This window comes from Allobosea sp. P4_H5 (genome assembly GCF_056400825.1).
Window position 1 is genome coordinate 1 of sequence record NZ_JBFUKM010000008.1, and the last position, 53,748, is coordinate 53,748.

A 53,748-nucleotide genomic window follows, 5' to 3' on the forward strand; every position below is an offset into this window, starting at 1 on the left:
GGCCCAGCGCTGGCCCAGCGCTCGGCGGATGCGGCCAAGGAGATCAAAGGGCTGATCACCGCCTCCAGCATCGAGGTCGAGAAGGGCGTCGCGCTGGTCGGCCAGACCGGAACGGCGCTGGAGCGGATGTCCGGCGAGATCACCCGCGCCACCTCGCTGGTCGCCGAGATCGCCTCGGCTGCCCAGGAGCAGGCGACCGGACTGCAGGAGGTCAACACCGCCGTCAACGAGATGGACCAGGCGACGCAGCAGAACGCCGCCATGGCCGAGCAGTCGACCGCCGCCTCGCAGGCGCTGGCCCAGGAAGCCGACAGACTCGCCGCGCTGGTCGGGCGCTTCCGTCTCGGCGGCGACGTGGTTGCCTTGAAGGCGATGGCGGGCAAGATGGCGCAGGCTACGGCGCCTGCGCCGCGTCCGGCGCGCGCCATGGCGGCGGCGCCTGCCTCGAACCATGGCAGCGCCGCGCGCAAGGTCGCCAATGGCGGCGATCGCGGCTGGGAGGAATTTTGAGCACGCCTAGCGAGATTGCTGCAGAGATCGGCTTCGACGACTTCCTCAAGGTCGATGTTCGCGTCGGCACCATCGTCGAAGCCGTTCCCTTCCCCGAAGCGCGCAAGCCGGCGATCAAGCTGGTGATCGACTTCGGCGGCACGATCGGCCGCAAGAAGTCGTCTGCGCAGATCACCAGGCACTATCGGCCCGAGGACCTCACGGGCCGGCAGGTGCTGGCGGTGGTGAACTTCCCGCCGCGCCAGATCGGCAAGTTCATGTCGGAGGTGCTGACCCTGGGCGTACCCGATGCCGACGGCGAGGTCGTGCTGATCGGCCCATCGCTCGAGGTGCCTGCGGGCGGGCGGCTGTACTGAGTCGTCTGGTCAGGCGGCCCGATCCTGCGGCCAGGTTCCCGTCGCGAGCGTGGTCGGCGCCGGTTCCGGCTCGCTCCAGCGCAGAGGCAGCGCCGCCTTGCGCCGCCAGGCCCGCGTGATCTCGACCTTCAGCAGGCGCTTGGCGCCGTCGAAGCCAGCCAGCTCCGGGCCAGTCCAGACGATCTCCGCCACCCCCTGCAGCTGCAGCAGGTCGCCCTTGGCGAAGTCGATGAAAAGCAGGGATGTCGCTGGCTCGCGCAGCAGATTGCCGAAGGTGTTGAAATAGCTGTTGCCGGCGAAGTCCGGCACCGTCAGCCGGTTGCCTGCGATCCGGACAAAGCCCGGCCTGCCGCCGCGATGCGAGATGTCGAGCCCGCTCTCCGAGCCGCTGGCGATGAAGAGCGTGTCCGCTTCCGCGATCAGCGCGCCAGCTGCCGCGTCGAGGCTGCCGAGATCTTCGGTGACAGTCGTGGCGGGCGGCGCGATCTCATGCTGCCGCACCTGGATGTACTTGGCGCAGTTGCCGAAGCTCTGGCTTACGGCGATCCTCAGGCCGTTTCCGTCGCGCTCGCTGATGAGACCATTGGCGCGGTTGCGCCTTCGCGTGCGCAGATCGAGCCCGAGCAGGCCGATCGGAGCGCTGGCGCTGAGTGCGCTGTCAGCAGGATCGCCGGGGGAGGGCAAGGCAGCGACGGCGAGTTCATTTGGTGTCGGGCTGGTGACGAAGCCTTCCGGGCCGGTGAGGACCGTCGCGATCGGCTTGCCCTGTGCGTCGCGCCCCGCTGCAAAGAGATAGGGCAGCAGCGCGAAGAAATCGCGATGCTGGTCCGGCATGAAGGTACGGATGCCGGCGCCACGCGAGCTCTCGCCGGCGAGCGCCTGCGCCTCCAGCTCACCTTCATGGAAGGGCGAGGCGTCCATGATCTCAGCCCTTCACGGGAATGGGCGAGGGCGGGATCGGCTTGAAGAAGGGCAGGGCCTCGATGCGCTTGAGCCAGGCCCGCACCGCCGGATAGGGATCGAGCGGGATGCCGCCCTCTGGCGCATGCGCGACATAGGAATAGCAGGCGAGGTCGGCGATCGTCGGGTGCTCGGCGGCGAGGAAGCTGCGGCCGGCCAGATGCCCTTCCATGAAGGGAAGCAGGCGGGCGGCGATGCGCTCGGCCCTCACCGGATCGTCCTCGTATTTGAACTGCGCGATCATCCGGGCAATCGCCGGGCCGTGCATGACCTCGCCGGCGGCGATCGAGAGCCAGCGCTGCACCTGCGCGGCCGCGACCGGCTCCTGCGGAAGCCAGTCGCTCTCCGGCGCGTAGCGCCTGGCCAGATAGACCAGGATGGCGTTGCTGTCGGCCAGGATGAGGTCGCCGTCCTGGAGCACCGGGATCTGGCCGAGCGGGTTGAGCTTGCGGAAAGCCTCGCTGCGACGGACGTCCGCCGGGGCCGGGACGGCATCGAAATCCAGCCCGAGCGCGCGCAGCAGCAATTCGACGCGGTGGGTATGGCCCGACAGGGGGGTGCCGTGGAGCGTGATCTTGGCTTGGGTCATCAGGGCCTCGCGATGGTACTGGGCTCAATCTGATTGTTTCAGTTGGGCGTCGATAGCTGGTAGGCTGGCAAATCAGAATTCCGAATGATGGAATGATCATGGACCGGCTCGACGAACTCGCCATCTTCGTCGCGATCATCGACACCGGCAGCCTCGCCGGCGCGGCGCGCCAGCTCAGGCGTTCGCGTCCGGCGGTGACGCGGGCGCTTGCGGCGCTGGAGGAGCGTGCCGGCGTCAGGTTGATCGCGCGGACGACGCGGCAGCTGATGGCGACCGAGGCGGGGCGGGAGCTGGCGGCCTCGGCCCGCAACATCCTCGCGGAGTATGATGCGTCGCTCTCGGGCGTGACGGCTGCGCCGATGCGCGGCCTGATCCGGATCACGGCGCCGACCGCCTTCGGTCGCCGCCATGTCACGCCGATCGTCGCCGAATTCCTCGACCTGCACCCCGAAATCCAGATCGAGCTGGTGCTGGCCGACCGCAATCTCGACCTGATCGAGGAGGGGCTGCATCTGGCAGTCCGCATCGGCGCGCTACCGAGTTCGCGGCTGGTCGCCCGTAAGGTCGGCGAAGTCAGGCGCGTGCTGGTCGCAGCACCGGCCTATCTGGAGCGCCGTGGCACGCCGCAGCGGCCGGCCGATCTCGCCGGCCATGACACCATCGTCAGCATCGCCGCCGGCCAGAGCATGCTCTGGCGTTTCGCTGGAGGAGCGCGGAGCGCGACCGTTCAGGTCACGCCGCGCCTGATCGTCAACGAGATCGAGTCCGTGCTGATTGCGACCCGCTCCGGCCGCGGCCTTGCGCGGGCGCTGTCCTATCAGGCAGCGCCCGATATCGAGGCTGGCACGCTGGTCCGGATCATGCGCGAATGGGAGCCGTCGGCCTCGCCGGTGCAGCTCGTGGTGCCGAGCGGGCAGCACCTTCAGCCGAAGGTGCGCGCCTTCCTCGATTTCGCCGCCGGCCGGCTGCAGCAATTGCCGGTGATCAAGCCGGAACACTGAGCGGGATCAGCGCAGCGTCGCATGCTGGGCCGCCTCCTCATGGATCCAGCGACGGAAGGCCGCGATCGCCGGGCGCTGCGCCACGGCCTCTGGGCAGACGACATAGTATTGGTAGGCGCCCGGCAATTGCTGAGGGAAGGGGCGCACCAGGCGGCCGGCTTCGAGATAGTCGCCGATCAGGGCGCTGGTCGCGAGTGCGATGCCCTGGCCCGAGGATGCGGCCTGCAGGGCAAGGAAGGTATGTGAAAAGCGCGGACCGTGCGAGGCGTCGATGTCGTCGACGCCGGCATAGGCGAGCCATTGCGGCCAGGTCACATATTCCGGGATGCCCTCTGCCAGCTCATGCAGCAAGGTGTGATGGCGCAGGTCGGACGGCTCGCGCAACGGCCGCTCGGGATCGTTGAGGAGCGCCGCGTTGCAGACGGGAAAGAAGGTTTCCGTCATCAGCAGTTCGGAGTGCAGGCCGGTATAGGCGCCCTGGCCGTAGCGGACGGCGATGTCGACATCCTCGCGGGTGAAATCGGTGAGATGCATCGACACGGAGATGCGCACCTCCAGCTCGGGGTGGCGCTGTTTGAGCACACCGAGGCGCGGAATCAGCCAGCTCAGCGCGAAACTCGGCATGGTGCTGACCGTGAGGACATTGGCGGTATCGGGCCGCAAGGCTCGCGCGGTGGCCTCGTCGAGCTGGTCGAGCACCTGCGAGATCGAGACGGCGTAGCGTTGGCCGAGCGGGGTCAGCGCGATGCCCTTGCTCGGCAGCCGGGTGAAGAGCGGCCGCCGGAGCCAGGCTTCGAGGGTCTTGACCTGCTGGCCGACGGCGCTGGCGGTGACGGCCAGTTCGTCGCCCGCCCGTTCATAATTGAGGTGCCGTGACGCGGCTTCGAAAGCGCGCAGCGAGGTCAGGGGCGGGAGGTGGCGGCGGGACATTGAATGGCCAAGTTTTGCTTGGGCTGAGGCAAAGAAGTTCTCATTTGCTTCCAAGGCTCGCAAGCCCCAAATTTCCAATCAGAAATGAGATCAAAGGAGGCCGTGATGCCGGCCGGGACCACCACAGAAAATCTTTCGCTTTCGACTTCGCACCATGCGGCGCATGGGCTCGCCGGGCTGTTTCTGCGTTTCGAGGACTGGCTGACGGCGCGGGCCAGCGCGCGGGCGCTCTATCGCATGGACGATGCGGCGCTTTCCGACATCGCCTTGTCGCGCAGCGATGTGGAGCGGGTGAACAGCTCGGCCCGCAAGGCCCTGTGGAGCCACTGAGTCAGTCCCCGTCATTCCGGGGCGCGCCGGAGGCGTGAGCCCAGAACCTATGAACGCAATGCTGCCGGAAGGGCGCGGTGACGGCCGCGTCCTTATTGTGGTGGCAGGTGTTCATGGGTTCCGGGCTCTTTGCTGCGCAATGCCCCGGAAAGACAGTGCGGTTCCGCGAGCCGCCTACCAGAAGCCGCCCGCTCAGACCGGCAGCCTGACCGTGGCGCGCAGGCCGCCGAGCGGCGACTCGCCCAGCATGATGTCTCCGCCATGCGAGCGGGCGATGTCGCGAGCGATGGCGAGGCCAAGGCCAGTGCCGCCGCCGTCGACATTGCGGGCCTCGTCGACGCGGAAGAACGGCTTGAAGACGTCTTCGCGCAGCTCGGGCGGGATGCCCGGGCCGTCATCGTCGACCATGACGATCAGATAGCGCGCGTCATGGGTGGCGCGGATGGCGATGCGGTCGCCGAAGCGCGCGGCATTCGAAACCAGATTGGTGAGCAGGCGCCGGATCGCGTCGGGCCGGACGACAACCAGCGGGTCGCCGACCACGGTGAGCTCGGTCTGGTGATCCTGACGTTCGGCGTCGGCCTTGAGCGTTTCCAGCAAGGCGCGGATATCGGCCTCGACCGGCGCCTCGCCGGCATCGCCACGCGCGAAGGCGAGATAATCCTCGAGCATGCGGCTCATCTCGTCGACATCCTTCTCGAGCGCATCGAGGTCGGGCGACTTTTCGAGAAGGGCAAGAGAGAGCTTGAACCGCGTCAGAATGGTCCGCAAATCGTGGCTGACGCCGTTCAGCATCATGGTGCGCTCGCCGATCGAGCGTTCGACGCGCCGCTTCATCTCGATGAAGGCGTTGCCGGCGCGGCGGACCTCGCGCGCGCCGCGCGGTCGGAAATCGGCGTCGCGGCCCTTGCCGAACGCTTCAGCGGCGTCGGCCAGACGCAAGATCGGCCGGATCTGATTGCGCAGGAACAGCACTGCGATGGTGAGCAGGATCAGCGAGGTGCCGATCATCCAGAGCAGGAAGATGTGGCTGTTCGAGGCATAGGCCTGGCTGCGCCGGGTCAGCACCCGCATCACGTCCTTGCCGATCTTGATCCGGATCTCGATCAGGCTGGAGCGGCCGACCGTGTCGAGCCAGAAGGGCCGCTTGACCTGTTGGGCGAGCTCGGCCGAGAGCGCACTGTCGAGCAGCGAGAAGAAGGGGCGGGTGCCGGGCGCCGGCAGGTCGGTATCGGGCAGGATCTCGACATCCATGCCGAGCCGCTCCTCGGCGATGCGGCCGATCACCGTCGCCTGGTCGTCCTGCGGATAGCTCTCATAGACGTCGATCAGCGTCGCGATCTCGGAGGAGACAGCCGAGGAAAGACGCTGCGTCACCGTCTGCCAGTGCCGCTCCATGAAGACATAGGCGATGACCGATTGCAGCAGCACGACCGGTGCGATGACGATGACGAGGGCGCGCGGATAGAGCCCCTTGGGCATGATGCGTGCGACCGGGCGAAGCCAGCGCTCCGGCAGGCGCCGGAGCGGCGCGATCGCGGCGGAGAGCGCCGACATGCCCTTGCTGCAGGCGAAGCGCAGTTTCGCCAACGTCCGCGCGGCGAGCGGGACGAGGCGACGCCTGAGCGAAGCGTCGGCCATGCCGGTCAGTTCCTGTCGACGACGAGGCGGTAGCCGATGCCGCGCACGGTCTGGAGATAAAGCGGGTCGGCCGGGTCGCGCTCGATCTTTCGGCGCAGCCGGTTGATCTGTACGTCGATGGTACGGTCGTTGGCGGCGGAGCCCTGGGCGGCGAGCTGCTCGCGCGGGACATGCTCGCCGGCTCGTTCGGCCAAAGTGGTCAGGATCTCGCGCTCGCGCTCGGTCAGGCGGATCGAGTCCTCGCCCTGGCGCAGTTCGCCGCGGGCGAGGCCGTAGACGAAGGGGCCGAAACGGACATAGTCCGGCCGCATCGGCGCAGCCGGCGCCTCGGGCTGGGCGTTCCGCTTCAGGACATTGCCGAGGCGCAGGATCAGCTCGCGCGGCTCGAAGGGCTTGGAGAGATAGTCGTCGACGCCGATCTCCAGGCCGTTGATGCGGTCGTTCGAATCGGCGCGAGCGGTCAGCATCAGGATCGGCACCTGCGAGTTCTTGCGCAGGCGGCGGGCGAAGTCGAAGCCGTTCTCGCCCGGCATCATCACATCGAGCACCATGGCGTCGAAGACGAGATGGCCGAGGCGAGTATCGGCGTCGGCGGCGTTGGCAGCGGTGGTGACGCGGTAGCCATGGTCGCCAAGGAAGCGCGCCAGCAGGTCGCGCAGGCGGCGATCGTCATCGACAACCAGGATATGCGGGGCCTCGTCAGGCACTGGCTTGAGCACGCTGGCCGCCATCTGGGCTCCTCTTTCCGCCTTCGGCGCGGGCTGACGCGCCGCTGCCTTCGCATAAGGATAGCATAGGCCGCCAGAACTCAGGCCCGCGCCCGAGGACGTCCCGGATAACATTGTCTAACGTTCTGCAACGCGTACGGCGGGCCTGCCCTGCCGCCGGAAACGACTTGCTCTCAACGACCCGCCTTGCCGAAGGTGACACCCCGGTCGGTGACCTTCAGGCCGAAGCGGCCGCGGCCGGTCGGGCTGGCGCGGGAATCGTTCGGCCCGAGGACCATGCCGGTGTAGGTGATGACGCCCTGGCCGAACTGGACCTGGCGCGGCTCCATGCCGACCGTCTCATCCACGCGGCCGACCGGCGTCCAACGGCCGCCGGCTTCCCWGAACACGATCGCCATCTGGTTCATCGCATTGCCGGTCTGGTCGTACTGGTAGCTGACGAAGGCGACGGCATGGGGCGTCGGATCATTCTTGAAGCTGCCATGGAACAGGCTGGCATTGGCGGCCATGTCAATGATCCGGCACGTCCCCTCGCCCTTCTGCGTATAGCAGGGAATGCGGGTCTGCTTGAGATAGCGGGTCACGGTCTCGGCGGCGGGGCCCTTGAGGCCTGCGGTCACGTCCTGCGCCGCCGCCGCGGTGACGAAGCCCGTCATGGCGGCGAAGCCGAAGAGAATCCTGCGCATCATCATCCTGTGTCGTCGTCTCGTCACCGCGGCCCGGCGAGCGCGTCCTGCACCTTCTTGCGCTCGGACGGGTCGATCAACCCCGCGAGATAGCGTGCGACGATCTCGCCCGCCTCAGGTCCCACCTGGGCGAGCGCGCCGTTGATGCGCTTGCCCTGCAGCTGCGCCAGCCTGACGGCGAGCTCGCGGCCGGCCTGGGTGGCGTAGAGATTGCGCTGGCGCTTGTCCTGCGTGCCCGTGCGCGACTCGACGAAGCCGGTTTCGACCAGCTCCTTCAGGACGCGGTTGAGGCTCTGCTTGGTGATCTGCAGGATGTCGAGCAGCTCGGCGATCGTCAGCCCCGGCCGGCGCTCGACGAAATGCAGGACCCGGTGATGGGCGCGGCCGAAGCCGTAATCGGCGAGGATGCGGTCGGGATCGCCGACGAAGTCGCGATAGGCGAAGAAGAACAGCTCGATCAATTCGTAAGGCACGGTGGTATCAGGCGCCCCGAACGGGACGGCAGAAGCTGGATGCAATACGGGTGTGCTCACCATCACGCTCATTTTTTATGTCAGCCTTGTTGACATATCTCAGACGTAAGATTACCGGTCAAGCACGCGGAGCGACCGATTATGTCGCGGGCGCCGCTTCCGGCGCAGCATAGATACCGCGCTTGCACGCTCTTCCGGCCTGTGGCGGAGTGGTTTGCAAGAAGAGCATCTGGAGGACTGTACCATGTCTGTCATTCCTTTCGACCAGCGCGACGGCGTCATCTGGTTCGACGGCAAGCTCGTGCCGTGGAAGGAGGCCAAGGTGCACGTACTCACCCATGGTCTGCACTACGGCTCCTGCGTCTTCGAAGGCGAGCGAGCCTATGACGGCGTGATCTACAAGTGCACCGAGCACTCGCAGCGCTTCCACAAGTCGGCCGAGATCATGGATTTCACGATCCCGTATTCGGTCGCCGAGATCGACGCCGCGAAATATCTCTGTCTGAAGGAGAACGGCCTGAAGGACGCTTATCTGCGTCCGGTCGCCTGGCGTGGCTCGGAGATGATGGCCGTCTCGGGCATGAACAACACCATCCACACGGCGATCGCAGTGTGGGAGTGGCCCAGCATGTTCGACATGGCGCAGAAGCTGAAGGGCGTGCGCCTTGATCTTGCGACCTATCGCCGGCCCGATCCGGCCTGCGCGCCGGTCCATGCCAAGGCGGCGGGGCTCTACATGATCTGCTCGCTCTCCAAGCATAAGGCGGAGCGCGCCGGCTATGCCGACGCGATGATGCTCGACTGGGAAGGCAATGTCGCCGAGTGCACCGGCGCCAACATCTTCTTCATCAAGGACGGCGTGGTCCACACCCCGCTGGCCGACCGCTTCCTCAACGGCATCACCCGCCAGTCGGTGATCGACCTGTGCAGGAAGCGCGGCTTCGAGGTGGTCGAGCGCCGCATCCGGCCGGAAGAGCTCGAAGGCTTCGCGGAGTGCTTCATCACCGGCTCGGCGGCCGAGGTGACGCTGGTCTCCGAAATCGGACCCTACAAGTTCGTCACCGGCAATATGGGCAAGGTGATCATGGAAGACTATTCGGACGAGGTCCGGCAGGCTTCCAAGGCCGCGGCCTGAGTCGCCTCATCGCCATGCTCGCCGTTCAGCGAGCATGGCGAGCTTGTGATAGATCGCCGATGCCCTGTCCGGGCGCCGCCGTGGCGGTCCCTCGGCAGGATCGAAATGCCACAGGGGCCGCGCGACAGGTCGGGCGAGCGCTGTGCTGCCTTGACCGTGACCGGCCCCGTCGCCATCGTGCCAGCAGCGATCTTCTCTCGATACGAGGCCCCCATGCGCCGGGTTTCCCTTTTCTCCACCCTTGCCGCCGCGATCTGCCTGACCGGCCTGTCCGCCCAGGCCGCGGGTGGGCGTTACGTCAACCCCGCCGACCGGGCGGAAGAGCGCATCATCGCGATGTATGGCAACCTGCCGGCCTGCGAGGATCCGGCGGTGCTCGGGGCGATCACCAGCCGTTTCAATTCGCGCGAGGCCAAGTTCTGGGGCCCGCTGCAGGCGGTCAGCTTCGACCGTGTCCAGCCGATCGCCTGGCGGCCCTGGGGCGAGGATTTCATCCCGCGCCGCTTCTGCACCGCGCGGGTCCTGACCAATGACGGCGTGCTGCGCCGGGTCGATTATTCGGTGCGCGAGAATCTCGGCCTGTTCGGCTACACTTGGAACGTCAACTGGTGCGTCTCGGGGCTCGATCGTCACCGCTCCTATGCGCCCGATTGCAAGATGGCCCGTCCCTGATCCAGGCACAGCCATGCGACTGAAGCGAACCGCCGCCGGCCTGCTGGCCGCCTTCTGCGCGCTCGGCGGCACAGCCTTGGCGCAAGGCCGCTATGATCGTGGCGGTACGCCGGGCGATTTCGATTTCTATGTGCTCGCGCTCTCCTGGTCGCCGGGCTTCTGCGAGATCGACGGCGGGCGCGGCCGCAATCGCGAGCAATGCGCTCCGGGCGCCAATCTCGGCTTCGTCGTGCACGGTCTCTGGCCGCAATATGAGCGGGGATTTCCGAGCGATTGCGGCCCCTCCGGCCGCAGCCCGTCGCGCATGGCAATGGATCAGGCCGAGGGCCTGTTCCCGACCGAGAGCCTTGCGCGCTATCAGTGGCGCAAGCACGGCACCTGCTCCGGCTCGAGCCCGTCCGACTATTTCGCCGATGTCCGCCGCGCCCGGGAGAAGGTCAAGCTTCCGCCGGCGCTGGCGATGGTCGACAGCGAGCGGAGCTGGACGGTGCTCGATCTCGAGCGCGCCTTCGTCGACGCCAATCCGGGCCTGCGTACCGACATGATGTCGGTTTCCTGCCGGCGCGGCGTGCTGGAGGAGGTGCGCATCTGCTTCAGCAAGGACCTGCGCGGCTTCCGCAGCTGCGGCGAGGTCGATCGTTCCGGCTGCCGCGCCCGCGATTTCCGCGTCAACGCGATCCGCTGACCCGATGAACTACCGCCACGGTTTCCATGCCGGCAATTTCGCCGATGTGCTCAAGCATGTCGTGCTGATGCGCGTGCTCACGCATCTCAATGCCAAGGACAAGCCCTGGCGCGTGATCGACACCCATGCCGGCGCCGGTCGCTACGATCTCGGCTCCGAGGAGGCGCTGAAGACGCATGAATGGCGCGACGGCGTCGCGCGGCTCGATCAGGCGCCGCTCGCGCCGCAGGTGGAAGCGCTGCTGAAGCCCTGGCGCGAGGCGCTCTCGGCTACACGCAGCCGGCACGGCGCCGAGGCCTATCCGGGCTCGCCCTGGCTCTGCCGCCATGCCATGCGCGCGGATGACCGGCTGATCGCCGCAGAGCTGCATGAGAACACCTTCCGCAAGCTGAGCCAGGCGCTCGGCCGCGACGAGCGCTGCAAGGCGCTCGAGATCGACGGTTGGACGGCACTGCGCGCCAATGTCCCGCCGAAGGAGCGGCGCGGCCTCGTCCTGATCGACCCGCCTTTCGAGGAGAAGGACGAGTTCGCGACGCTCGCAGCCGAGTTCATCGCCGCGCATCGCAAATGGCCGACCGGCATCTATGCGCTCTGGTATCCGATCAAGGACGGGAGCGCGGTGGAAGGCCTGTTCGATTCGATTCTCGATGCTGGCATCGGTCGCCTGCTCCGGATGGAGATCGACGTCGATCGCCCCGACGCCGCCGGTGGCCTGAGCGCAACCGGGATGCTCCTCGTCAATCCGCCCTGGCTGCTGGCCCAGGAGGCGGAGACCCTGCTGCCGGCCCTGTGCGAGCGGCTCGCGCAGGGGCCGCGCCCGCGCTATCGCTGCGAGGCGATTCGCCCCGACGGCTGACCGCCCTTTTCGCCAACCCGAAGGCTGCACCGATGCTGATCCTGCGCTCCTCTCCGACCTCGCCCTTCGGCCGCAAGGTCAAGATCGCCATCGCCGAGCTCGGGCTGGAAGAGCGAATCGAGGTCGTGCCGGCCGACACCAACGATCCGGCGGAATCGCTGCGGCGCCAGAATCCGCTCGGCAAGGTCCCGACCCTGGTGTTCGAGGATGGCTCGACGCTGTTCGATTCGCGCGTGATCACCGAATATCTCGATCATCTCGTCGGCGGCGGCAGACTCTTCCCGACCGGGGAAGGGCGCTTTGCGCAACTGCGCCTGCAGGCGCTTGCCGACGGCATCTGCGATGCCGGGCTGCTGCAGGTCTATGAGGTTCGCCTGCGATCGCCCGAGATGCGCAGCCCGGTTTGGACGGAGAACCAGGCCGGCAAGGTTGCCAGGGCGCTTGCGGCGCTCGAAGCCGCGCCGCCCGCTTACGAGCGACCGCGCATCGGTGAGATTGCGCTCGCCTGCGCCCTCGGCTATCTCGATCTGCGGTTCGAGGGAGCCTGGCGCGCCGATCATCCGGTGCTGGTCGGCTGGCTCGAGGGCTTTGCCGCCAAGGTGCCGGCTTTCGAGGCGACGCGCTTCAAGGGGTAGTGCCCGCCAGATCAGATTGTGCCGTCATTCCGGACAAGCGGCGGAACCGCGCAGCTCTGGAATCTATCGTAGGTCGCTGAGCCCCACGATGGATTCTGGCGTTCCACGTCGCTGCGACTGGATTGACGATGCAACCTGGCAGCCCGTCCAGAACGACGTTCTAACGCTTCAGACAACAAAAAACCCGGTGGCCGAAGCCACCGGGTTCGTTCTGTCTCCGGGAGGAGAAAATCAGAACTTGTAGCTGAGGCGGGCGCGGACGAGCGAGAAGTCCGTGCTGACCTTGTCGGCGCCGTTGAAGACGCGCTTGTCGCCGAGGTCGACGTAGAGATACTCGACGCCGCCAACCAGGTTGTTGGTGAAGGCGTACTCGACGCCCGCGCCGACGGTCCAGCCGGTGTGGGTGTTGGAGTCCGAGTTCAGGCCGTTGAGGGTCAGACCCGGCACCAGCGAGGTCTTCACGCTGCCGTAGGCAAGACCACCGGTGATGTAGGGCAGGAACCGGTCGAAGGCGTAGCCGACGCGGCCACGGACGGTGCCGAACCACTCGGTCTTGCCTTCGCTGACGCGACCCAGACCAGCGAAGCTCGGGCCAGCCTTCAGGTCAGCGCCCTGGAAGTCGGCTTCAGCGCCGAGGACGATCTGGCCGAGCTGGTAGTTGTAGCCAACCTGGCCACCACCGACGAAGCCGTCGAAATCGCCGAAGGCGTTGACGCCACGCGACTTCATGTTGCCCCAGCCGTAGCCGGCGTTGGCACCGACGTAGAAGCCGGTCCAGGTGAAGGCAGGAACGTAAACCGGGGCAACGACCGGGCCCTTGCGGCTCGGCAGGTCGGCAGCGGAGGCAGCGCCGGCAGCGATGAGGCCGAGGGCCGCAACGCCCGAAAGCAGATACTTCTTCATGACAAACTCCTTAGTCATCGTATTTCCGGCGCTGGCCGGCGGGTGATCCCAGTAGCCTCGTTATAAGGCAGGTGACGGGCCGTGTCTGTTGCGGCAAGAACACATGTGCTGGTCAGACCGAGGCGAAATTGCGGCACGATCCGGAACAAGCAAGGCATATTGATCAATTTCGGTTAGTCTTTGTTAAGGCAGTGTGAATTGGCTAACCGAATACTAACGCAACGGTAGCGACTACGGACCGCGATCACATAATCGCCTGGATCGGCTTTTGGTTCCCTCGCAGGTGCAGCCCTGTCATGCGCCGACTGCTTGCAGCACGCCTCGGCCCATGCTTTAGCCGACTGGCCCCGCCTTTCCCGTCGAGACCTGCGTGCCTCCGCTTTCGATCTTCATCATCGCGCGCGACGAAGCCGACCGCATCGGCCGCACCATAGCTGCGGTCCGCGGCCTCAGCGATGACATCGTCGTGATTGATTCCGGCTCGGCCGACGGCACCCAGGCCATTGCGGCTGATCTGGGCGCGCGCGTGATCGAGCGCGCGTGGCCGGGCTATGGCCCGCAGAAGCGCTTCGCCGAGGAGCAGTGCCGCCATCCCTGGCTGCTCAATCTCGACGCCGACGAGGTGACGCCGCCGGATCTCGTCGCCGAGATCGCCGCGCTGTTCGCCAGGGGAGAGCCGGCCTGCGACGCCTATCGCATGCGCATCGCCGAGATCTTTCCAGGGGAGGGCGCGCCGCATCGCTTCGCCTATGCGCTCTCGCCGGTCCGGCTCTACCGGGCCGACAAGGGGCGCTATTCGCCGTCGCCGGTGCATGATCGTGTCGACCTCGTGCCGGATGCGCGCGTCGGCAAGCTCAAGGGCACGATCCATCATTATTCGGTGCGTTCGCTCGGCGAGCAGATGCAGAAGCTCAATGCCTACAGCGATGCGCAGGCCGATGATCTCGATGCGCGCGGCGAGACGCTTTCCGTCTTCCGCCTCGTTGCCGAGTTTCCAGCGAACTTCATCAAGGCCTATATCGGGCGGCGTCACATGCTGCGCGGGGTCTATGGCTTCATGACCGCGATGAATTACGCTTTCTACCGCTATCTGCGCGTCGCCAAGCATTGGGAGCGCCGGCTCCAGCGTCGCAGCGCCCGCGGCAACGGCAATGGAGGCCTTGGTGGCTGAGGTCGCCCTCGTCACCGGTGGGGCAAGGCGCATCGGCCGCGCCATTGTCCTGCGCCTGGCTGAGGCCGGCTATGCGGTCGCGATCCACTGCAACAGCTCGCGCGCCGAGGCGCTGGCGCTGGCGGGTGAGATCGGCGCGGCAGGCGGCCGGGCCCATGTCATCGTCGCCGACCTCGTCGATCCCGCGGCGGTCGAGCGGATCGTGCCGGAAGCGGAAGCCGCGCTCGGTCCCGTCAGCCTGCTCGTCAACAGCGCCTCGAGCTTCCTGGTCGACGACCTGCTGGCACTGGATGTGCTCACGTGGAATCGCCAGTTCTCGATCAATCTGCGGGCGCCCTCGATTCTTGCCGGGACGATGGCGAATCGCTTGCCCGCGGAGCGCCAGGGCGCGATCGTCAACATCGTCGATCAGCGCGTCTGGAAGCTGACGCCGCAATATTATTCCTACACGCTGACCAAGGCGGCGCTGCTGACGGCGACGACGACGATGGCGCAGGCGCTGGCGCCGCGGATTCGGGTCAACGCGGTCGGCCCGGGCCCGACCTTCGCCAACCCGCATAACGGCGAGGCGCTGCTGGCGGCAGAGGCCGGCGGCACACCGCTCGGCCGCAAGGTCGAGGCTCACGACATCGCCGAGGCGGTGCTCTATCTGGCGCGGGCCAAGGCGATCACCGGCCAGATGATCGCGGTCGATGCCGGCCAGCACATTGCCTGGCGCACGCCCGACATCGTCGACTGAGCCTGCCGCGAGGGGAGCTGCCGCCGGGGCGGCAGCTCCGGTGTGGAAGGATCAGGCCGAGGCCTTGTTCTTGATGGCGCCGATGATCGCGGTGAGGATGGCACCACCGGCGCCGCCGCTGATCAGATTGGTGATGATGCCGCCAACGCTGAGATTACCACCCATCGCCGCAGCGGAGATGGCAGGTAGCAGGACCGGGATCAGCTGGCCGAGTACGCCGCCGCCGACCAGACCCGCGATCGTATTGCCGATCGTACCGATATCGAAAGTGGGCGAGGCCTTGCCCGCCGCATTGCCGCCGATCGCGCCTGCGACCAGGTTCATCAGGATTTGTTCCATGTTCAATCCCTCAGCCAAGGTGGATGGCAAAGGGAGGATGCCTTCCCGTTACGGCGTACGCAACTCGGCATCGATGGAAGCCAGCCCTGCAACGAGACGTTGCGCCGACTTAACCACCGGAATCGTCCATCAGCTTGCACTGCGAGCTGGGCAGAGCGGAATCTACCCCAGCGCGATTGCCGAGATCAGCCGGCCGTAATCGGCCTCCTGCCGGTGAGTCGTGCGGCGGTAGCTGTAGAAGCGCGCCTCGTCGCCATAGGTGCACAGGGCCATGTCGTAGAAGCGGCCGATACCCGCCTCCTGTGCGCGATGGGCGATGAAGGCCGGCAGATCGAACATCGCATGCGCCGGCCGCTCAGAAGCGTGGAAGAAGCGGGAGAAGGTCGCGTTCTCGCCCTTGAAGCGCTCGATGAACTCCGGGCCGACTTCGTAAGCCGCGCCGCTGATCGTCGGCCCGAGCACGGCGATGATCCGCTCGCGCCTTGCTCCGAGCTTCTCCATCTCGGTCACGGTCGCGCCGATCACGCCGGTGAAGGCGCCCTTCCAGCCGGCATGGGCGGCGCCGATGACCCCGGCCTCCGAGTCGGCGAACAGGATCGGGCCGCAATCGGCGGTGGAGACGCCGAGCGCGACGCCATGCGCGATCGTGACCATCGCATCGGCCTTGGGGCGCTCCGCCGGCCAGGGGCCGGTGACCACCGCCACATCCGGCGAATGTACCTGGTGGACGCTGACCAGCCCGTCGCGCTCGACGCCCATCTGCCCGGCCATGCGGGCACGATTCTCGGCGATATGACCCTGGTCGTCGTTCGAGCCGAGCCCGCCGTTCAGCGAGGCGTAGATCCCGCTGGAGACGCCGCCCTCGCGGGTGAAGAAGGCGTGGCGGATGCCGGGTTGATGGGCGAGGTCGGGGGAGGTGATGAACATGGCGGCACGTCCGTTCTGTAAGTCAGCCCTGCTCTGGCAGGCGATGTAGGTCAAATCCGGGCAGGAGCGGCAGGTTCCGATCCGCGACGGCCAGCACCTTGAAGAGCTCGCCCATTGCCGTCGGCCCGGTCTCGATCAGGCGTTCGACGCCGCTGGCGAGCGTTTGCGCCTGTAACGGCGTTGCGCGACGGGACAGCGCCTCGAACCGCTGCTGCAATCCCAGCGCCAGCAGGAAGTCGCGCTGCGTGGCGATGCCATGCGCCGCTGCTCCTGCACCCAGCCCCGCCTGCGTCATCCGGGCGAAATCGACATGCACGGTGAGGTCGGCATCGCCAGGCTCGGCCAGCACGTCGACGAAGGCGTGGCGCTTCAACCCTTGCAGCGTGTCGCCGAAGCCGGAGCGGGCCGGGCCGTAATCGATGAACAGTCCCGCGCCGCCCTCGGCCGCGACATGCCGGGCGACGGTGGCGACCGCTTCCAATGCGGCGGTGGGCTGTTCCAGTATCGAGCCGACCGGAGCTGCGAGCGAGAGTGAGCTGTCGGGCTCGCCCGACAAACCGAAAGCGAGCCTGCCTTCGTCATTCAACCCGACCAGCCGTTCGCGCCAGCCCGCCGGCGTGCGGACGAACTGGTCGAGCGGCAGGGCGTCGAGGAATTCGTTGGCGATGACGATCGCCGGGCCGTCCAGCGCCTGGTCGACCCGATCATGCCAGTGCGGCTCCGCACCACTCGCAGCGAGAGTCTCCCTCTGCCGCTCGCGCAGCACCGGGCTGGTCTCGACCAGATGCACGGATAGCGCATCGCGAAAGCCCGGCAGCGCCCGCGCCGCCCGCAGCATGTCGTGCATCAGCGTGCCGCGCCCGGGTCCGAGCTCGACGAGGCGGATAGAGGTCGGCGCGCCCATCGCCTGCCAGACGCTCGCAGCCCAGAGCCCGATCAGCTCGCCAAAAATCTGGCTGATCTCGGGGGCGGTGGTGAAGTCCCCGTCCGCGCCGAACGGGTCCTGCTTCATATAGTAGCCATGGCGGGGATGGCCGAGGCAGAGCGCCATATAGCGCGAGACACTGAGCGGCCCCTCCTGGCGGATCAGCTCCGCGAGTTCCTGCGCCAGGAGGCTCACGCTTCAGCGGGCTCCTTGCGCCGCAGGACGAGGAAAAGACCGGCGAGGAACAGCGGCGCCGACAGCACCATGCCCATGGTCAGCCAGCTCGTCCCGAACAGGAAGCCGAGCTGCGGATCGGGCTCGCGAAAGAACTCGCAGGTCGTGCGGGCGATGCCGTAGCCCATGCCGAACAGCCCGGCGACGAGGCCCGGCCGCTTCAGGCCCCCCACGCGGACCACGATTATCAGCAGCACCAGCAGGAGCAGCCCTTCGCTGAAGGCCTCGTAAAGCTGGCTCGGATGGCGCGGCACCGGGCCGCCATGCGGAAACACGATCGCCCAGGGCACATCCGGCGCCGGTCGGCCCCAGAGCTCGCCATTGACGAAATTGGCGATGCGGCCGAGGAACAGGCCGATCGGCGCCACCGCAGCGCCGAGATCGAGCGCCGAGAGTGGTGGATAGCCGCGCCGCCGGGCGAAGACCCACAGGCCCGCCGCAGCGCCGACGAGCCCGCCATGGAAGGACATGCCGCCCTTCCAGACCGCGAAGATCTCCAGCGGATTGGCGAGATATTCGGGCAGATTATAGAACAGCACGAAGCCGAGCCGGCCACCGATCACGACGCCGAGCGCAGCGAACAGCAGGAAATCGTCGAGCGAATCGACCTCCGGCCGCCTGCGTCCGCCCCAGAGCGTCTCGGCCGCGGCGAGCTTGCGCGCATACCACCAGCCGCCGAGCAGGCCGACGACATAGGCGAGCCCATACCATTTGATCGAGAGCGGGCCGAGCTGCAGCGCGACCGGATCGATCACCGGAAAGGGAAGGGCGAAGACGGGCATGGGCGAGGGGTCCGGATTGCGCGCTGCGGTGATGCAGGGCGCGCGGTGTCCGGGTCAAGAGGTCAGAGAGCCGCGCTCAAGCCCGCCCGCGCACCCGCGCCTTCGCCAGCATCGGCTCTGCAGCCAGTTCGGGCGAGGCCGGCGGCAGGTCGGTCGGCAAATGGCGTTGGATCGTCAGCGCCAATTCGTCGAAGCCGTTGTCATAGGTCGAGAAGCGCAGGCGCGGCCCCTCGAAGGAGGAGATCCAGAGATAGCCGGTCCATTCCACGCCGATGCGGGCGAGCTCGAACCAGCTCATTGTGATCGTCCGGCCCAAAATCGTCCGGCGGTCGATGCGCTGGCTGCTCCAGCGCACCTGCTCGACTAGGGCCTGGATCGCCAGGAACAGGGTGATGCCGGCGAACGCACTGGTGAAGAGCAGGCCGGAGGTTCGCTCGACGCGTCCCGCTGCAACGACGAGCGTCGCGACTGCGGTGATCAACAGGCCGGCGAACAGGCCGAGCCAGAAATACGGGCCGGGCGTCAGGTATTTCCACTCGCCATGCCGCCACGCCCGTCGCCGCTGCAGGCAGACGCAGAGAGCGGTCACAGCCATGAAGGCCGGAACGAACAATGCGATCTTCGTCAGGATATCGGCGGACATGGCAGGTCTCGGGCGGATAGTAGCCCATTTATACCAATCCTTAGAGCAAACCCGAAGCGTAACCCGTCGGAATGGCAAAGAAGTGCTTGCCACTCGCTACCGCTTTGGCAGCTGGAATACTTCGGTCGGGACCGTAGCGTTCGTGCTCTTGCATCGTCGAAACGCCTGCTAGCCTGACGGTCCAGCCACGCAGGAGAGACTAATGAAGCGAGAGATCATTCGCGTCGAGCCGTTCTCGACGTGGGGCGAGCGCCTGAAAGTGCCGTTCTCGCCGTTGGTTCGCCATGGCGACACCCTTTACGTCTCAGGCATGCCGCCCTTCGATCCTGCGACTGGCGAAATCGCCCAGGCACCGGTCGAACGCCAGACCGAGCTCGTGCTGGAGCAGATGAAGCTCTGTCTCGAAACCGCCGGCTCGTCGCTGGCGAATGTGCTGAAATGCAATGTCTATTGCACCTCCCCGGACAAGTTCGCCGCCGTCAACGCGGTCTATGCGCGGTATTTTCCCACGGATCCTCCGGCCCGCATCTTTCTCTGCGTGCCGGTCTGGTTCGGGCCATTCGACATCGAGATCGACTGCATCGCTGCGGCCTAGAGACCGCACCAAAATCTTGGCCGCGCTCCTGACATGACGAAGCGCCTGCGGCATCCTACATGCAGGTCATGAATCGCGAACGCCAAGAGCCACCGGGGCAAGAGCTGCCGGACGAGGACTTCAAGGACGAGGAGGACATCCTTCCTGTGCTTGAGCCCGCGCTCGACCTTGGCGAGGCTGCGCCCAGCGCGCTCAAGGCCGGCATCGAGGTGATCGCCGACTTCGCCAAACATCTGCCGAACAAGCCCGGCGTCTACCGGATGTTCGATCGCGCCGGCGAGGTGCTCTATGTCGGCAAGGCCAAGAGCCTGAAGAACCGGGTCACGGCCTATGCCCGCGGCATGGCGCACACGAATGCCGTCGCGCGCATGATCGCCGAGACCGCGAACATGGAGTTCGTCACCACCGGCACCGAGACCGAGGCGCTGCTGCTCGAATCGAACCTGATCAAGCAGCTCAGGCCGCGCTACAACGTGCTGCTGCGTGACGACAAATCCTTCCCCTACATCTTTCTCTCCGGCGACCATCCGGCGCCGCAGATCGCCAAGCATCGCGGCTCGCGCCAGCGTAAGGGCGATTATTTCGGCCCGTTCGCCTCGGTCTGGGCGGTGGAGCGCACCATCGACGCGCTGCAGAAGGCGTTCCTGCTGCGCTCCTGCTCGGACAGCTATTACGAGAATCGCACCCGGCCCTGCCTGCTCTTCCAGATCAAGCGCTGTTCCGGCCCCTGCACCGGCGAGATCTCGCATAGCGACTATCAGGGCCTCGCCGACCAGGCGCGCGACTTTCTCTCCGGCCGCTCCTCAGCGGTGAAGCAACTCTTGTCCGAGCGCATGCAGGCGGCGGCCGAGGAACTCGAGTTCGAGAAGGCGGCGCGCTATCGCGACCGGCTGGCGGCGCTCTCGGCCGTGCAGGCCGGGCAGGACATCAATACGCAAGGGGTCGAGGAGGCCGACGTTTTCGCCATCGACGAGCAGGCCGGGCAGTTCTGCGTCGAGATCTTTTTCTTCCGCAACAAGCAGAACTGGGGCAACCGCGCCCTCTTCCCGCGCGCCGACAAGAGCCTGACGCCGGCCGAGGTTCTGGCCTCGGTGGTCACCCAGTTCTACGACGACAAGCCGCCGCCGAAGCTCGTCCTGCTCTCGCATGAATTGGCTGAGGCTGACCTGATCGCACAGGCTTTGTGCGAGCGGGCCGGCCGCAAGATCGAGCTGGCGACGCCCAAGCGCGGCGAACGGCGCGATCTCGTCGCTCACGCACAGAAGAACGCGCATGAGGCGCTCGCCCGCAAGCTCGCCGACAGCGCCGGCCAGCAGAGCCTGCTCAACGCATTGGGGCAGGCGTTCGGCCTGGAGAAGGCGCCGCGCCGCGTCGAGGTCTACGACAACTCGCACATCATGGGCACCAACGCGGTGGGCGGCATGGTCGTCGCCGGGCGGGACGGCTTCATGAAGAGCCATTACCGCACCTTCAACATCTCGGCCGACACCATCGCCGGCGACGACTTCGGCATGATGCGCGAGGTGCTGAAGCGACGCTTCACGCGGCTGGCGAAAGAGAGTGGGACAACCGTTGAAGCGCCCGAGCTGGCTCAGGCGGAGACGACTGGCCGGCCCGATGTAGTTGTGGACGAAGTCGGGGGTTCGAGTCCCTCTCCCGCTACCATCTCTCCTGAAGAGGCTACCGGGCAGACGCCCGAATCGTCCGAAGACGACACCACCTTCCCGTCCCGCCCTGACCTCGTCATCGTCGACGGCGGCAAGGGCCAGTTCGAGGCCGCGAGAAAGATCATGGCCGAATGCGGCGTCGCCGACATCGCGCTCGTCGCCATCGCCAAGGGCGAGGATCGCAACGCCATGCGCGAGACCTTCTTCATGGTTGGCAAGGAGCCGTTCAAGCTGCCGCCGCGCGATCCGGCCCTGTTCTTCATCCAGCGACTGCGCGACGAGGCCCACCGCTTCGCCATCGGCACGCACCGCGCCAAGCGCAAGCGCGACATCAAGACCAACCCGCTCGACGAGATCCCGGGCATCGGCCCCTCGCGCAAACGGGCGCTGCTGCTGCATTTCGGCACGGTAAAGGCGATCCAGCGCGCCAAGCTCGACGACCTGATGCGCACCCCCGGCGTCAACGCTGCGACGGCCAAGGCGGTGCATGCCCACTTCCATGAGCATTGATCGGAATGGCGGGGTCACACTCTTGCGTGTTGACGCTGTCATGAAGGCGCTGTTTTGGTGGGTGTCGTGACGAGTCTCAACGAAGCCATCCGCCGCCGGGGACCATGGTCCCTGCCGAACCTTCTCACCTACGGCCGGATCGTCGCGATTCCGGCGCTGGTGGCGCTGCTGTTCTGGCCCTGGGACGATTGGGCCCGCTGGACGGCGCTGGGAATCTATGTCGTCGCCGCCGTCACCGACTATCTCGACGGCTGGCTCGCCCGCAGCTGGGGCCAGCAATCGGCGATCGGGCGCATGCTCGATCCGATCGCCGACAAGCTGCTGGTCTGCGCTCTCCTGCTCATGCTGGTCCACACCGAGACGATCAAGGGCTGGGCGATCTGGGCGGCGATCGTCATCCTCTGCCGCGAGATCCTGGTCTCCGGCCTGCGCGAATTCCTGGCCGAGCTGAAGGTCAGCGTTCCCGTCAGCAAGGTCGCCAAGTACAAGACCACGGCGCAGTTGTTCGCGCTCGGCTTCCTCGTCGCCGGCCCCGCCGGTGACAAGGTCCTGCCGCACAACACCCAGATCGGGATCGTGATGCTGTGGGTCGCGGCGCTGCTGACCATCTACACCGGCTGGGACTACCTGAACTCCGGCATCCGCCATCTCGTCGAGGAGGACGAGCGCGCGCCATGAGCACGGCCATCACCGAATCCGCCAGCCTGCGGCTGGTCTATTTCGCCTGGGTGCGCGAGCGCGTCGGCCTCACCGAGGAGACGGTGACGCCGCCGGCCGGCACTGCGACCATCGCCGACCTGGTGCGCTGGCTGAAGACGCGCGGCGAAGGCTATGAACTCGCCTTCGAGAACGAGGCGATCGTGCGTGCCGCGATCGACCAGACCCACGCCAAGCCGGCGACGGCGATCGCGGGAGCCCGCGAGATCGCCTTCTTCCCGCCGATGACCGGCGGCTGATCTTGCAGGGCCGGAGATGACGCCGCTCGTCCGCATCCAGCGCGAGGATTTCGACATCGGCGCCGAGATGGCGGCGCTGACGGCCGGCAACACGAATATCGGCGCCGTCGTCAGCTTCGCCGGCCTCTGCCGCGACGAGAGCGGCCGGCTCGCGGCGCTCGAGCTGGAACACTATCCAGGGATGGCCGAGGCCGAGATCGCCCGCGTCGCCGCCGAGGCGGCCGAGCGTTGGCCGCTTTCGGGTCTCGTCGCCATCCATCGCTTCGGGCTGATCAGGCCAGGAGAGCAGATCGTGCTGGTGATCGCTGCGTCGAGCCATCGCCGCGAGGCTTTCGAGGCCGCCGACTTCCTGATGGACTACCTCAAGACCCGCGCCCCGTTCTGGAAGCGCGAGCATCTCGCCGACGGCACGCTCGGCGGCTGGGTCGAAGCCAAGGCGGATGACGACGATGCGGCACAGCGCTGGGAACAGAGTTCCTGATCGGGTGAGAGCGCTCGTTTCGGGGAGCGCGCTGGTGATGCTGCCGGCGCTCGCCTTGGCGGCGACGCTCCAGCCGAAGGGTTTTCGCGACTGGATGGCCGGCTGCGACAATCTCAAGGGCTGCACGGCGCTGTCCGTGCCCTCCGACGGCATCGACACGATCGCCTATCTGCGCCTGGAGCGCCCGGCCGGGCCGGAAGGGGCTGCCAAGCTGGTCCTGCGGCTGCGCGGCGAATGGCAGAAGCCGCCGCTCACCGTCGAACTCAAGCTCGATGGCGCGGCCTTCCCGGCCGGCGGCAAGTCCATGCCGGTCTCGGCCGATGCCGACCTGGCTTCGGTGACCTTCCAGCCCGCCGAGATGACGGCGTTCATCGACGCAGCGCGGAAGGCGACGAAACTGTCGGTCGTCGCCCCCGGCCTGTCGGCCGAGGTCTCGCTCTCCGGCGCCGTCGCGGCGCTGCTCTGGATCGACGAGCAGCAGGGCAGGCTCAACACGCCCTCGGCCCTGATTCGGAAGGGCAGCGTCGGAACTGCCCCGGCCGCTCCCGCGCTGCCGGTGATCATGGCCAGGCCCGCCAGCGGCACCCTCTCGGAAAAGGACGCCAAGGCGCTCGCCGCGGCCTTGCGCAAGCAGATCAAGCAGCGCGATCCCGACCAGTGCGAGGATGGCGAGATGACGACCAAGCACGACACGGCCTGGCGGCTCGACGGGAAGCGCAGCCTGGTCTCGCTGACCTGCTCGCTCGGCGCCTACAATGCCTCCAACGCCTTCTGGATCGTCGAGAATGGTGCGGTGGCGGGCGCCAGGCCCGTCGAGTTCCCGTGGACCGACGACAGCGAGAAGAACACGCTGGTCAACGGCGAGTTCGAGCCGAAGACCGGCCGCATTGACTATTTCGCCAAGGGGCGCGGCATCGGCGATTGCGGCGCCCTGGGCGGCTATGCCTGGACCGGTACCGGCTTCGCCCTGACCGGGTTCAGCTTCATGGGTGAGTGCCGCGGCATCGGCTCGGACGATTGGATCACGCTGTTCCGCAGCGAGATCAGGACCGCGAAATAGGCGCTTCGGCCTATCCCCTTACATCCCGGCTGTCACTCGGGGTCGGACGCTTCGGTTCGCTGAGTCACGGAATGACGGCGCGGCTCGCCGTTGCGAGGTGATGCGCGATCAGGTCTGACAAGATGTCGTTGAAGAGGGCAAGAAAAAAGGCCGGCGTCCCGAAGGAGCCGGCCTGAAAGTTTGAAACATCCAGCGCAAAAGCGCCAAACATCTCAGAGGGGAACGGCTGGAACGAACTCAACGCCGGGAGGAGATGCGGAGCCCGTTCCGAACAACCGTGGACTGAATATCGGGCAGACCCTGCCTTTTCGCAATGCAGCATTGGGCGGGTCGGTTATGCGCTGGCAGCATGACTCATTGCTATAATTCGTCACAATTGCCAAGAGACCGCGCGTGGCACGCATGCGCAGCCGGCATAGGGCAGGGCGCTGCCGCGWTTTGCGGCAGCGCCCGCCTATTCTTCAATAGGTCCAGCGCTGGGACTTCTGGATCAGGAAATCGCGGAAGACCTGCACGCGGGCGACCGATTTCATCTCCTCGGGATAGACCAGATAGCTTTCGAGCTGCGGCATCTCGGTCTCGCGCATCAACTGCACGAGCGGGGAGCCGGCCTCGATCAGGTAGTCGGGCAGGATCGCGATGCCGGCACCCGAATCGACCGCGCGCTTCATCGCCGTGATGTTGTTGACGGTGAGATGGATCGGACGCGGGTTGCGCTGGTCGCGACCGAGCGTGCCGAGCCAGTGCACCGCCGTCAGATAGGAGGGCGAGGAGGCGCCGAAGGAGAGCAGCCGGTGGTTGTCGAGCTCCTCATAGCTTTTCGGCTCGCCGAAGCGCTTGATGTAGGCCGGCGAGCCGTAGACGTGGAAGTGCACGGTGAAGAGCCGGCGCTGGATCAGGTCGGGCTGCTGCGGCTGACGCAGGCGAATCGCGATGTCGGCCTCCCGCATCGAGAGATCGAGTTCCTCGTCGGTGAGGATCAGCTCGACCTTGATGTCGGGATAGAGGTCGAGGAACTCGGCCAGGCGCGGTGTCAGCCAGTGGCCGCCGAGGCCGCGCGTCGCGGTGACTTTGAGCTCGCCGGACGGATGCTCGCGCGTCTCCGAGAGCTGGGCGCGTGTCCGCTCCAGGCGCTGCGTCATCTCGCGCGCGGCGCGCCAGAGCAGTTCGCCCTGCTCGGTGAGAATGAGGCCGCGCGTGTGCCGATGGAACAGCGGCGCGCGCAATTCACGCTCCAGCGCACCAATCTGGCGGCTCACAGCGGATTGGCTGAGGCCCAGCCCGTCTCCGGCCTTGGTGAAGCTTCCCGATTCAGCAACCGTGTAGAAGATTCGGATGCGGTCCCAATCCACCGCGTTCCCCCCGTGTTATGCGTTCAACGCATGATGGGGGGATCGGGTTGTCCGGTCAACGACTCCTTTGCCGGGACCGTTGATTTTCGCCCTTAATATCGTGCTGGAACTGATCAATTCCAGTGATGGGTGTCGGCTCCGGCTATTCCGCCGCTTCGCGCACGCCCAGCTCCTGCGCCATCAGCCAGCGCTCGGCGTCGAGCGCCGCCATGCAGCCGAGGCCGGCCGCGGTCACGGCCTGGCGATAGTGCTCGTCGGTGACGTCGCCGGCGGCGAAGACGCCGGGCACATTGGTCTGGGTCGTGCCGGGCGAGACCTCGAGATAGCCCGAATCACGCATGGCGAGCTGGCCGACGAAGAGCTCGGTCGCCGGCTTGTGGCCGATGGCGACGAAGACGCCGTCGGTCGGCAGGTCCTGCACGGCGCCGCTCTTCAGGTTGCGCAGGCGCACATGGGTCACGGAGGGCGGCTGCGTGCCGCCGAGGATCTCTGCCACCTCCGAATCCCAGATCACCTCGATCTTGGGATGCTTGAACAGGCGCTCCTGCATCACCTTCTCGGCGCGCAGCGAATCGCGCCGGTGCACCAGCGTGACCTTGGATGCGAGATTGGCGAGATAGAGCGCTTCCTCGACTGCGGTGTTGCCGCCGCCGACGACGACGACCTGCTTGTTGCGGAAGAAAAAGCCGTCGCAGGTGGCGCAGGCCGAGACGCCGAAGCCCTGGAAGGCCTGTTCCGAGGGCAGGCCGAGCCATTTGGCCTGGGCGCCGGTCGAGACGATTAGCGAGTCGCAGGAATAGGTGGTGCCGCCATCGCCCCAGAGCCGGAACGGGCGCTGCGAGAGGTCGACGCGGGCGATGTGGTCGGAGACCATCTTCGTGCCCATGTGCTGCGCCTGGGCCTGCATCTGCTCCATCAGCCAGGGGCCCTGGATCACGTCGGCGAAGCCGGGATAGTTCTCGACATCGGTGGTGATCATCAGCTGGCCGCCGGCCTGCAGGCCGGAAATCAGCACCGGCTCGAGCATGGCGCGGGCGGCATAGATCGCAGCGGTGTAGCCGGCCGGGCCGGAGCCGATGATCATCACCTTGGCGTGGATATGGGCCATTTATCTGGTTCCTGAGCCGGCACGAGCCGGAGATATTGGTATCGGAGTGGCTTCAGTCCAGCCCCGTTGCAGCCTTGTGACGCCGCCAGCCGTCGAGCACGGCTGCGGCGATCGTTCCGGTCGAATCTAGCGGTTCGTAGCGGGAGCCATCAAGCTTGCCCTGGAAATGATGCACAGCGCCGTAGCGCTTCAGTGCCTCCAGGAACCTGGCGAGCTTGCCATGCCCGCCATGCGGCTCGAAGACGAGGATCGGCGCGCCGGTCGCAGCCGCCTCGCCGATCATGTTGGTGGAATCGGCGGTGGCGACGATGGCGTCGGCATTGGCGAGCAGCGGCACATAGGGGTTGGCGCCCGAGCCGTCCCACCACCAGCCGCCATGACGGCGGAAGACCTCGCCGATCGCGGCGTCGAGCGCCGGCGGCGTCCGGCGCGAGCGCGAGCCCATCAGCGCGACGCCTGAAGCGGCGAGCGCATCGAGCTCGCGGGCGAAGCGTTCGATATCCTCCGGCCGGAAGCTATGGTGGCGACTGTCGCCGCCGACCAGCACCGCGACTCGGGGCGCGGGGAGCGCGGCGATCTCCGGGGGCGGAGAAGCCCGAGCGGCGGCGAGGGCATCCGGCGCGAGCCGGTGGGGCGAGGTGATCGTCACCAGGACGTTGTCGCCGCGCAGGCGGTCATGCTCGGAGACCCAGATCAAATCGGCGGCGCCGGTGCCGGTGCGCGGGTCCTTGAGGAAGACGGTGAAGCTCGCTCCGTTCGAGGCCTTCTTGACGGCGCGCAGATAGGCGACGGCGCGGCGCCCCGAGGCGATGGCGATGTCGGGAAAGGGGGGCCGGATCGGGCTCCTCGGCCGGTCGGGTGCCTCGCGCGGATCGATCGGCCCGCGCGGCATCAGCCAGCTCCAGGGCTTGCCGGGATTGATGCGGCGGATCTCCGGGACGACGCCCATGCGCTCGGCCACGCCGAGGCATTGCACCTCGTCGCCGGCCTTGCCGTCGGTCAAAACCCAGAGGGATGGCATCTTTTCTGTCGGCACGGCGGTTTGGCCCGGGATTGGCGTGGATCGATGCCTTGTAACGCTTCGATGGCCCGTCTACACCTGCGCGGCTCTTTTTCAGGAGGATTTGTGCGCGCCAAACTCGACGAGATCGATCTCCGTATTCTGGCGGAGCTGCAGAGCGACGGGCGCATGACCAATGTCGAGCTCTCGAGCCGGGTCGGCATCTCGCCGCCGCCCTGCCTCAGGCGCGTCCGCGCGCTGGAAGAGGCCGGCGTGATCACCGGCTACCGGGCACTGCTCGACGAGCGCAAGCTCGGCATCGAGGTCGTCTGCTTCGCCTTCGTCCATCTCGCCAGCCAGGCCGAAGCCGATCTCACCACCTTCCAGGAACGCATCCGCAGCTGGTCGCTGGTACGCGAATGCTGGACGCTGTCGGGCGACATCGACTTCATCCTGAAATGCGTCGCGACCGACCTCAAGGCTTTCCAGGACTTCGTCGCCGACCTGACGGCACTGCCCAACGTCCGCAATGTCCGCACGGCGCTGGCGCTCGACCGGGTCAAGGACGCGCCGATCGCGCCGCTGTGAGTCGGATTACCGGCGCCAGGCCGTGCCCTGCATCGTCTGGCCTCCCGAGGTGTAGGTGTAGTCGGCTTTCTGGTCCGGGCGCATCGTCAGGACCATACGCCCGCTCGACGTGTCGAAAGCGAGCCGGGTTTCATCGGCGCTGATATTCGAGATCGGCAGGCTCTCGCCGCGGTAGCGATAGGTCATGCTGGCCTGCGAGACGGTGAGCACCCAGCTGCTCTCCCGTCCCCAGGTGCCATGCCATGCCTTGTGCGTGCGCGCAGCGACCTGCACGGGCGCGGAGGCGCTGCGAGCCTCGCCCTTCGATAGCACCCCGGTGGCTGACGCCTGCTGCGGATGGGAAAACGTATAGCTCGCCTGATTGGGGCCGGCCGGAGTCATGGTGACGACGGCGGCCGAGCCCGGCGAGAACGAGACGCGTTCGGCGGAAACGCTGCCGTAAGCGATATTTGCGGCCCGTCGGCCGAAGCGGTACTCGCTGACCTTGCCGTTCGATATGGTGATGCTGACGGGGACCCCGCTGGAAATCGTCCCGGACCAGCGGCCGTTCCAGGCTTGACTGTCCGCCAGCGCGGAAGGCGCGGTGCCCACGATCAATAGAGCGGCCAGAATTCCGCGCAACATCGTTGCTTCTCCTCTGGAGAAAGACATCGTGTTGACGATAGGGAAGCGTGTGGAGCGTGTAAATCGCGTGGGCCGGCTTTCGACACGCGGCTAAAACTGGCCGAGCGCCCGCCTGATCCATTGCGCGTTGCTGGCGACCAGCGCTTCGATCCGGCGCTGGTCGACGTCCGGTCGATACCAGGCGCCGCCATAGCTCGGCGCCATGATGGCGAGGATCGGGTAGCGGCCGATCTCGCGACCGTCGGCCCCGATCAGCCGAGCCTCGCTTTCGAGCGTGTCGTTGCCGAGAGTGACAGCCTGCCCGCCGGCATAGCTCGTCAGATAAAGCCCGGTGACGGTGACCTGCAGGGTCGCGCCGTTTCCAGCGGTATGCAGGCCGGCGAGCTCGCGCTCCAGCATCGGCCTGATTGCGGCCGCGGTGGCGCTCTGCCCCTTGGCGGCGAGCGGCCCGGTATCGACGCGGATCGCGCCGATCGGGACGAGGGCTGCGGTCTGCACGGTCGTCTGGCAGCCAGCCAGCAGTGCTGCGGCGAAGCCGGTCAGGATGGTGCGACGTGCGAGCATGATCTCAGGCACTGAGATAGTGCCGGATCCACTGGGCATTGTTCTCGAGCAAGGCGGCGATGCGGCGCTGATCGACATCGGGGCGGTACCAGGCACCACCGGAGGTGGATGGCAGCATCGAGCGGATCTCGCGGCTGACGGGCGGGCCGCCACGATCGGCTAGCTCGATGACGCTCAGCATGTTGTCGTCGCTACCGCCGCTGCCGTCACCGGCCATGCCGCCGCCGGCCCCCGCGCCGAGCCAGAGCCAGAGCACGGTCACATGCAGGGTCGGGCCGCCGCGGCGGCGCAAGGGGAGGAGCTCGCTGGCGAGCCTGCTTTCGAAGGCCCGGGCGATGCGTGGGGCGTTCTCGCCCCAGCCGAGTGGGCCGAGGCTGCGGGCATCGACCTTGATCGCACCGATCGAGACAGGCTGCGCCAGGGCCGGAAACGAAACGAGCCCGCCGGCGGCGAGCGCGGCGGACCCGGTGAGAAATGCGCGACGCGTGGTCATGGCGTGGTCTCCGGCAGGCAGGTCTCTAATCTAGGAGCTGCCGCCGGGCTGGCCAAGTCGCTCCGCTGGTTTAGCGGAAGGCGACGTTAACGACCTCGTAGGACTTGCCGCCGCCGGGCGTGTTGACATGGACGGAATCGCCGACCTTCTTGCCGATCAGGGCGCGCGCGATCGGCGAACCGATCGAAACCTTGCCGGACCTCACATCCGATTCCGGCTCGCCGACGATCTGGTAGAGCTTCTTCTCTTCGGTATCGTCGTCGATCAGCGTGACGGTTGCGCCGAACTTGATCGTGTCGCCGCCGAGCTTGCTGACATCGATGATGTCGGCGCGGCCGATCAGCGATTCCAGCTCCATGACACGGCCCTCGTTCAGCGACTGGGCTTCCTTGGCGGCATGGTATTCGGCGTTCTCCGAGAGATCGCCCAGCGCGCGCGCCTCGGCGATCGCCTGGATGATGCGCGGGCGCTCGACCTGCTGGCGCTGCTTCAATTCGACTTCGAGGGCGGCGAAACCGCCCGCGGTCATAGGAACCTTTTCCATCGTCCCGTCCCAGTTATAGAAAAACGACCGATGCGCGCTGGCCATGGCCAACGCACCCCGTGTCGCTTTCGATCGTCAGAAAACTACTTCGCCGCGCTGCCGGTCAGGCGGCGCGGGCGAAATAGGATTGCAGCGACCTCACTTCGAGATCGCCGCTGCAATAGGCCTTGATGCCCTCTGCCGCGGCGATCGCTCCGGCCAAGGTGGTATAATAGGGCACCTTGTGCAAGAGGGCCGCGCGGCGCAGCGAGCGCGAGTCCGCCAGCGCCTGTGGACCGTCGGTGGTGTTGAAGACGAGCTGGATCTCGCCGTTCTTGATCGCGTCGACGACGTGCGGGCGGCCTTCCAGCACCTTGTTGATCTTGCTGGCGCGGATGCCGTTGTCCTGGAGCAGGCGCAGCGTGCCGCCGGTCGCGACGATCTGGAAGCCGAGCTCCGCCAGGACCGCGATCGAGGGCAGGATGCGCGGCTTGTCCTCGTCACGAACCGAGACGAAGACCGTGCCCTTGACCGGCACCTTCGAGCCGGCGCCGAGCTGGCTCTTGGCGAAGGCGACGTCGAAGGAGCGGTCGAGGCCGATGACCTCGCCGGTCGAGCGCATCTCCGGCCCGAGCAGGACGTCGACGCCAGGGAAGCGGGCGAAGGGGAACACCGCCTCCTTCACGCCGACATGCTGGAGCTTTTCCTGCTTCAGATCGAAGCTCGCGAGCTTCTCGCCGGCCATCAGCCGCGCGGCGATCTTGGCGATCGGCTTGCCGATCACCTTGGCGACGAAGGGCACGGTGCGCGATGCACGCGGATTGACTTCGAGCACATAGATCTCGCCGTCCTTGATCGCGTACTGCACGTTCATCAGGCCGCCCACGTCGAGGGCGAGCGCCATCGCCTTGCTCTGGCGCTCCAGCTCGGCGATCAGCTCCGGCGAGAGCGAGCGTGGCGGCAGCGAGCAGGCCGAATCGCCGGAATGGATGCCGGCCTCCTCGATATGCTCCATGATGCCGGCGATGAAGGCGTCCTTGCCGTCGCAGAGACAGTCGACATCGACCTCGATTGCGTCCGAGAGATAGCGGTCGAACAGCAGCGGGTTCTTGCCGAGGACGGTGTTGATCTGCCCGGTCTTGTCGTTCGGGTACTTGGCCTTGACCTCGGAGGGGATCAGCGAGGGCAGGGTGCCGAGCAGGTAATCCTCGAACATCACCTCGTCGCGGATGATCGCCATGGCGCGGCCGCCGAGCACATAGGACGGGCGCACCACGAAGGGCAGGCCGAGCTCGGCCGCGATCAGGCGCGACTGCTCGACCGAATAGGCGATGCCATTCTTCGGCTGCTTGAGATGGAGCTTGTCGAGCAGGCGCTTGAAGCGGTCGCGGTCCTCGGCGAGGTCGATCGCGTCCGGCGTGGTGCCCAGAATCGGGATGCCGGCCTGCTCCAGCGCATGGGCGAGCTTCAGCGGGGTCTGGCCGCCGAACTGGACGATGACGCCGTGCAGCGTGCCGGCCTGCTTCTCGGTTTCGAGGATCTCGAGGACGTCCTCGGCGGTCAGCGGCTCGAAATAGAGCCGGTCCGAGGTGTCGTAGTCGGTCGAGACCGTTTCGGGATTGCAGTTGACCATGATGGTCTCGTAGCCGGCGTCACGCAGGGCGTAGCAGGCATGGCAGCAGCAATAGTCGAACTCGATGCCCTGGCCGATGCGGTTGGGGCCGCCGCCGAGGATGACGACCTTCTTCGCGTCCGACGGCTTGGCCTCGTCGGCCGGCGCGCCGGCGAACGGCATGGCGTAGGTCGAGTACATATAGGCGGTCGGCGAGGCGAACTCGGCGGCGCAGGTGTCGATGCGCTTGAACACCGGGCGCACCTTCAGCGAGCGGCGCAGGGTCCGGACATCGGCCTCGCTCTTGCCAGCGACGGCGGCGAGGCGCTTGTCGGAGAAGCCCATCGCCTTGAGCTGGCGGAAGGCGATCGGCGTCTGCGGCAGGCCGTATTTGCGGACCTTCTGCTCGGCGTCGACGATGCCGCGCATCTGCTCCAGGAACCAGGGGTCGATCTTGCAGCTCTCATGGATCTGCTCGTCGGTGAAGCCGGCGCGCATCGCCTGGGCGACCTGCAGGATGCGGTCCGGCGTCGGCGTCGAGAGCGCCGCCTTGATCGCGTTCCTGTCGTCGCCCTGGCCGATGCCCTCGATCTCGATCTCGTCGAGGCCATCGAGCCCGGTCTCCAGCGAGCGCAGCGCCTTCTGCAGCGACTCCTGGAAGGTCCGGCCGATCGCCATGGCTTCGCCAACCGACTTCATCGCAGTGGTCAGCGTCGGTTCGGCGCCCGGGAATTTCTCGAAGGCGAAGCGCGGGATCTTGGTGACGACGTAGTCGATCGTCGGCTCGAACGAGGCCGGGGTGGCGCCGCCGGTGATGTCGTTCTCGATCTCGTCGAGCGTGTAGCCGACGGCGAGCCGCGCCGCGACCTTGGCGATCGGGAAGCCAGTGGCTTTGGACGCCAGGGCGGACGACCGCGACACGCGCGGGTTCATCTCGATGACGATCATCCGGCCGCTCTCGGGATCGACGGCGAACTGGACGTTCGAGCCGCCGGTCTCGACGCCGATCTCGCGCAGCACCGCCAGCGAGGCGTCGCGCATGATCTGGTATTCCTTGTCGGTCAGCGTCAGCGCCGGGGCGACGGTGATCGAATCGCCGGTGTGGACGCCCATCGGGTCGATATTCTCGATCGAGCAGACGATGATGCAGTTGTCCGCCTTATCGCGGACGACCTCCATCTCGTACTCCTTCCAGCCGAGCACGCTCTCCTCGATCAGCACCTCGCTGGTCGGCGAGGCGTCCATGCCACGCTCGACGATGTCGATGAACTCGCCCTTGTTGTAGGCGATGCCGCCGCCGGTGCCGCCCATGGTGAAGGACGGCCGGATGATCGCCGGCAGGCCGATATCCTCCAGTGCGTCGAGCGCGGCGCCGAGCGTCTTGACGTGGTGCGAGCGCGGGGTCGAGAGGCCGATCTTGGTCATTGCCTCGCGGAAGCGCTCGCGATCCTCGGCCTTGTCGATGGCGTCGGCGGTGGCGCCGATCATCTCGACGTCGAACTTCTCCAGCACGCCCATCTTCTGCAGCGAGAGCGCGCAGTTGAGCGCGGTCTGGCCGCCCATGGTCGGCAGCAGCGCGAAGCCGCCGGGCAGGACGTTGCGCTCCTTCTCGATGATCTTGGCGACGATCTCCGGCGTGATCGGCTCGACATAGGTCGAATCGGCCAGGTCCGGATCGGTCATGATCGTCGCCGGGTTCGAGTTGACCAGGACGATGCGGTAGCCCTCGGCCTTCAGCGTCTTGCAGGCCTGGGTGCCGGAATAGTCGAACTCGCAGGCTTGGCCGATGATGATGGGGCCGGCGCCGATGATCAGGATCGTCTTGATGTCTGTGCGCTTGGGCATGGTCTCGACCGGTTCCGTGCGGGCGCGCACGGCCCCTCCGTTCGAAAGGAGCGGAAGCCAGCGAGCGCCAAAGATGAATGCTAGGCGCTCGCTATAGACGGGGGAGGCGGCGGGGGGAAGCGGAAAGCGCTTCTTCCTGTCATGCGCGCACAGGTCATGCGCGCACAGGTGGCGCGTTTCTCCCTTTGCGCAGTTGAGTGGTGGCGGGCGGGGTATAGCATCGGCTTCCGCGATGGCGTCGAGCCGGTTCGCGTCAGCTCCGGTCACGCCCTCCCCAACCAGAGGAGCTTGGCCATGCGTCAATCCGATCCGCAGAAGCTCGATGCCTTGGTGGGACGTCTCGTCGGAGACGTCGGAGCCTGTGTCACCGGCTCGCTCATCGTCCTCGGCGACCAGCTCGGCCTCTACAAGGCGATGGCCGATGGCAAGCCGGTTACGGCAGCGGAGCTCGCCAGCCGGACTGGGCTCAAGGAACGCTATGTCCGCGAATGGCTCTCCGCCCAGGCCGCGGCCGAGTATGTCGACTATGACGAGGGCAGCGACAGCTTCAGCCTGTCGCCGGAGCAGGCCATGGCCTTCGCCGAGGAGGGCAGCCCGGCCTTCTTCGCCGGCGCCTTCGAGATCGTCCAGTCGATGTGGGTCGACGAACCCAAGGTCGAAGAGGCCTTCAGGACTGGTTCAGGACTAGGTTGGCACGAGCACAGCAACTGCCTGTTCCGCGGCACCGAGCGCTTCTTCCGGCCGGGCTACAACACCAATCTGGTGAGCAGCTGGATTCCGGCGCTGGACGGCGTCAAGGCCAAGCTCGAGGCGGGAGCCGTCGTCGCCGATGTCGGCTGTGGCCATGGTGCCTCGACCATCCTGATGGCTCAGGCCTATCCGAAGTCGCGCTTCTACGCCTTCGACTATCATGGCCCCTCGATCGAGAAGGGCAGGGAGGCGGCGCAGAAGGCCGGCGTCGGCGATCGAATCGTCTTCGAGCGGGCCAGCGCCAAGGACTTCCCGGCGGCGAGCTATGATCTCGTCGCGATGTTCGACTGCCTGCACGATATGGGCGATCCGGTTGGGGCCGGCCGCCATGTCAGGGAGACGCTGGCCGAGGGCGGAACCTGGATGATCGTCGAGCCCTTCGCCCACGACAATCTCAAGCAGAACATCAATCCGGTCGGCCGGATCTTCTACGGGGCCTCGACGATGATCTGCACGCCGGCCTCGGTGGCGCAGGAGGTCGGCCTCGGGCTCGGCGCGCAGGCCGGTGAGATGCGTTTGCGCAAGGTCGCGCTCGATGCCGGCTTCACCCGCTTCCGCCGCGCCACCGAGACGCCGTTCAACATGGTGTTCGAAGTCAGGGCTTGAAGCCTCGCTACGACAAGTGAGCAAAACCCGCCCGCCATGAGGCGAGCGGGCTGAGCAGTCGATCGGCTGATGCTGGTCAGCGTGTTGACGGCGCGACTGCGACCTCGCTGAGGCGAGCGGCTTCGCGGGCCGCCGCCTTGCGCCGCTGCGTCGCGATCAGCAGCAGGCCGAGCGCGCCGAGCTCGCAGGCGGCGCCGACGAAGCCGAGCTCCCAGGAGGCGCCGTGACGCAGCACCTGCTGGCCGAGCGCGGCGCCGGCGGCGATGCCGACATAGAGCGCCGAGGCGTTGAGCGAGAGCGCGACCACGACGGCATCGGACGCCATCGCGGCGAGGCGCGACATCTGCGAGGGATGGCCGGCCCAGCCGGCGCCGCTCCAGACCATCAGGACTACCGGCAGGACGAAGATCGCCACCGCTGGCGGCAAGGTCACCGCGACGAGGGAGGCGGCGGCGAGCGAGGCTGCGAGCAGCGTCAGGACGAAGGTCAGCGTCGGCACGGGGCCGAAGCGGTCGCTGGCCTGGCCGCCCCACTGGTTGCCCAGCGCCGAGCCGATGCCGGTCAGCACCAGGGTCGCGCTCAGCCAGTGGCCGGAGATGCCGGCATGGGCCGAGAGGAAGGGCGCGACATAGGTGTAGAGCGTGAAGGCGCCGGTGGTCCAAAGTGCGGTGGTGCCGAGCGCGAGCAGGACATCGCCACGGCGCGCCACCTGCAGCCGCTCGGCGAGCGTGTTGGCGCCGCGCGGCAGGCCGGCCGGCATCTTGAACAGCAAGCCGGCGAGTGCGAGCGCGCCGAACAGCGCCACGACCAGGAAGGGGAAATGCCAGCCGAGCGTGGCGACGGCGGTGCCGAGCGGCACGCCGAGGATCAGCGAGACGGTCATGCCGCCGGTGACCAGCGCGATCGCGCGGGCCCGTCTTTCCGGCGGAACGAGCGCCACCGCGACGGCGTTCGCCGCCGGCATGAACACGCCCGAGCCGAGCGCCATGACGATGCGCGCCAGCATCAGCCAGGCAAAGTCGCTGGTGAAGGCGGCGAGGAGATTGGCGAGGGTGAAGACCGTGAGCGAGCCGACCAGCACGAGCTTGCGGTCGAGATTGCCGAACAAGGTTGAGAGTACCGGCGAGCCGATAGCGTAGGCGATGGCGAAGATCGAGATCAGCAGGCCGGCGGTGTCGACGCTGACGCCGAAGGCGGCGGCGAGGTTCGGCAGGATGCCGGTGATGACGAGGCTGCCCGTGCCGATGGCGAAGGCGCCGCCGGCCAGCAAGAGGAGACGAATGTCCATGGCAGAGGGCTCCGTGGGGAGTTGCCGAAAATTTCAATGATCGTTGAAACATGGGCGTCGGCCGACCATGAGTCAATCTTATTTTCAAGGATCATTGAAACTTGTCAGGAGCGGCCGATGCAATTAAGCCGGAGGTGATGAAGCAGCTCTTCCACCCCGAGATCGAGGACGTCGTGCCGGCCGACGTGTTCGCGGCGCTCGGCGACCCGATCCGGCTCGGCATCCTGGTCTCGCTCGCCGATTGCGACGAGGTCGACAAGGCGCGCTGCGGCGCCTTCACCGAGCTCGCCTCGCCCTCGCTGCTATCCTACCATTTCGCCAAATTGCGCGAGGCGGGGATCACACGCTCGCGGGCGGAAGGGACGGTGCGCTTCCTCAGCATCCGCCGCGAGGAGTTCAACCGGCGTTTTCCCGGCCTGCTCGACAGCGTGATCGAGACGGCACGGCGCGATCCGTCGGTGCCGCGGATCAAGCTCGACGTTTGATCCGCAGCCCGCCTGAGGGGCGGCGTTACGGGATGAGGATGGTCGAGCCCGAGGTCTTGCGGGCCTCGAGGTCGCGATGCGCCTGCGCGGCATCGGCGAGTGGGTAGGACTGCAGCGCCGCGATCTTGACCGTGCCATCGGCGACGACGGCGAACAATGCGTTGGCGGCGGTTTCGAGGTCCTCGCGCTTGGCCATATAGGTGGCGAGCGTCGGCCTCGTCACGAACAGCGAGCCCTTGCTGGCAAGCTGGGCGAGGGCGAAAGGCGGAACCGCTCCAGAGGCATTGCCGTAGCTGACCATCAGGCCGAGCGGGCTCAGGCTGTCGAGCGACGCCTCCCAGGTGTCCTTGCCGACCGAGTCGAAGACGACCGGAACGCCGGCGCCATCGGTGATCGCGCGCACCCGCTCGGCGATGTTCTCCTCGCGATAGAGGATCGTATGGGCGCAGCCATGGGCGCGTGCCAGCGCCGCCTTCTCCTCGCTGCCGACGGTGCCGATCACGGTGACGCCGAGCGCGCTCAGCCATTGGCAGGCGATCAGCCCGACGCCGCCGGCCGCGGCATGGAAGAGCACGGTGTCTCCGAGCTTCGCACGGTAGGTCCGATGGATCAGGTAATAGGCCGTCAGGCCCTGCAGCATCATCGCTGCCGCCTGTTCGTCCTTGATGGCGTCGGGCAGTTTGATCAGCGGCGCAGCCGGCATGATGCGGGCTTCGGCATAGGCGCCGGGTGATCCGCCGGCATAGGCGACGCGGTCGCCGGGCTGCACATTGGCGACGCCGTCGCCGACCGCCTCGACGGTGCCTGCGGCTTCCAGGCCGATGCCGCTCGGCAGGGGTAGCGGATAGAGGCCGCTGCGCTGGTAGACGTCGATGAAGTTGAGGCCGATGGCCGTCTGGCGCAGACGGACCTGACCCGGGCCGGGGGCACCGAGCGTGGCGTCCTCATAGCGCAGCACTTCGGGGCCGCCATTCTCGTGGATGCGGATCTGCTTGGTCATTGCGATGTCTCGTTCTTGAGCGGGTGGAGGCGTCTGGGTGCGCGAGGCAAGGTCAGACCTCGCCGGCGGCCTCGATGTCCTTGAGATGCTGGCGGAAGCCGTAGGCCGGGTTCTGCGCCCGCGTCGCCAAGTACTGGTCGAAGCGCGTCTGGCTGCGGTAGCTGCGGCCGGCGCGCATCGCCGCGAGCTGGCGCGCCTCGGTCTCGCGATAGCCGATCGCGGCCGCGACGATGTCCTCGATCCGGCTTTCGGGCAGGAACAGCACGCCATTGCTGTCGGCGGCGACGTAATCGGTCTCGGCGATGCCGTGCTGGCCGACCAGTGCCTGGTGGAACAGGTCGTGCGGCCGGGGATGCAGGCGCTGCGGCCCGGTCGGCAGCGCGCCTAGGCTGAAGACCGGCAGGCCGAGCTCGGCGAGCTCGCGGTTGTCGCGGTGCAGGCCCCAGATCACGAAGCCGGCGATGCCGGCGGCCTCCGCCTCGATCGCGACGATGTCGCCGATGCAGGCCTCGTCGAGGCGGCCGCCATTGTCGATGACGATCACTTCGCCCGGCGCAGCATGCTCGAGCAGCTCGAAGAAGACATCGATGCTGCCGACATGGCGCACGGGACGGGCGCGGCCGCGCACTTCCATATCCGGCGCGAGCGGTCGCAGCCCGGCAGGCGCGAAGCGGATCGGCACGCCGCAGCGCAGGCAGCCATCCGCCAGATGCGGGGTGGTGAGCGTCTTCAGTTGCGCGATCAGATCGGATTCCATGCGCTGTCCTCCAGGGTCTGGTCCGGCCGCAAGGCCGCTGGACAGGACGCTAGCAATGCGGGATCATTCTGAATAACGAAATGATCATAAGTCTCGTTTCAGGATTTCGGGTCGATGTCGGCGAATTTCGATATGGACGCACTGCGGGCGATGGTGGTCGGGGTCGAGCTCGGCAGCTTCGCCCGCGCCGCGACGCAGCTCGGCCGGTCACAATCGGCGATCAGCATGCAGCTCAAGAAGCTGGAAGAGCAGGCGCGGCGTCCGCTGTTCCGCCGGGACGGGCGCGGGCTGGTGCCGACCGAGGCCGGCGAGGCGCTGCTGAGCTATGCCCGCCAGATCATTGCGCTGAACGACGAAGCCGCAGCGGCTGTCGGCAACAGCGCGGGGGCGGCGACGGTGCGTCTCGGCTTGCCGCAGGACTTCTTCGAGGACGTGATGCCGGAGGTGCTGGGGCTGTTTGCGCAGCAGCGCCCGAATTCCCATGTCGAGGTCCGCGCCGGGCGCAACTACGCGCTGGAGGAGGAGGTTCAGGCCGGCCGGCTCGATGTCGCGCTCGCCTTCTTCAAGGCCGGGGCGTCGACGAGCGGTGCGCATGTCGCGACGCTGCCGCTGGTCTGGCTTGCCGCTGAGACCATGCCGCGACCCGGCGCGGCCGAGCTGCCGCTCGTGCTGTTCGACCATCCCTGCCTGTTCCGGCAGACCGCGCTCCAGACCCTCGACCGGCAGCGCCTGCGCTGGCGGCTGGCGCTGACGACACCGAGCCTTCCGGGCCTGTGGGCCGCTCTCGGGGCTGGACATGGCGTCTCGGTTCGCACCCGTCACCGCCTGCCGGGCGCGGTCCGCGATGTCGCGGCCGAGCATGGCCTGCCGGACCTGCCGCCGATCGAGGTGCGGCTGCTGGCATCGGGCGCGCGAACGCCGGCCGCCGGAGCTCTGCTTGACATCGCGACGGACGTCGTTCGCAGGCTGGTTGCGGAACCGGCGGCTGCAGCCGGCTAGATCAGCCGCAACAGGGACAGCCCGGACCGAACACCGCGCGGCTGCCGAGTGCCGCCAGCTTTCCGCGCCAGCCCGGTACCTTCTCCTTGATCCGGGCCATTGTCCGCTCGCGATCGAGGCGGGTCGGGCGGCCATCCTCCACGACGACCGAACCGTCGATGATGCTGGTCACCACGTCGCTCGCCCGGGCGTAATAGACCAGCGCGGCGTAGTCGCCGTAATAGGGCTGGAGGTGCGGGTGGTCGATGTCGACCATGATCAGGTCGGCCTTCTTGCCAGTCTCCAGCGAGCCGATCTCGTCCTGCAGGCCCATGACGCGGGCGGCGCCGATCGTGTGCAGCTCCAGCGCCTGGGCGCAGGAGAGGGCGGTCGGGCTTCCCAGGCGCAGCCGCATGGCGTTGAGGGCGTTGCGCATGCCCTCGAACGGGTCGTTCAGCATCCAGTCGGTGGCGAAGCCGGTGGGAATGCCGCGCGCCATGATGTCTTCGAGCGGTGGATAGCGCCCGCGGCGTGGATAGATCGTCGGGCAATGCGCATAGGCCGCGCCGCTCTCCTTGACGGCGTCGAGATCGCCTGTCCCGGCGAAGACGAGATGGGCGAGCACAACGTCCGGGCCGAGCATGCCGACATCCCTGAGGAACTCGACCGGGCCGCAGCCATGGGCCGCCTTGATCTGATCGACCTCGGCGACGCTCTGGGCGGCGTGGATATGCATGCCGATGCCGAGCCGATTGGCCTCGGCGCGAGCGGTCTTCAGCAACTCGGCCGAGCAGGTGTCGGTGGCGTGCGTGCCGATGCGGGCGGTGATGCGGCCATCGGCAGCGCCGTGCCAGCGTTCGGCGAAGGCGACGCCGTCGCGCAGGCGCTCTTCGCCGATATCCGGATGGTGGGTGTAGTCGCCCCGCCAGAGTTCGTGCAGGCGGACGTCGAAGACCTTGTGGGCGATCTGGGCGCGCAGGCCGCAGACCTCGACGGTCCCGGCGAGCCGGTGCGGCGCATACCAGATGTCGTTGATGGTGGTGATGCCGGCCTGCAGCATGTCGGCGCAGCCGGCCTCCGCCAATAGCGCCCACTCATTCTCTGTAATGTCCTTCTCCATCCGGAAGGCGACTTCGAGCAGCGCCGCCTTGGCGGCGTGGTCGTCGGTCTGGCTGCGGAAGACCAGCGAAGCCGCGTGCGAATGGCAGTTGACGAAGCCGGGCAGCACGGCGCGCCCGGCGCCATCGATCGTGCGGGCCGGCGCCCAATGCCCCTCGGGCTGGCGCGGGCCGGCATGAAGGATGTGTCCGCCGGCGATCGCGACCTCGCCATCGGGGATGACCGGCATTCCGGGGCTGACCGGATAGAGGAATTCGGCGCGCACCAGGAGGTCGATCTCGATCATGGCGCGGGCTCTCCATCGGCTTGGATGAGCGAGCTTAGGGCGCGTGCTGTGGAAGGCCAGCGACGCGCCTGCACGGCAGCCTTGCGCCCGCAACTTGCTCTCGCTATGAAATGTTACAACGTAACAAAATATGAGATCCGAGATGGACTCCCGCCTTCCCGTCACCGTGCTTTCCGGCTTTCTCGGCGCCGGCAAGACGACGCTGCTCAACCACGTCCTCAAAAATCGCGAGGGTCGCAAGGTCGCGGTCATCGTCAACGACATGAGCGAGGTGAACATCGATGCCGACCTCGTGCGCTCCGGCGGCGGCGATCTCTCTCGCACCGACGAGAAGCTGGTCGAGATGAGCAATGGCTGCATCTGCTGCACCTTGCGCGACGACCTTCTGGCCGAGGTCGGCCGGCTCGCCCGCGATGGCCGCTTCGACTACCTGCTGATCGAGGGCACCGGCATCGCCGAGCCGCTGCCGATCGCCGCGACCTTCGAATTCCGCGACGAGGACGGCTTCTCGCTCTCCGATCTCGCCCGGCTCGACACCATGGTGACGGTGGTCGACGCGGTGAACCTGCTCAAGGACTACGGCTCGCGTGATTTCCTGCGCGAGCGCGGCGAGACGGCCGGCGAGGGCGACGAGCGCACGCTGGTCGATCTCCTGGTCGAGCAGATCGAGTTCGCCGATGTCGTCGTGCTCAACAAGGTCGGCGATGCCGGGCCGGAGACGGTGGCGCAAGCCAGGCGCGTCATCCGGGCGCTCAATCCGGATGCCCGGCTGATCGAGGCTGATTTCGGCCGCGTGGCGCTCGATCAGATGCTCGACACCGGCCTGTTCGACCATGAGAAGGCGCAGGAGCATCCGCTCTGGCACAAGGAGCTTTACGGCTTCAAAGACCATGTGCCGGAGACCGAGGAATACGGCATCTCCTCCTTCGTCTACCGGGCGCGCCGGCCGTTCCATCCCGAGAAATTCAACGCTTTCCTGGCGCAAAGCTGGCCGGGGCTGATCCGGGCCAAGGGACACTTCTGGCTGGCGACCCGGCCCGAATGGGTCGGCGAGATGTCGCTCGCGGGGGCTATCTGCCGGACCGAGGCGATGGGCTTCTGGTGGGCGGCGGTGCCGCGCTCGCGCTGGCCCGACCATCCGGAATGGAAGGCAATCCTGAACCGGCACTGGCACTCGGTCTGGGGCGACCGCCGGCAGGAGCTGGTCTTCATCGGCTCCGACATGGACGAGCGCGCCATCCGCGCCGGGCTCGATGCCTGCCTGCTCGGCGAGACCCCGACCATTGCCTTCAAGCCCGAGCGCTATCGCGATTTGCCCGACCCGTTCCCGGCCTGGCGCCGGGCCACCGCCGCTTGAGACCTCACCCTTTCCCGTCCGCCCTGGAGACTGCCATGCGTCCGCTTTCCCTGTTGTCCACGCTCGCCATGTCGGCCGTGCTTTCGAGCCTGCCGGCGCTTGCCCATGACCATGCCGTACTGCGTGGCCGGCTGGTCTTCGCCGACCATGAGAAGCCGGTCGTGCGTGTGCTCGATCTCGACACCGGCGAGGTCACGCACAGCTTCGACCTGCCCAAGGCCAATCCCGGCTTCGCCACGGCGCAGGGCGGCCGCTTCGTCGTGATCAAGACCGGCGACGATGCCGGCACGATCCGCTTCCTCGACACCGGCCTGACGATCGAATCGCATGGCGATCACAACGACATCGAGAAGGGGCCGGTGAAGCTCGTCGACCTCACGCTGACTGGCCAGAAGCCGGCCCATGTCATCTCCGGCCATGGCCAGCTCGCGCTGTTCTATGACGGCATCCGTCCCTGGGACGGGCAGAGCACGGCGAAGGCGGTGCTGGTTGCGATCAACGATCTCGCCAAGGACAAGCCGGCGCTGACGGAATGGCCGAGCCCGGGGCCGCAGCATGGTATCGTCGTGCCGATGGGCGAGGGGCGCTGGCTGATGTCGGTGCCGAACCCGGTCTACGTGAAGGGCGAGGACAAGAGCGCCTCGTCGCGGCCGGATGGCTTCGAGATCCTCGATCGGACCAAGGGCAGCTGGGCCAAACTCGCCTCCTTCAACGATCCGGCCAAGCCCGACGCCTCTTGCAAGCTCTATCACGGCCATGCCGCGGCCGATGGCCGCCATGTCTTCGGCTGCGCCGAAGGCGAGGGCGGCGGCATGCTGGTGCTGTCGCAGGCCGGCGGCAAGTTCAGCGCGCACAAGCTCGCCTATCCGGACGAGCGCCGGATCAGTGCGATCAAGGCCAGGGCCGGCGCGAAGTTCATGGTCGCCAACTACGGCAAGACCTCGCCCTATGACGGGTTGCTCCGGGTCGACCCGACCGCCAAGTCGCTGACCTCGGCCGATGTCCTGCCGGTGCACGGCGGCCAGTCGGCTTGCCAGTTCGAACTTTCCGGCAATGGCCGGCGGCTCGCCAATCTGACGCCGGACGGCAAGCTCAGGGTCTATGATGTCGCCGCCTGGAAGGAGCTCGCCAGCTTCGATGCCGTGCCGGCCTTCGACTGCCAGTACGGTGCGAAGACGCCGACACCCTCGCTCGCCGTGGTCGGCGGTAGCGCCTATGTCAGCGATCCTACGAACGGTCGTATCCGCGAGTACAATCTCGAGACGCTGAAGCAGGCGCTCGATCTGCCGGTCGAGGGCCAGCCAGCCAATCTCGCCGGCAGCGATGCGGGCTGAGTTTCGACCTGCATCATAAAGCGCTGGGTCGTCCCGGGCGACCGGAGGGAGACCCGGGACCCATTCCGGAACGGTTCAGGCACGGATCCCGGATCGGCGCCGCTTCGCGGCTTGTCCGGGATGACTCAAGAGAGGGAAACGAGAGCCCTGTAGGCTTCCGTTCAGCATCCGGGGTATAGGCATCCCGGATGTTGAACCGCCTTCCCCGCCATACGCGCCAGGTCATCGCCTATGCCTTCTCCGGCGTGATGGCGGCGGTCGCGCATTACGGATTGCTGATCGGCCTGGTCGAACTCGGCCGGGTCGATCCCGTCCTGGCGTCGCTCGCCGGTTTCGTGCTCGGCGGTGTCGTCTCCTATCTGCTCAACCGCTGGCTGACCTTCGACGCCACGCGAACCCATGGCGAGGCGAGCTGGCGCTTCGGCCTGATCGCCTTCGGCGGCTTTCTGCTCACCGGCGTCCTGATGCACCTTTTCGTCAAGGTCGCCGGGCTGCCCTATCTGCCGATGCAGGTCGTCACCACGCTGATCGTGATGGTCTTCACCTTTGCCGGGCACAAATTCTTCTCCTTCGCCGATCGCGAAGGCGCCTGATCAGGCCTGCCCGGCTGTGTAGAGCGCCCAGCCGACCAGCAGCAGGCTCGCAAAGCTCGCGACCGTGCGGACATGGTTCCACAGCGTCCAAGGGCGCGAATAGTTCTGCCACAGCGTCCGCGCCGCCTCGGGATCGGCGGGGATCGTCGCGATGGCGAGCGCCTCGTTCATCGGCACGTTGGCGACGACGGTGAGGAGGAAGGCGCCGGCCAGATAGACGATGGCGGCGAGCGCCAGCAGCAGCGCGACCTGTCCGGCGCCCTGCTTCCACCAGAGTCCAGCGGCCACCAGCGCCACCACCGGCGTGCCGAAGAAGGCCGGGAAGAAGATGGCGTTGCGCACGACGATGTTGATGCTCTGCATCGAGGCGATCGCGGCCTTCGGATCGATCGCATCCAGCGCCCACATCACTGACATCGAATAGGCATAGAAGAAGCCGGCCATGGCGCCGGCCAGGGCCAATGTGACGACAGTGAGTGCGAGCGCGAGCGAGGTCATGGCGTCGGAGCTTCCAGTGCAAGCTGCTTGCGTGCCGAAAAGGCCATGCGGTGTGGGTTATGGCCGAAATTCGTAACGCGCGTGACGCCCGTGAAGCCGGCCGCCTCGATCAGCGCGGTGATGCCGACGGCGCTGTAGGTCGAGAGCCCGTATTGGGCGCGCAGCTTGCGGTAGTCCGAGAAGACCGTGCGGACGAGGCCGCCGAGCGCCGCGACTAGGAAGCCGCCGCGCCAGGCGAAGCCGAGCAGCTCGGTCGCGTCGGTCAGGGGAGAAAGGTCGGGCGGGATCACGTCGGCGAGGATGAGCTCGCCGCCGGGCTTGAGCTTAGCGAGCCAGATGGCCAGCGCCCGCTTCAGTTCGTTTTCGCTCAGATACTGGATCAGCGAATTGGCGACGACGAGATCGAGCGAATCATCCGGCAGAGCCTCGACCTCTTCCGGCGAGACGACCGAGAGATTCGCGAGAGTGCCGAAGCGGGCCCTCAATTTCTCGCGGACGGTGGGGGCCGCCTCGCACAGGATCAGCCGGCCGCTGGCCGCGGCGACGAGATCGGCCGAGAGCGCTTCGCCGCAGCCGACATCGAGGACGGCGGCGTCCCTGGACGGCACGGCGGCGGCGATATCCTGCGCGATGCGGCGGTAATGCAGGGCCTTGTGGCGATCCGAGACGTAGATCGCATGCTCGCCGTTCCAGAAATCACGCCAGGACATCGGGTCTCCATTTCGAGGGGGCGCCTTCGAGGCTAGCCCTTAGCATGGCCGCGGCGCGTGTGCAGAGCAGGTTGATTGCATGCGGGGTTTACGGCACGGCTGGCGAGCCAATAGCCTGCGCGCGACCGACCGGAGCCTGCCCGACCATGCTGCTGTTGCCGAAACTGCTGAAGCGCTCGATCCGCAAGGGCCGGTTGACCGTCATTGCGCCGGACGGAACGCGGCACGTCTTCGGGCCGGGCCGGACCGAGTTCACCTTCGCCGGCAAGCCCGTCCTCGCCGGCGAGGTGACGGTGCGGTTCAAGGATAACAAGATCGAGCGCGAGCTCTTCCTCAATCCCGAGCTGGCGCTGGCCGAAGGCTACATGGACCAGCGTATCGAGTTCGAGGACGGCTCGACCATCCACGACCTCCTGACGCTGTTCTGGATCCAGCGCAGCGAACTGCGCAAGCACCCGCTGCAGGCGGCGATCCGGAAGGTGCGCTTCAAGATCCGGCGCTGGCGGATGCACAACCCCCTGGGCGTCGCCGGCAAGAAGGTCAAGCACCACTACGACATCCCGACCGAGTTCTACCGGCTCTGGCTCGACGAGACGATGACCTATTCCTGCGCCTATTGGCACAGCCCCGAGGTCGGGCTGGAAGCCGCGCAGAAGGCCAAGCTCCGGCACCTTGCCGCCAAGCTGAAGATCGAGCCGGGGATGCGCGTCCTCGACATCGGCTCGGGCTGGGGCGAGCTTTCGATCTATCTCGCCAAGGCCTGCGGCGCGAAGGTGACCGGGCTCAACGTCTCGCCCGACCAGATGGCGGCGGCGCAAAAGCGCGCCGAGGCGGCCGGCGTCGGCGATGCCGTCTCCTTCATCAACAAGGATTACCGCGAGCTGACCGGAACCTTCGACCGCGTCGTCTCGGTCGGCATGATGGAGCATGTCGGCGTCGCGCATTACCTCGAATATTTCGAGAAGATCCGCGACCTGCTCACCCCCGACGGGATCGCGCTCGTCCACTGCATCGGCCGCGTCGGCCCGCCCGGCTTCACCGGCCCGTTCTTCGACAAGTACATCTTCCCCGGCGGCTATGCCCCGGCACTGTCGGAGGTCTTCGCCGCGGTCGAGCAGACCGGGCTCTGGCATTCCGACTGCGAGTTCTGGCGCCGGCACTATCACTGGACACTGGAAGCCTGGCGCGAGCGCTTCATGGCGCACCGGCCGGAGGTGGTCGCAATGCTGGGCGAGCGTTTCGCGCGGATGTGGGAGTTCTACCTCTCCGCCTGCTCAATCTCTTTCGACATCGGCGGCGACATGGTCTTCCAACTGCTGCTCGGCCAGCACAAGAGCGCCGTGCCGGTGATCCGGGACTACATCACCGACGCCGAAGCCGAGCTGGAACGGCGGGGCTTCTGACGATGGCCGGACAGGAGTTGATCGGGCAGGTCTCGAACCTGCTGCGCGAGGTCGCGGCCGAGGTGGTGATACCGCGCTTCCGCAAGCTGGCGGAGTCGGAAGTCCGGGTGAAATCGCCGGGCGAAGAGGTCACCATCGCCGACGAGGAGGCCGAGCGGCTGCTCAATGTCCGCCTGCCGGCGCTGCTGCCGGGATCGCGGGTGATCGGCGAGGAGGCGGTCTCGGCACAGCCGGAGCTGCTGAAGGGACTGGGCGAGGGCACCGTCTTCGTCGTCGACCCCGTCGATGGCACCGCCAATTTCGTCAAGGGCAGCCCGTGCTTCTCGATGATGGTGGCGCTGCTGCGTGAGGGCGAGTCCGTGGCCTCATGGATGTTCAGCCCGGCGACCGAGATGCTCCATGTCGCCGAGCGTGGTTCCGGCGCCTGGATCAATGGCGAGCCCGCCAGGGCCGGCCAGCCGCCGCAATGGAACGCGCTGCGAGGCGGCGTGCTGACCCGCTTCCTGCCGGCCGAGATCACCGCGCGGGTTCAGGCCAATGGCCGCGACCTTGCCGTCATCCTGCCGGGCATGCACTGCGCCGGCGAGGAATATCCGGCGATCGTGCGCGGCGAGCAGCACTTCGTGATGTTCTGGCGCGGACTGCCCTGGGACCATGCGCCCGGCACGCTCTTCCTCGAAGAGGCCGGTGGCCGGGCGGCGAGGTTCGACGGGCGTCCCTACAAGCCAGCCGAGCAGGGCTTCGGCATCCTGGCAGCGCAATCGCCGGAGCTGTGGGACGAGCTGCAGCGGCGGTTGTTGGCGGAAAGCTAGAGCATTGATGCAAGAACCCCTCTCCTGAAAGAAGAGGGGTTCTGCTGGTGCATCTCTCATCCTGCCGGCATCGCCGCCATGTTGGCGAAGACGGCCTCGAAGGTGTGACCATCGGCGTCCTCGAAGGCGCGGTTGTAGAGCCAGCCCAGATCGGTCGCCGGGCGCGGATCGGCCTTGCCGCCGGCGGCGGCTGCCGCTGCGACGGTCGCATCGACCTCGGCGCGGCTGTCGAGGGTGAGCGCGAGCAGGATCTGCGCACCGGCATGGGCGTCGGCGACGGGCTTGCTGATGAAGGTTGCGAAATAGTCGCGGGTCAGCAGGTGGAAGGTGATCGCCTCGGACCAGACCATGCTCGAGGTCTGATGATCGCTGAAATCCGGGTTCTGCTTGCAGCCGATCGCCTCGTAGACGCGCGTCGCGGCGGCAAGATTGGAGACAGGCAGGTTGACGAAGATCATCTTGGACATGGTGTGCTTCCTTGCTGGGTGAGTGATCGTCAGAGGTTCTGCTGCAGAATCCGCCCGTTCGGGTGGACGCAGATCAGTTCCAGCCGGCCGTCGCCGACATTCTCGAAGCGATGCGGGATGTCGGGTGCAGCGACGACGACGTCGCCGGCATAGCCCCGTGTCCGTTCACCACCGACAGTGAATTCCGCCTCGCCCTTCCGGACGATCCAGGTCTCGGAATAGGGGTGGACGTGCAGCATTGAGCCCTGGCCGGGCTCGGCATCGACGATGAAGAACGAGACCGGGCCGCCGAGCGCCTCGCCTTCGAAACGCACCGTGCGGTTGGCGCCGCGCTGCTGATCCTCGGACCGAAGGACGTTGAACATAGCTGCCTCCCTGGCTGTTTGTGGCTGCAAATTATCTTGACGGAAAGATATCTAGCCTAGAGATATCTTTCCGTCAAGATAGATATCTTTGTGCCAAGATATCTCGGCACGCGACGGCGCGGTGTGCAGATGGTTCTGACCGAGGCGGGCGCGGCGCTGGCCGAGGAGGCTTTCCGTCGGACATGGCAAGCGAGCTCGCCTTCCTCCAGCCGCTCGATGCAAGGGAGCTGGAGTTGCTGGTCGGGCTACTGCGGAAACCGAGCCTCGGGATCGAGGCGAGCTCGCGACAGAACGAGCAAGAACGCGAGGAACCCTCTCCTGGAAGGAGAGGGCAGGGTGAGGTGTAGGCGGTTGGACCAGTGCCGCGAGCGCTCACCGCGCGGTCGGGCTGAAGCTCACGATTCAGCTCCGAACACCTTACCCCTACCCCTCTCCTTCCAGGAGAGGGGATCCCGCGCTGGCTGGTCTCACCGCTTCAGGTTGACGAGGACCACGCCGGCCAGGGCCATGGCGCCGCCGATCAGGCCGAGCATGGTCGGGACCTCGGCGAGCCAGAGGAAGCTGATCAGCATCGCCGCTGGCGGCACGCAATACTGGAAATTGGCGGCGCGGCCGGCCGGCAGGCGCGACAGGGTGATCGCCCAGGTGCCGTAGGCGACGACGCTGGAGACCAGAGCGAGCCAGACCACCGACCAGATCGCCTGTGCCGGTGCGGCCGGCAATTGCTCCAGCGCGCCGGGCAGGAAGGGCGTGAGGGCGAGCCCGCCGAGCGCCATGTTCCAGGCCGCGACGGTGAGCGGCTTGTGGCGGGCGAAGAGCGGCTTCTGCACCACGGTCGAGACCGAGTTGCACAGGGCGGCGCCGAGGATCAGCAGCACGCTGACGCCGATGTTGAGGTCGAGCCCGTTGCCAACAGCGATCACGCCGATGCCGGCGAAGGCGAGCGCGGTGCCGGCCCAGGCGAGGGCGCTGAAGCGCTCGTTCAGGACCAGCATGGCGAGCGCCGCCGTCATGATCGGGTTGGTGTTGATGATGAAGCTCGCCGCGCCCGCCGGGACGACGCGCTGGCCGAGATTGAGGAAGATCGCATAGAGCGCGATGAAGACGATGCCGCCGGTGAGGAAGCGCCAGATATCGGCGCGCTCGGGCAGTTTCGGGCGCGTCACGACCAGGAAGAGCGCGGCGAAGACGCCGGCGATGGCAAAGCGCAGGGCGGCGAGTTCGAGCGCGCCGAAACCGGCAAGGCCGGCCCGGATCGCGGGGAAGGAGGAGGCCCAGGCGATCACGGTGAAGGGGATGGTGAAGAGCAGCATGGCGTCAAGGGTGGAGCCGGGCCGGGTAGGCGCGGTGGAGGGGACGGTTGTCATGGCAGGCCTCAAAGGCTGGTGACGGTTCGCCTTCGGATAAGCGCCTGGGCGAGCTGATTGACAAACGAGTAATTCAATGACGAGCTGTGAGCATGGATCACAGCTCGCCGCTTCCGCCCTTGGACACGCTGCGCGCCTTCGAGGCCGCTGCCCGCTCCGGCAGTTTCTCGGCCGCGGCCGAGGCGCTGAACCTCACCCATGGCGCGATCTCGCGGCAGGTCGCCAAGCTCGAGCATTGGCTCGGCCTGCGCGTTTTCGAGCGCCAGGCGCGCGGCGTCGCGCTGACACCGGAGGGGCAGCGCCTGTTCCAGCGCACGCAGGAAGCCTTCTCGGTCTTCGCCGATTCATCGGATCGCTGGAGCGAGCCGCGCGGGACGGCGGTGGTGCGCTTCAGCGCGACCCCTTCCGTCTGCTCGCTCTGGCTGATGCCGCGCTGGCAGCTTCTGGAAAGCGGCGATCCCGCCGTGCGGATCATGCTGCAGGTCGACCATCGCAAGGTCGACCTTGAAGAGGAGGGGATCGACCTCGCCATTCGCTGCGGCCGGGGCGGCACGCCGGGCCGGGTCTCGGTGCAGCTCTTCGAGGAGTGGTGCTATCCGGTTGCCTCGCCGGAGCTGGCCAAGGCGATCGGCGAGGGCAAGCCGGAGCGCTTCCTCGACCAGCCGCTGATCCACGATTCGGACGCTGCTGGCTGGCGCGCCTGGTTCAATGCGCAGGGGCTGGATTTCCGGCCGCGCCAGCAGGACCGGAGGTTCGAGGACTACAACCTCGTGCTCGACGCCGCTGCCAGCGGGCTAGGCGTGGCCTTGTCGCGCCCGCCTTTGGCGCAGGCGCAGGTCGATGCCGGGCGGGTCGTAAGGGTCGATCAGCGCACGGCGCTCAACCCGGTCTCGTACTGGCTCGACCGGCCGATGGGCCAGCCGCGCCCGGCAGCGGTGGCGCTGGCGACGCGGATCGCACATGAGGCTGGATTGTCGGCGGGCAAGCTCGCGGGGTTCCTGCGGCAGGAGGCGAAGGCGGCTTAGGAGACGACATCCGGCACCAGTGCTTTGCCGGCCTCGCTCGCAGGAGAACGGTCCCTGTCGAGATGCGCCCGCATCTCCTCCGCGAGGGCGAAGAAGCGGTCACGCACGGGCCTGGCATGCGGATTGGCCTGCTCGATCGCGAGGAAGACGGCCGGGCTGTCATGGCGGACCATTTCGGTCGCGCGCATCAGGAGGTCGAAGCTCGCCGTGGTCATGCGGCGCGGCAGCGGCTCCATCCGGACCAGGATCTTGGCGATCAGATGGGTCAGGCCCTGGACCATGGCCGCCTCGCGGTCATGCGCCTCCGGCGTCGTCATGATGACCTTGAGGCGCAGCATCCGGCGCAGGAAAGCGGCGATGCGCCAGGCGCTGCGGCCGCGGATCGGGCAGATCGCGATCTTCAGGCCGGCAATGCCGTCGCGGCCGCTCTGCGGGCCGAAGAGGGGATGCGTGCCGACGATCTCGACGTCCTCGGGCAGCTCGGCGAGCATGGTCATGGCCGGGCCGATCTTGACCGAGCCGACATCGACGACGATCGCGCCGGCGCGCAGATGCGGGCGCAGGGTGGCGATCGCCTCGGAGAGGGCCGCGACGGGTACGGCGAGGATGATGATGTCGCAGGCGGCGATCTCGGCCGGATCGGCGGCGATGATGCCGCCCTTGGCCGCGTCTGCGGGCAGCGCCGGATCGAAGGCGAGCAAGCGGCAATGCGGCTTGAGATGACGGGCGATCAGGCGGCCGAAGGCGCCGAAGCCCATCAGGCCGACGGAGGGATTGGTGGTGTTCGGGATAAGCATCGCGTTGTCCTAGGGGAGGGCCGCGATGCCGGGTGACTGCCTGAATTCAACCGCCAGCGCGGCGGTTGAGACATGTAAATGCCACCGCCTCTATGAGGACGGGGCGTAATAGTTACGGGCGAGCAGGCAGGCGAAGGTCATGACCCGCTTAGAGCGCGGGCGCGCCGCCTTGTCAATTACAGCGAGCTTTGCATGGGCGCTTACGTCATTCCGGGGCGCCGCAGAGCGGCGAGCCCGGAACCCAGAACCGATGCCGTCTCCAGAAGAGCCAAGACGGCTCGCATTCTCGGGAAAACGCATTGGTTCTGGGTTCCGGGCTCAGGCCTTCGGCCTGCCCCGGAATGACGGAAGCGGTTCCGTGCCGAAGCCTCTTACAGCGGCGGAGAATAATCGGTCGGCACCAGCACACGATCCTCGATCGCGCCGACGAGGTCGCCATGCTCGATGACGCTGATGCGCCTGATCTCGATCCATTCGGGATCGGCCATGAAACTCGCCCAGCGCGCCGCCTTGGTCTCGAGGTCGGGCCAGGCGAGGAGATAGGCGAATTCGGTGCGATCAGCACTGCGCGTCTCCCACATCGACAGGATGCGGAAGCCGTGGCGGGCCATGATCCGGCTGGCATGATCGCGGAAGCGGGCGTGGAATGCCGCCTTGTTGCGCTCGAAAATCTCGTTGATGCGCAACTGGTGGATCATGGCACCCTCCGTGATCAGGCGGCCTTCTTCGCCTTCTCCGCTTCCATCAATTCGACGAAGCGAGTGAAGAGATAGTGGCTATCCTGCGGCCCCGGCGAAGCCTCCGGATGGTGCTGGACGCTGAAGGCCGGCCGGTCGTTCAGGGCGATGCCGCAGTTCGAGCCGTCGAAGAGCGAGACATGGGTCTCGGTCGCGTTGGCCGGCAGCGTCGCGGGGTCGACGGCGAAGCCGTGGTTCATCGAGACGATCTCGACCTTGCCGGTGGTCTTGTCCTGGACGGGATGATTGGCGCCGTGATGACCCTGCTTCATCTTCATGGTCTGGCCGCCGATGGCCAGCGCCATCATCTGGTGGCCGAGGCAGATGCCGAAGGTCGGGATCTTGCGGTCGAGTAGTTCCCTGATCACCGGCACGGCGTATTCGCCGGTCGCGGCCGGGTCGCCCGGGCCGTTCGACAGGAAGACGCCGTCGGGATTGAGGGCGAGGATGTCCTTGGCTGATGCGGTCGAGGGCACGACCTCGACCTCGCAGCCGGCCTTGGCCAGCAGGCGCAGGATGTTGCGCTTGACGCCGTAGTCGATCGCGACGACGCGGTACGCCGCGCTCTCGCGCTTGCCGTAGCCGCGCGGCCACTGCCAGGGCGTCTCGTCCCAGTCATAGCGCTGGGTCGCGGCGACGAGCGGGACGAGGTCGAGCCCAGCCATGTCGGGCAGGGCGGCGGCCTCCTTCTTCAGGGCCTCGATGTCGAAATTGCCGGCCGGGTCATGAGCGATGACGGCGTTTGGCATGCCGTTCTCGCGGATCAGCGCGGTCAAGGCGCGCGTGTCGACGCCGCAGATGCCGATAATGTTGCGGGCCTTGAGCCAGGCGTCGAGATGCTTGGCCGAGCGCCAGTTCGAGGGCTGCGTCACCTCGGCATGTAGCACGATGCCACGCACGCCGGAGGAGGCGGCGGCATTGACCGTCTCGGTGTCCTCTTCGTTGACGCCGACATTGCCGATATGCGGGAAGGTGAAGGTGATGATCTGCCCGGCATAGGACGGATCGGTCAGGATTTCCTGATAGCCGGTCATCGCTGTGTTGAAGCAGACCTCGCCGGGCGCCTGCGCGGTCGCGCCGAGGCCGAAGCCTTCGAGCACCGTGCCGTCGGCCAGCACCAGCACGGCAGTCGCGCGCGGCTCGACCCAGCCCTCTTGCCAGCCCTGGGTGGCGGGGTTTCCTTCGT

At 67.0% G+C, this 53,748-nt stretch carries 61 protein-coding genes (1 of these 61 only partly in view); 27 read left to right on the top strand and 34 right to left on the bottom strand.

The window, feature by feature from the left end; genetic code table 11:
• Both AC1DS0_RS17235 and AC1DS0_RS17240 read left to right on the top strand, forming a co-directional pair.
• The coding region (locus AC1DS0_RS17235; RefSeq protein ID WP_476815523.1) for a methyl-accepting chemotaxis protein at positions 1-510 on the top strand (510 nt) is incomplete at its 5' end.
• Entirely contained in the window at positions 507-866 is a 360-nt protein-coding gene (locus AC1DS0_RS17240; RefSeq protein ID WP_476815524.1) for a tRNA-binding protein, read from the top strand. The genes AC1DS0_RS17235 and AC1DS0_RS17240, both read left to right, overlap by 4 nt.
• Before the next feature lie 9 nt (positions 867-875).
• Here AC1DS0_RS17240 and AC1DS0_RS17245 read toward each other — a convergent pair whose 3' ends face one another.
• Both AC1DS0_RS17245 and AC1DS0_RS17250 read right to left on the bottom strand, forming a co-directional pair.
• Positions 876-1,787, bottom strand: a complete 912-nt coding sequence (locus AC1DS0_RS17245) for a pyridoxamine 5'-phosphate oxidase family protein (protein WP_476815525.1) — start codon at positions 1,785-1,787, stop codon at positions 876-878.
• 4 nt (positions 1,788-1,791) lie between these two features.
• A complete protein-coding gene (locus AC1DS0_RS17250) occupies positions 1,792-2,415 on the bottom strand; it encodes a glutathione S-transferase family protein (RefSeq protein WP_476815526.1) in 624 nt (207 codons plus the stop codon).
• A 98-nt stretch (positions 2,416-2,513) separates the two neighbouring features.
• Here AC1DS0_RS17250 and AC1DS0_RS17255 point away from each other — a divergent pair, with 98 nt between their 5' ends.
• A complete protein-coding gene (locus AC1DS0_RS17255; protein ID WP_476815527.1) occupies positions 2,514-3,416 on the top strand; it encodes a LysR family transcriptional regulator in 903 nt (300 codons plus the stop codon).
• A gap of 6 nt (positions 3,417-3,422) precedes the next feature.
• Here AC1DS0_RS17255 and gcvA read toward each other — a convergent pair whose 3' ends face one another.
• Positions 3,423-4,346: a transcriptional regulator GcvA gene (gene gcvA / locus AC1DS0_RS17260; protein ID WP_476815528.1), complete on the bottom strand. Its 924-nt coding sequence runs from the start codon at positions 4,344-4,346 to the stop codon at positions 3,423-3,425.
• Positions 4,347-4,451: 105 nt separating this feature from the next.
• On the opposite strand from gcvA, the gene AC1DS0_RS17265 reads away from it, so the two are divergent.
• Complete coding sequence (locus AC1DS0_RS17265; RefSeq protein WP_476815529.1) at positions 4,452-4,676, top strand: DUF1127 domain-containing protein; 225 nt, start codon at positions 4,452-4,454, stop codon at positions 4,674-4,676.
• A 192-nt stretch (positions 4,677-4,868) separates the two neighbouring features.
• Here AC1DS0_RS17265 and AC1DS0_RS17270 read toward each other — a convergent pair whose 3' ends face one another.
• The 4 genes from AC1DS0_RS17270 to AC1DS0_RS17285 form a co-directional block, all read right to left on the bottom strand.
• A complete protein-coding gene (locus AC1DS0_RS17270; protein WP_476815804.1) occupies positions 4,869-6,233 on the bottom strand; it encodes an ATP-binding protein in 1,365 nt (454 codons plus the stop codon).
• Between the two features lie 89 nt (positions 6,234-6,322).
• Positions 6,323-7,048 carry a response regulator gene (locus AC1DS0_RS17275; protein WP_476815530.1) on the bottom strand — a complete coding sequence of 242 codons (726 nt, stop codon included), beginning with the start codon at positions 7,046-7,048 and terminating at the stop codon, positions 6,323-6,325.
• A 170-nt stretch (positions 7,049-7,218) separates the two neighbouring features.
• Positions 7,219-7,731, bottom strand: coding sequence for a hypothetical protein (locus tag AC1DS0_RS17280; RefSeq protein WP_476815531.1), 513 nt, complete (start codon positions 7,729-7,731; stop codon positions 7,219-7,221).
• Positions 7,732-7,754: 23 nt separating this feature from the next.
• On the bottom strand, positions 7,755-8,204 hold the full coding sequence (locus AC1DS0_RS17285; RefSeq protein WP_476815532.1) for a MarR family winged helix-turn-helix transcriptional regulator: 450 nt from the start codon (positions 8,202-8,204) through the stop codon (positions 7,755-7,757).
• A 244-nt stretch (positions 8,205-8,448) separates the two neighbouring features.
• Between AC1DS0_RS17285 and AC1DS0_RS17290 the strand changes: the two genes are divergently transcribed.
• The 5 genes from AC1DS0_RS17290 (at position 8,449) to AC1DS0_RS17310 (ending at position 12,187) form a co-directional block, all read left to right on the top strand.
• Complete coding sequence (locus AC1DS0_RS17290) at positions 8,449-9,339, top strand: branched-chain amino acid aminotransferase (RefSeq protein ID WP_476815533.1); 891 nt, start codon at positions 8,449-8,451, stop codon at positions 9,337-9,339.
• Between the two features lie 213 nt (positions 9,340-9,552).
• Entirely contained in the window at positions 9,553-10,011 is a 459-nt protein-coding gene (locus tag AC1DS0_RS17295; RefSeq protein WP_476815534.1) for a hypothetical protein, read from the top strand.
• 13 nt (positions 10,012-10,024) lie between these two features.
• Positions 10,025-10,696, top strand: coding sequence for a ribonuclease T2 family protein (locus AC1DS0_RS17300; RefSeq protein WP_476815535.1), 672 nt, complete (start codon positions 10,025-10,027; stop codon positions 10,694-10,696).
• Between the two features lie 4 nt (positions 10,697-10,700).
• Positions 10,701-11,552: a 23S rRNA (adenine(2030)-N(6))-methyltransferase RlmJ gene (locus tag AC1DS0_RS17305; protein WP_476815536.1), complete on the top strand. Its 852-nt coding sequence runs from the start codon at positions 10,701-10,703 to the stop codon at positions 11,550-11,552.
• Between the two features lie 32 nt (positions 11,553-11,584).
• Entirely contained in the window at positions 11,585-12,187 is a 603-nt protein-coding gene (locus AC1DS0_RS17310) for a glutathione S-transferase N-terminal domain-containing protein (RefSeq protein WP_476815537.1), read from the top strand.
• A 231-nt stretch (positions 12,188-12,418) separates the two neighbouring features.
• Here AC1DS0_RS17310 and AC1DS0_RS17315 read toward each other — a convergent pair whose 3' ends face one another.
• Positions 12,419-13,090, bottom strand: coding sequence for an outer membrane protein (locus tag AC1DS0_RS17315; RefSeq protein ID WP_476815538.1), 672 nt, complete (start codon positions 13,088-13,090; stop codon positions 12,419-12,421).
• A gap of 370 nt (positions 13,091-13,460) precedes the next feature.
• Between AC1DS0_RS17315 and AC1DS0_RS17320 the strand changes: the two genes are divergently transcribed.
• Positions 13,461-14,261, top strand: a complete 801-nt coding sequence (locus tag AC1DS0_RS17320) for a glycosyltransferase family 2 protein (RefSeq protein WP_476815539.1) — start codon at positions 13,461-13,463, stop codon at positions 14,259-14,261.
• Positions 14,254-15,000 (top strand): SDR family oxidoreductase, encoded by a 747-nt coding sequence (locus AC1DS0_RS17325; protein WP_476815540.1) that lies wholly within the window; start codon positions 14,254-14,256, stop codon positions 14,998-15,000. The genes AC1DS0_RS17320 and AC1DS0_RS17325 overlap by 8 nt, the downstream gene beginning before the upstream one ends.
• A gap of 51 nt (positions 15,001-15,051) precedes the next feature.
• On the opposite strand, the gene AC1DS0_RS17330 is transcribed toward AC1DS0_RS17325, so the two are convergent.
• From AC1DS0_RS17330 to AC1DS0_RS17350, 5 genes are all read right to left on the bottom strand, one after another.
• Positions 15,052-15,339: a hypothetical protein gene (locus tag AC1DS0_RS17330; protein ID WP_152012342.1), complete on the bottom strand. Its 288-nt coding sequence runs from the start codon at positions 15,337-15,339 to the stop codon at positions 15,052-15,054.
• A gap of 162 nt (positions 15,340-15,501) precedes the next feature.
• A complete protein-coding gene (pgeF, locus tag AC1DS0_RS17335; RefSeq protein WP_476815541.1) occupies positions 15,502-16,266 on the bottom strand; it encodes a peptidoglycan editing factor PgeF in 765 nt (254 codons plus the stop codon).
• 22 nt (positions 16,267-16,288) lie between these two features.
• Positions 16,289-17,386, bottom strand: coding sequence for a class I SAM-dependent methyltransferase (locus AC1DS0_RS17340; RefSeq protein WP_476815542.1), 1,098 nt, complete (start codon positions 17,384-17,386; stop codon positions 16,289-16,291).
• Entirely contained in the window at positions 17,383-18,207 is an 825-nt protein-coding gene (gene lgt / locus AC1DS0_RS17345; RefSeq protein ID WP_476815543.1) for a prolipoprotein diacylglyceryl transferase, read from the bottom strand. The genes AC1DS0_RS17340 and lgt overlap by 4 nt, the downstream gene beginning before the upstream one ends.
• Positions 18,208-18,283: 76 nt before the next feature.
• Positions 18,284-18,850 (bottom strand): hypothetical protein, encoded by a 567-nt coding sequence (locus tag AC1DS0_RS17350; RefSeq protein WP_476815544.1) that lies wholly within the window; start codon positions 18,848-18,850, stop codon positions 18,284-18,286.
• A 202-nt stretch (positions 18,851-19,052) separates the two neighbouring features.
• Here AC1DS0_RS17350 and AC1DS0_RS17355 point away from each other — a divergent pair, with 202 nt between their 5' ends.
• The 6 genes from AC1DS0_RS17355 (at position 19,053) to AC1DS0_RS17380 (ending at position 24,119) form a co-directional block, all read left to right on the top strand.
• On the top strand, positions 19,053-19,445 hold the full coding sequence (locus AC1DS0_RS17355; protein WP_476815545.1) for a RidA family protein: 393 nt from the start codon (positions 19,053-19,055) through the stop codon (positions 19,443-19,445).
• A gap of 68 nt (positions 19,446-19,513) precedes the next feature.
• Complete coding sequence (gene uvrC, locus AC1DS0_RS17360; protein WP_476815805.1) at positions 19,514-21,622, top strand: excinuclease ABC subunit UvrC; 2,109 nt, start codon at positions 19,514-19,516, stop codon at positions 21,620-21,622.
• Between the two features lie 66 nt (positions 21,623-21,688).
• Positions 21,689-22,300: a CDP-diacylglycerol--glycerol-3-phosphate 3-phosphatidyltransferase gene (gene pgsA, locus AC1DS0_RS17365; protein ID WP_193219478.1), complete on the top strand. Its 612-nt coding sequence runs from the start codon at positions 21,689-21,691 to the stop codon at positions 22,298-22,300.
• A 26-nt stretch (positions 22,301-22,326) separates the two neighbouring features.
• Complete coding sequence (gene moaD, locus AC1DS0_RS17370; RefSeq protein ID WP_476815806.1) at positions 22,327-22,578, top strand: molybdopterin converting factor subunit 1; 252 nt, start codon at positions 22,327-22,329, stop codon at positions 22,576-22,578.
• Positions 22,579-22,594: 16 nt separating this feature from the next.
• Positions 22,595-23,059: a molybdenum cofactor biosynthesis protein MoaE gene (locus AC1DS0_RS17375; RefSeq protein WP_476815546.1), complete on the top strand. Its 465-nt coding sequence runs from the start codon at positions 22,595-22,597 to the stop codon at positions 23,057-23,059.
• Between the two features lie 4 nt (positions 23,060-23,063).
• Complete coding sequence (locus AC1DS0_RS17380) at positions 23,064-24,119, top strand: DUF1176 domain-containing protein (protein ID WP_476815547.1); 1,056 nt, start codon at positions 23,064-23,066, stop codon at positions 24,117-24,119.
• A gap of 64 nt (positions 24,120-24,183) precedes the next feature.
• Here AC1DS0_RS17380 and AC1DS0_RS17385 read toward each other — a convergent pair whose 3' ends face one another.
• The 4 genes from AC1DS0_RS17385 to AC1DS0_RS17400 form a co-directional block, all read right to left on the bottom strand.
• Positions 24,184-24,360 (bottom strand): hypothetical protein, encoded by a 177-nt coding sequence (locus AC1DS0_RS17385; protein ID WP_476815548.1) that lies wholly within the window; start codon positions 24,358-24,360, stop codon positions 24,184-24,186.
• Between the two features lie 220 nt (positions 24,361-24,580).
• Positions 24,581-25,471, bottom strand: a complete 891-nt coding sequence (locus AC1DS0_RS17390) for a LysR family transcriptional regulator (protein WP_284171209.1) — start codon at positions 25,469-25,471, stop codon at positions 24,581-24,583.
• Positions 25,472-25,613: 142 nt separating this feature from the next.
• Positions 25,614-26,579, bottom strand: a complete 966-nt coding sequence (trxB, locus tag AC1DS0_RS17395) for a thioredoxin-disulfide reductase (RefSeq protein WP_476815549.1) — start codon at positions 26,577-26,579, stop codon at positions 25,614-25,616.
• Positions 26,580-26,631: 52 nt separating this feature from the next.
• A complete protein-coding gene (locus tag AC1DS0_RS17400) occupies positions 26,632-27,600 on the bottom strand; it encodes a mitochondrial fission ELM1 family protein (protein WP_476815550.1) in 969 nt (322 codons plus the stop codon).
• 105 nt (positions 27,601-27,705) lie between these two features.
• Here AC1DS0_RS17400 and AC1DS0_RS17405 point away from each other — a divergent pair, with 105 nt between their 5' ends.
• The gene (locus AC1DS0_RS17405; protein ID WP_476815551.1) at positions 27,706-28,167 is read left to right on the top strand and encodes an Lrp/AsnC family transcriptional regulator; all 462 of its coding nucleotides are present in this window, start codon (positions 27,706-27,708) and stop codon (positions 28,165-28,167) included.
• A 6-nt stretch (positions 28,168-28,173) separates the two neighbouring features.
• On the opposite strand, the gene AC1DS0_RS17410 is transcribed toward AC1DS0_RS17405, so the two are convergent.
• The 5 genes from AC1DS0_RS17410 to carB form a co-directional block, all read right to left on the bottom strand.
• Positions 28,174-28,791: a hypothetical protein gene (locus AC1DS0_RS17410; protein ID WP_476815552.1), complete on the bottom strand. Its 618-nt coding sequence runs from the start codon at positions 28,789-28,791 to the stop codon at positions 28,174-28,176.
• A gap of 90 nt (positions 28,792-28,881) precedes the next feature.
• Positions 28,882-29,355 (bottom strand): hypothetical protein, encoded by a 474-nt coding sequence (locus AC1DS0_RS17415; RefSeq protein ID WP_476815553.1) that lies wholly within the window; start codon positions 29,353-29,355, stop codon positions 28,882-28,884.
• A 4-nt stretch (positions 29,356-29,359) separates the two neighbouring features.
• On the bottom strand, positions 29,360-29,848 hold the full coding sequence (locus tag AC1DS0_RS17420; protein WP_476815554.1) for a twin-arginine translocation signal domain-containing protein: 489 nt from the start codon (positions 29,846-29,848) through the stop codon (positions 29,360-29,362).
• A 70-nt stretch (positions 29,849-29,918) separates the two neighbouring features.
• Positions 29,919-30,392 carry a transcription elongation factor GreA gene (greA, locus tag AC1DS0_RS17425; RefSeq protein WP_152012356.1) on the bottom strand — a complete coding sequence of 158 codons (474 nt, stop codon included), beginning with the start codon at positions 30,390-30,392 and terminating at the stop codon, positions 29,919-29,921.
• 103 nt (positions 30,393-30,495) lie between these two features.
• Positions 30,496-33,828, bottom strand: coding sequence for a carbamoyl-phosphate synthase large subunit (carB, locus tag AC1DS0_RS17430; RefSeq protein ID WP_476815807.1), 3,333 nt, complete (start codon positions 33,826-33,828; stop codon positions 30,496-30,498).
• Positions 33,829-34,122: 294 nt separating this feature from the next.
• Between carB and AC1DS0_RS17435 the strand changes: the two genes are divergently transcribed.
• Positions 34,123-35,184 (top strand): methyltransferase domain-containing protein, encoded by a 1,062-nt coding sequence (locus tag AC1DS0_RS17435; RefSeq protein WP_476815555.1) that lies wholly within the window; start codon positions 34,123-34,125, stop codon positions 35,182-35,184.
• A 76-nt stretch (positions 35,185-35,260) separates the two neighbouring features.
• Here AC1DS0_RS17435 and AC1DS0_RS17440 read toward each other — a convergent pair whose 3' ends face one another.
• Complete coding sequence (locus AC1DS0_RS17440) at positions 35,261-36,472, bottom strand: MFS transporter (protein ID WP_476815556.1); 1,212 nt, start codon at positions 36,470-36,472, stop codon at positions 35,261-35,263.
• Between the two features lie 137 nt (positions 36,473-36,609).
• Between AC1DS0_RS17440 and AC1DS0_RS17445 the strand changes: the two genes are divergently transcribed.
• A complete protein-coding gene (locus AC1DS0_RS17445) occupies positions 36,610-36,957 on the top strand; it encodes an ArsR/SmtB family transcription factor (RefSeq protein WP_476815557.1) in 348 nt (115 codons plus the stop codon).
• Between the two features lie 25 nt (positions 36,958-36,982).
• On the opposite strand, the gene AC1DS0_RS17450 is transcribed toward AC1DS0_RS17445, so the two are convergent.
• Together AC1DS0_RS17450 and AC1DS0_RS17455 are read right to left on the bottom strand one after the other, a co-directional pair.
• Entirely contained in the window at positions 36,983-37,957 is a 975-nt protein-coding gene (locus AC1DS0_RS17450; RefSeq protein WP_476815558.1) for a quinone oxidoreductase family protein, read from the bottom strand.
• Between the two features lie 52 nt (positions 37,958-38,009).
• A complete protein-coding gene (locus AC1DS0_RS17455; protein WP_476815559.1) occupies positions 38,010-38,714 on the bottom strand; it encodes an RraA family protein in 705 nt (234 codons plus the stop codon).
• Between the two features lie 114 nt (positions 38,715-38,828).
• On the opposite strand from AC1DS0_RS17455, the gene AC1DS0_RS17460 reads away from it, so the two are divergent.
• Positions 38,829-39,713 (top strand): LysR substrate-binding domain-containing protein, encoded by an 885-nt coding sequence (locus AC1DS0_RS17460; RefSeq protein ID WP_476815560.1) that lies wholly within the window; start codon positions 38,829-38,831, stop codon positions 39,711-39,713.
• Position 39,714: 1 nt separating this feature from the next.
• Here the strand turns inward: AC1DS0_RS17460 and AC1DS0_RS17465 are convergent, their stop codons facing one another.
• A complete protein-coding gene (locus tag AC1DS0_RS17465) occupies positions 39,715-41,097 on the bottom strand; it encodes an amidohydrolase family protein (protein ID WP_476815561.1) in 1,383 nt (460 codons plus the stop codon).
• A gap of 142 nt (positions 41,098-41,239) precedes the next feature.
• Here AC1DS0_RS17465 and zigA point away from each other — a divergent pair, with 142 nt between their 5' ends.
• The 3 genes from zigA (at position 41,240) to AC1DS0_RS17480 (ending at position 44,381) form a co-directional block, all read left to right on the top strand.
• Positions 41,240-42,454 (top strand): zinc metallochaperone GTPase ZigA, encoded by a 1,215-nt coding sequence (gene zigA, locus AC1DS0_RS17470; RefSeq protein ID WP_476815562.1) that lies wholly within the window; start codon positions 41,240-41,242, stop codon positions 42,452-42,454.
• 35 nt (positions 42,455-42,489) lie between these two features.
• On the top strand, positions 42,490-43,788 hold the full coding sequence (locus AC1DS0_RS17475; protein WP_476815563.1) for a YncE family protein: 1,299 nt from the start codon (positions 42,490-42,492) through the stop codon (positions 43,786-43,788).
• Positions 43,789-43,976: 188 nt separating this feature from the next.
• Positions 43,977-44,381, top strand: a complete 405-nt coding sequence (locus AC1DS0_RS17480; protein WP_476815564.1) for a GtrA family protein — start codon at positions 43,977-43,979, stop codon at positions 44,379-44,381.
• On the opposite strand, the gene AC1DS0_RS17485 is transcribed toward AC1DS0_RS17480, so the two are convergent.
• Entirely contained in the window at positions 44,382-44,879 is a 498-nt protein-coding gene (locus AC1DS0_RS17485; protein ID WP_476815565.1) for an anthrone oxygenase family protein, read from the bottom strand.
• A complete protein-coding gene (locus tag AC1DS0_RS17490; RefSeq protein ID WP_476815566.1) occupies positions 44,876-45,589 on the bottom strand; it encodes a class I SAM-dependent methyltransferase in 714 nt (237 codons plus the stop codon). Before AC1DS0_RS17490 ends, AC1DS0_RS17485 begins: the two co-directional genes overlap by 4 nt.
• A 146-nt stretch (positions 45,590-45,735) precedes the next feature.
• Between AC1DS0_RS17490 and AC1DS0_RS17495 the strand changes: the two genes are divergently transcribed.
• Together AC1DS0_RS17495 and AC1DS0_RS17500 are read left to right on the top strand one after the other, a co-directional pair.
• Positions 45,736-46,992 carry a class I SAM-dependent methyltransferase gene (locus tag AC1DS0_RS17495; RefSeq protein WP_476815567.1) on the top strand — a complete coding sequence of 419 codons (1,257 nt, stop codon included), beginning with the start codon at positions 45,736-45,738 and terminating at the stop codon, positions 46,990-46,992.
• A 2-nt stretch (positions 46,993-46,994) separates the two neighbouring features.
• Positions 46,995-47,804 carry an inositol monophosphatase family protein gene (locus AC1DS0_RS17500; protein ID WP_476815568.1) on the top strand — a complete coding sequence of 270 codons (810 nt, stop codon included), beginning with the start codon at positions 46,995-46,997 and terminating at the stop codon, positions 47,802-47,804.
• Between the two features lie 56 nt (positions 47,805-47,860).
• On the opposite strand, the gene AC1DS0_RS17505 is transcribed toward AC1DS0_RS17500, so the two are convergent.
• The 3 genes from AC1DS0_RS17505 to AC1DS0_RS17515 form a co-directional block, all read right to left on the bottom strand.
• Complete coding sequence (locus tag AC1DS0_RS17505; protein WP_476815569.1) at positions 47,861-48,271, bottom strand: VOC family protein; 411 nt, start codon at positions 48,269-48,271, stop codon at positions 47,861-47,863.
• A 29-nt stretch (positions 48,272-48,300) separates the two neighbouring features.
• Complete coding sequence (locus AC1DS0_RS17510; RefSeq protein WP_476815570.1) at positions 48,301-48,636, bottom strand: cupin domain-containing protein; 336 nt, start codon at positions 48,634-48,636, stop codon at positions 48,301-48,303.
• Between the two features lie 467 nt (positions 48,637-49,103).
• Entirely contained in the window at positions 49,104-50,003 is a 900-nt protein-coding gene (locus AC1DS0_RS17515) for a DMT family transporter (protein WP_476815571.1), read from the bottom strand.
• A gap of 92 nt (positions 50,004-50,095) precedes the next feature.
• Here AC1DS0_RS17515 and AC1DS0_RS17520 point away from each other — a divergent pair, with 92 nt between their 5' ends.
• Positions 50,096-51,028 (top strand): LysR substrate-binding domain-containing protein, encoded by a 933-nt coding sequence (locus AC1DS0_RS17520; RefSeq protein WP_476815572.1) that lies wholly within the window; start codon positions 50,096-50,098, stop codon positions 51,026-51,028.
• Here AC1DS0_RS17520 and AC1DS0_RS17525 read toward each other — a convergent pair.
• The 3 genes from AC1DS0_RS17525 to carA all read right to left on the bottom strand — a co-directional run.
• Entirely contained in the window at positions 51,025-51,825 is an 801-nt protein-coding gene (locus tag AC1DS0_RS17525; RefSeq protein ID WP_476815573.1) for a prephenate dehydrogenase/arogenate dehydrogenase family protein, read from the bottom strand. The genes AC1DS0_RS17520 and AC1DS0_RS17525 overlap by 4 nt on opposite strands.
• A 371-nt stretch (positions 51,826-52,196) precedes the next feature.
• Entirely contained in the window at positions 52,197-52,523 is a 327-nt protein-coding gene (locus tag AC1DS0_RS17530) for an NIPSNAP family protein (RefSeq protein WP_476815574.1), read from the bottom strand.
• 14 nt (positions 52,524-52,537) lie between these two features.
• Positions 52,538-53,748: the 3' portion of a glutamine-hydrolyzing carbamoyl-phosphate synthase small subunit gene (carA, locus tag AC1DS0_RS17535; protein WP_476815575.1), read on the bottom strand. 10 nt of this gene lie beyond the right edge of the window; 1,211 of the gene's 1,221 nt are visible here — the last part of the coding sequence; the start codon falls outside the window, past its right edge — the gene reads right to left on this strand; the stop codon is at positions 52,538-52,540.

Coding starts and splice junctions, on each gene's coding strand:
- AC1DS0_RS17520 (WP_476815572.1), top strand. CDS start 50,096: ATGGATCACAGCTCGCCGCTTCCGCCCTTGGACACGCTGCGCGCCTTC.
- AC1DS0_RS17400 (WP_476815550.1), bottom strand. CDS start 27,600: ATGCCATCCCTCTGGGTTTTGACCGACGGCAAGGCCGGCGACGAGGTG.
- AC1DS0_RS17375 (WP_476815546.1), top strand. CDS start 22,595: ATGACGCCGCTCGTCCGCATCCAGCGCGAGGATTTCGACATCGGCGCC.
- AC1DS0_RS17500 (WP_476815568.1), top strand. CDS start 46,995: ATGGCCGGACAGGAGTTGATCGGGCAGGTCTCGAACCTGCTGCGCGAG.
- zigA (WP_476815562.1), top strand. CDS start 41,240: ATGGACTCCCGCCTTCCCGTCACCGTGCTTTCCGGCTTTCTCGGCGCC.
- AC1DS0_RS17480 (WP_476815564.1), top strand. CDS start 43,977: ATGTTGAACCGCCTTCCCCGCCATACGCGCCAGGTCATCGCCTATGCC.
- AC1DS0_RS17250 (WP_476815526.1), bottom strand. CDS start 2,415: ATGACCCAAGCCAAGATCACGCTCCACGGCACCCCCCTGTCGGGCCAT.
- AC1DS0_RS17515 (WP_476815571.1), bottom strand. CDS start 50,003: ATGACAACCGTCCCCTCCACCGCGCCTACCCGGCCCGGCTCCACCCTT.
- pgeF (WP_476815541.1), bottom strand. CDS start 16,266: ATGTTCATCACCTCCCCCGACCTCGCCCATCAACCCGGCATCCGCCAC.
- carB (WP_476815807.1), bottom strand. CDS start 33,828: ATGCCCAAGCGCACAGACATCAAGACGATCCTGATCATCGGCGCCGGC.
- AC1DS0_RS17465 (WP_476815561.1), bottom strand. CDS start 41,097: ATGATCGAGATCGACCTCCTGGTGCGCGCCGAATTCCTCTATCCGGTC.
- AC1DS0_RS17350 (WP_476815544.1), bottom strand. CDS start 18,850: ATGTCCGCCGATATCCTGACGAAGATCGCATTGTTCGTTCCGGCCTTC.
- AC1DS0_RS17295 (WP_476815534.1), top strand. CDS start 9,553: ATGCGCCGGGTTTCCCTTTTCTCCACCCTTGCCGCCGCGATCTGCCTG.
- AC1DS0_RS17300 (WP_476815535.1), top strand. CDS start 10,025: ATGCGACTGAAGCGAACCGCCGCCGGCCTGCTGGCCGCCTTCTGCGCG.
- AC1DS0_RS17495 (WP_476815567.1), top strand. CDS start 45,736: ATGCTGCTGTTGCCGAAACTGCTGAAGCGCTCGATCCGCAAGGGCCGG.
- AC1DS0_RS17455 (WP_476815559.1), bottom strand. CDS start 38,714: ATGGAATCCGATCTGATCGCGCAACTGAAGACGCTCACCACCCCGCAT.
- greA (WP_152012356.1), bottom strand. CDS start 30,392: ATGGAAAAGGTTCCTATGACCGCGGGCGGTTTCGCCGCCCTCGAAGTC.
- AC1DS0_RS17305 (WP_476815536.1), top strand. CDS start 10,701: ATGAACTACCGCCACGGTTTCCATGCCGGCAATTTCGCCGATGTGCTC.
- AC1DS0_RS17485 (WP_476815565.1), bottom strand. CDS start 44,879: ATGACCTCGCTCGCGCTCGCACTCACTGTCGTCACATTGGCCCTGGCC.
- gcvA (WP_476815528.1), bottom strand. CDS start 4,346: ATGTCCCGCCGCCACCTCCCGCCCCTGACCTCGCTGCGCGCTTTCGAA.
- AC1DS0_RS17450 (WP_476815558.1), bottom strand. CDS start 37,957: ATGACCAAGCAGATCCGCATCCACGAGAATGGCGGCCCCGAAGTGCTG.
- uvrC (WP_476815805.1), top strand. CDS start 19,514: ATGAATCGCGAACGCCAAGAGCCACCGGGGCAAGAGCTGCCGGACGAG.
- AC1DS0_RS17310 (WP_476815537.1), top strand. CDS start 11,585: ATGCTGATCCTGCGCTCCTCTCCGACCTCGCCCTTCGGCCGCAAGGTC.
- lgt (WP_476815543.1), bottom strand. CDS start 18,207: ATGCCCGTCTTCGCCCTTCCCTTTCCGGTGATCGATCCGGTCGCGCTG.
- AC1DS0_RS17510 (WP_476815570.1), bottom strand. CDS start 48,636: ATGTTCAACGTCCTTCGGTCCGAGGATCAGCAGCGCGGCGCCAACCGC.
- AC1DS0_RS17530 (WP_476815574.1), bottom strand. CDS start 52,523: ATGATCCACCAGTTGCGCATCAACGAGATTTTCGAGCGCAACAAGGCG.
- AC1DS0_RS17245 (WP_476815525.1), bottom strand. CDS start 1,787: ATGGACGCCTCGCCCTTCCATGAAGGTGAGCTGGAGGCGCAGGCGCTC.
- AC1DS0_RS17440 (WP_476815556.1), bottom strand. CDS start 36,472: ATGGACATTCGTCTCCTCTTGCTGGCCGGCGGCGCCTTCGCCATCGGC.
- AC1DS0_RS17270 (WP_476815804.1), bottom strand. CDS start 6,233: ATGTCGGCGCTCTCCGCCGCGATCGCGCCGCTCCGGCGCCTGCCGGAG.
- AC1DS0_RS17420 (WP_476815554.1), bottom strand. CDS start 29,848: ATGACCACGCGTCGCGCATTTCTCACCGGGTCCGCCGCGCTCGCCGCC.
- AC1DS0_RS17505 (WP_476815569.1), bottom strand. CDS start 48,271: ATGTCCAAGATGATCTTCGTCAACCTGCCTGTCTCCAATCTTGCCGCC.
- trxB (WP_476815549.1), bottom strand. CDS start 26,579: ATGGCCCATATCCACGCCAAGGTGATGATCATCGGCTCCGGCCCGGCC.
- AC1DS0_RS17355 (WP_476815545.1), top strand. CDS start 19,053: ATGAAGCGAGAGATCATTCGCGTCGAGCCGTTCTCGACGTGGGGCGAG.
- AC1DS0_RS17435 (WP_476815555.1), top strand. CDS start 34,123: ATGCGTCAATCCGATCCGCAGAAGCTCGATGCCTTGGTGGGACGTCTC.
- AC1DS0_RS17330 (WP_152012342.1), bottom strand. CDS start 15,339: ATGGAACAAATCCTGATGAACCTGGTCGCAGGCGCGATCGGCGGCAAT.
- AC1DS0_RS17445 (WP_476815557.1), top strand. CDS start 36,610: ATGAAGCAGCTCTTCCACCCCGAGATCGAGGACGTCGTGCCGGCCGAC.
- AC1DS0_RS17255 (WP_476815527.1), top strand. CDS start 2,514: ATGGACCGGCTCGACGAACTCGCCATCTTCGTCGCGATCATCGACACC.
- AC1DS0_RS17265 (WP_476815529.1), top strand. CDS start 4,452: ATGCCGGCCGGGACCACCACAGAAAATCTTTCGCTTTCGACTTCGCAC.
- AC1DS0_RS17490 (WP_476815566.1), bottom strand. CDS start 45,589: ATGTCCTGGCGTGATTTCTGGAACGGCGAGCATGCGATCTACGTCTCG.
- AC1DS0_RS17410 (WP_476815552.1), bottom strand. CDS start 28,791: ATGTTGCGCGGAATTCTGGCCGCTCTATTGATCGTGGGCACCGCGCCT.
- AC1DS0_RS17290 (WP_476815533.1), top strand. CDS start 8,449: ATGTCTGTCATTCCTTTCGACCAGCGCGACGGCGTCATCTGGTTCGAC.
- AC1DS0_RS17525 (WP_476815573.1), bottom strand. CDS start 51,825: ATGCTTATCCCGAACACCACCAATCCCTCCGTCGGCCTGATGGGCTTC.
- AC1DS0_RS17475 (WP_476815563.1), top strand. CDS start 42,490: ATGCGTCCGCTTTCCCTGTTGTCCACGCTCGCCATGTCGGCCGTGCTT.
- AC1DS0_RS17460 (WP_476815560.1), top strand. CDS start 38,829: ATGTCGGCGAATTTCGATATGGACGCACTGCGGGCGATGGTGGTCGGG.
- AC1DS0_RS17315 (WP_476815538.1), bottom strand. CDS start 13,090: ATGAAGAAGTATCTGCTTTCGGGCGTTGCGGCCCTCGGCCTCATCGCT.
- AC1DS0_RS17415 (WP_476815553.1), bottom strand. CDS start 29,355: ATGCTCGCACGTCGCACCATCCTGACCGGCTTCGCCGCAGCACTGCTG.
- AC1DS0_RS17275 (WP_476815530.1), bottom strand. CDS start 7,048: ATGGCGGCCAGCGTGCTCAAGCCAGTGCCTGACGAGGCCCCGCATATC.